The sequence below is a fragment of the Streptomyces sp. NPDC087859 genome (genome assembly GCF_044742595.1).
GTDB classification, from domain to species: domain Bacteria; phylum Actinomycetota; class Actinomycetes; order Streptomycetales; family Streptomycetaceae; genus Streptomyces; species Streptomyces canus_F.
The window spans coordinates 394440-452110 of record NZ_JBIUUU010000006.1 but is presented as its reverse complement, the minus strand read 5'-3'; the positions used below and the strand labels follow the sequence as shown (position 1 = coordinate 452110).

49 protein-coding genes (2 of these 49 cut by a window edge) are annotated in these 57671 nt (G+C 70.4%); 33 read left to right on the top strand and 16 right to left on the bottom strand.

All coding sequences use genetic code 11. The features are described from left to right. Both ACIOHP_RS17395 and ACIOHP_RS17390 read left to right on the top strand, forming a co-directional pair. Window positions 1-207, top strand: the final stretch of a protein-coding gene (locus tag ACIOHP_RS17395) for a methyltransferase (RefSeq protein ID WP_361545272.1). The gene continues 564 nt to the left of window position 1, outside the view; only the last 207 of its 771 coding nucleotides appear in the window; the start codon falls outside the window, past its left edge; its stop codon occupies window positions 205-207. 278 nt (window positions 208-485) lie between these two features. Beyond that, the gene (locus tag ACIOHP_RS17390) at window positions 486-881 is read left to right on the top strand and encodes a DUF3040 domain-containing protein (protein ID WP_171144436.1); all 396 of its coding nucleotides are present in this window, start codon (window positions 486-488) and stop codon (window positions 879-881) included. 182 nt (window positions 882-1063) lie between these two features. On the opposite strand, the gene ACIOHP_RS17385 is transcribed toward ACIOHP_RS17390, so the two are convergent. The 4 genes from ACIOHP_RS17385 to ACIOHP_RS17370 form a co-directional block, all read right to left on the bottom strand. Then, a complete protein-coding gene (locus ACIOHP_RS17385) occupies window positions 1064-3451 on the bottom strand; it encodes a DUF3488 and DUF4129 domain-containing transglutaminase family protein (protein ID WP_401888290.1) in 2388 nt (795 codons plus the stop codon). Further along, window positions 3448-4824, bottom strand: a complete 1377-nt coding sequence (locus tag ACIOHP_RS17380; protein ID WP_361545266.1) for a DUF58 domain-containing protein — start codon at window positions 4822-4824, stop codon at window positions 3448-3450. The genes ACIOHP_RS17385 and ACIOHP_RS17380 overlap by 4 nt, the downstream gene beginning before the upstream one ends. Continuing rightward, window positions 4824-5852 (bottom strand): AAA family ATPase, encoded by a 1029-nt coding sequence (locus ACIOHP_RS17375; RefSeq protein ID WP_401888288.1) that lies wholly within the window; start codon window positions 5850-5852, stop codon window positions 4824-4826. The genes ACIOHP_RS17380 and ACIOHP_RS17375 overlap by 1 nt, the downstream gene beginning before the upstream one ends. 240 nt (window positions 5853-6092) lie before the next feature. Beyond that, complete coding sequence (locus ACIOHP_RS17370) at window positions 6093-6701, bottom strand: beta-class carbonic anhydrase (protein WP_401888285.1); 609 nt, start codon at window positions 6699-6701, stop codon at window positions 6093-6095. A 354-nt stretch (window positions 6702-7055) separates the two neighbouring features. On the opposite strand from ACIOHP_RS17370, the gene rsmH reads away from it, so the two are divergent. The 16 genes from rsmH (at window position 7056) to ACIOHP_RS17290 (ending at window position 24723) form a co-directional block, all read left to right on the top strand. Further along, on the top strand, window positions 7056-8012 hold the full coding sequence (rsmH, locus tag ACIOHP_RS17365) for a 16S rRNA (cytosine(1402)-N(4))-methyltransferase RsmH (RefSeq protein ID WP_351682412.1): 957 nt from the start codon (window positions 7056-7058) through the stop codon (window positions 8010-8012). A gap of 60 nt (window positions 8013-8072) precedes the next feature. Next, a complete protein-coding gene (locus tag ACIOHP_RS17360) occupies window positions 8073-8585 on the top strand; it encodes a septum formation initiator family protein (protein ID WP_401888282.1) in 513 nt (170 codons plus the stop codon). A gap of 5 nt (window positions 8586-8590) precedes the next feature. After that, entirely contained in the window at window positions 8591-10552 is a 1962-nt protein-coding gene (locus ACIOHP_RS17355) for a peptidoglycan D,D-transpeptidase FtsI family protein (protein WP_401888279.1), read from the top strand. A 174-nt stretch (window positions 10553-10726) separates the two neighbouring features. Further along, the gene (locus ACIOHP_RS17350; RefSeq protein ID WP_401888276.1) at window positions 10727-12247 is read left to right on the top strand and encodes a UDP-N-acetylmuramoyl-L-alanyl-D-glutamate--2,6-diaminopimelate ligase; all 1521 of its coding nucleotides are present in this window, start codon (window positions 10727-10729) and stop codon (window positions 12245-12247) included. A gap of 4 nt (window positions 12248-12251) precedes the next feature. Then, a complete protein-coding gene (murF, locus tag ACIOHP_RS17345; RefSeq protein WP_361488485.1) occupies window positions 12252-13652 on the top strand; it encodes a UDP-N-acetylmuramoyl-tripeptide--D-alanyl-D-alanine ligase in 1401 nt (466 codons plus the stop codon). Next, on the top strand, window positions 13649-14722 hold the full coding sequence (gene mraY, locus ACIOHP_RS17340; protein WP_266828289.1) for a phospho-N-acetylmuramoyl-pentapeptide-transferase: 1074 nt from the start codon (window positions 13649-13651) through the stop codon (window positions 14720-14722). Before murF ends, mraY begins: the two co-directional genes overlap by 4 nt. Next, window positions 14704-16122, top strand: coding sequence for a UDP-N-acetylmuramoyl-L-alanine--D-glutamate ligase (murD, locus tag ACIOHP_RS17335; RefSeq protein ID WP_361545244.1), 1419 nt, complete (start codon window positions 14704-14706; stop codon window positions 16120-16122). The genes mraY and murD overlap by 19 nt, the downstream gene beginning before the upstream one ends. A 20-nt stretch (window positions 16123-16142) precedes the next feature. Then, the gene (gene ftsW, locus ACIOHP_RS17330) at window positions 16143-17492 is read left to right on the top strand and encodes a putative lipid II flippase FtsW (RefSeq protein WP_361488477.1); all 1350 of its coding nucleotides are present in this window, start codon (window positions 16143-16145) and stop codon (window positions 17490-17492) included. Between the two features lie 6 nt (window positions 17493-17498). Continuing rightward, window positions 17499-18596, top strand: coding sequence for an undecaprenyldiphospho-muramoylpentapeptide beta-N-acetylglucosaminyltransferase (gene murG, locus ACIOHP_RS17325; RefSeq protein WP_361488475.1), 1098 nt, complete (start codon window positions 17499-17501; stop codon window positions 18594-18596). A gap of 25 nt (window positions 18597-18621) precedes the next feature. Beyond that, a complete protein-coding gene (locus ACIOHP_RS17320) occupies window positions 18622-19416 on the top strand; it encodes a cell division protein FtsQ/DivIB (RefSeq protein WP_401888270.1) in 795 nt (264 codons plus the stop codon). 276 nt (window positions 19417-19692) lie between these two features. Next, window positions 19693-20889: a cell division protein FtsZ gene (ftsZ, locus tag ACIOHP_RS17315; RefSeq protein WP_401888268.1), complete on the top strand. Its 1197-nt coding sequence runs from the start codon at window positions 19693-19695 to the stop codon at window positions 20887-20889. Beyond that, window positions 20886-21614: a peptidoglycan editing factor PgeF gene (pgeF, locus tag ACIOHP_RS17310; RefSeq protein ID WP_401888265.1), complete on the top strand. Its 729-nt coding sequence runs from the start codon at window positions 20886-20888 to the stop codon at window positions 21612-21614. Before ftsZ ends, pgeF begins: the two co-directional genes overlap by 4 nt. Before the next feature lie 6 nt (window positions 21615-21620). Beyond that, window positions 21621-22340 (top strand): YggS family pyridoxal phosphate-dependent enzyme, encoded by a 720-nt coding sequence (locus ACIOHP_RS17305; protein WP_361545232.1) that lies wholly within the window; start codon window positions 21621-21623, stop codon window positions 22338-22340. 130 nt (window positions 22341-22470) lie between these two features. Beyond that, window positions 22471-23112, top strand: coding sequence for a cell division protein SepF (locus ACIOHP_RS17300; RefSeq protein ID WP_171145273.1), 642 nt, complete (start codon window positions 22471-22473; stop codon window positions 23110-23112). Between the two features lie 50 nt (window positions 23113-23162). Further along, the gene (locus tag ACIOHP_RS17295; protein WP_037937545.1) at window positions 23163-23453 is read left to right on the top strand and encodes a YggT family protein; all 291 of its coding nucleotides are present in this window, start codon (window positions 23163-23165) and stop codon (window positions 23451-23453) included. Window positions 23454-23505: 52 nt separating this feature from the next. Then, window positions 23506-24723, top strand: coding sequence for a DivIVA domain-containing protein (locus ACIOHP_RS17290; RefSeq protein ID WP_401888262.1), 1218 nt, complete (start codon window positions 23506-23508; stop codon window positions 24721-24723). Window positions 24724-24926: 203 nt separating this feature from the next. Here the strand turns inward: ACIOHP_RS17290 and ileS are convergent, their stop codons facing one another. Continuing rightward, a complete protein-coding gene (ileS, locus tag ACIOHP_RS17285) occupies window positions 24927-28064 on the bottom strand; it encodes an isoleucine--tRNA ligase (protein ID WP_401888259.1) in 3138 nt (1045 codons plus the stop codon). Window positions 28065-28654: 590 nt separating this feature from the next. Between ileS and ACIOHP_RS17280 the strand changes: the two genes are divergently transcribed. The 6 genes from ACIOHP_RS17280 to ACIOHP_RS17255 all read left to right on the top strand — a co-directional run bounded on the left by ACIOHP_RS17280 (window position 28655) and on the right by ACIOHP_RS17255 (window position 34251). Next, window positions 28655-29596 (top strand): TraR/DksA family transcriptional regulator, encoded by a 942-nt coding sequence (locus ACIOHP_RS17280; RefSeq protein ID WP_361545224.1) that lies wholly within the window; start codon window positions 28655-28657, stop codon window positions 29594-29596. Window positions 29597-29657: 61 nt separating this feature from the next. Next, window positions 29658-30257, top strand: a complete 600-nt coding sequence (gene lspA, locus ACIOHP_RS17275) for a signal peptidase II (RefSeq protein ID WP_401888255.1) — start codon at window positions 29658-29660, stop codon at window positions 30255-30257. A 77-nt stretch (window positions 30258-30334) separates the two neighbouring features. Next, window positions 30335-31279, top strand: a complete 945-nt coding sequence (locus ACIOHP_RS17270; RefSeq protein ID WP_401888252.1) for an RluA family pseudouridine synthase — start codon at window positions 30335-30337, stop codon at window positions 31277-31279. Next, window positions 31276-31746 (top strand): GNAT family N-acetyltransferase, encoded by a 471-nt coding sequence (locus ACIOHP_RS17265; protein ID WP_401888250.1) that lies wholly within the window; start codon window positions 31276-31278, stop codon window positions 31744-31746. The genes ACIOHP_RS17270 and ACIOHP_RS17265 overlap by 4 nt, the downstream gene beginning before the upstream one ends. Window positions 31747-31855: 109 nt before the next feature. Beyond that, on the top strand, window positions 31856-33442 hold the full coding sequence (locus tag ACIOHP_RS17260) for a Na+/H+ antiporter (RefSeq protein WP_401888247.1): 1587 nt from the start codon (window positions 31856-31858) through the stop codon (window positions 33440-33442). Between the two features lie 68 nt (window positions 33443-33510). Beyond that, window positions 33511-34251, top strand: a complete 741-nt coding sequence (locus tag ACIOHP_RS17255; RefSeq protein WP_401888244.1) for an SDR family NAD(P)-dependent oxidoreductase — start codon at window positions 33511-33513, stop codon at window positions 34249-34251. 131 nt (window positions 34252-34382) lie between these two features. Here the strand turns inward: ACIOHP_RS17255 and ACIOHP_RS17250 are convergent, their stop codons facing one another. Further along, window positions 34383-35495: a mechanosensitive ion channel domain-containing protein gene (locus ACIOHP_RS17250; RefSeq protein WP_361488443.1), complete on the bottom strand. Its 1113-nt coding sequence runs from the start codon at window positions 35493-35495 to the stop codon at window positions 34383-34385. Window positions 35496-35602: 107 nt separating this feature from the next. Here ACIOHP_RS17250 and ACIOHP_RS17245 point away from each other — a divergent pair, with 107 nt between their 5' ends. Continuing rightward, window positions 35603-36172 carry a dienelactone hydrolase family protein gene (locus tag ACIOHP_RS17245; protein ID WP_401888241.1) on the top strand — a complete coding sequence of 190 codons (570 nt, stop codon included), beginning with the start codon at window positions 35603-35605 and terminating at the stop codon, window positions 36170-36172. 2 nt (window positions 36173-36174) lie between these two features. Here ACIOHP_RS17245 and ACIOHP_RS17240 read toward each other — a convergent pair whose 3' ends face one another. The 5 genes from ACIOHP_RS17240 to ACIOHP_RS17220 all read right to left on the bottom strand — a co-directional run bounded on the left by ACIOHP_RS17240 (window position 36175) and on the right by ACIOHP_RS17220 (window position 42087). Then, on the bottom strand, window positions 36175-37161 hold the full coding sequence (locus ACIOHP_RS17240; protein ID WP_361545209.1) for a zinc metalloprotease: 987 nt from the start codon (window positions 37159-37161) through the stop codon (window positions 36175-36177). A gap of 165 nt (window positions 37162-37326) precedes the next feature. Next, window positions 37327-38985 carry an alkaline phosphatase D family protein gene (locus tag ACIOHP_RS17235; protein ID WP_401888238.1) on the bottom strand — a complete coding sequence of 553 codons (1659 nt, stop codon included), beginning with the start codon at window positions 38983-38985 and terminating at the stop codon, window positions 37327-37329. An 80-nt stretch (window positions 38986-39065) separates the two neighbouring features. Beyond that, window positions 39066-39878 (bottom strand): thioredoxin domain-containing protein, encoded by an 813-nt coding sequence (locus ACIOHP_RS17230; protein ID WP_361545206.1) that lies wholly within the window; start codon window positions 39876-39878, stop codon window positions 39066-39068. 77 nt (window positions 39879-39955) lie between these two features. Next, window positions 39956-40648, bottom strand: coding sequence for a hypothetical protein (locus tag ACIOHP_RS17225; RefSeq protein ID WP_401888235.1), 693 nt, complete (start codon window positions 40646-40648; stop codon window positions 39956-39958). A 113-nt stretch (window positions 40649-40761) separates the two neighbouring features. Beyond that, a complete protein-coding gene (locus ACIOHP_RS17220; RefSeq protein ID WP_361545200.1) occupies window positions 40762-42087 on the bottom strand; it encodes a DUF2252 domain-containing protein in 1326 nt (441 codons plus the stop codon). A gap of 213 nt (window positions 42088-42300) precedes the next feature. Between ACIOHP_RS17220 and dnaE the strand changes: the two genes are divergently transcribed. After that, a complete protein-coding gene (gene dnaE, locus ACIOHP_RS17215) occupies window positions 42301-45840 on the top strand; it encodes a DNA polymerase III subunit alpha (RefSeq protein WP_361545197.1) in 3540 nt (1179 codons plus the stop codon). Between the two features lie 82 nt (window positions 45841-45922). Here the strand turns inward: dnaE and ACIOHP_RS17210 are convergent, their stop codons facing one another. Further along, on the bottom strand, window positions 45923-46087 hold the full coding sequence (locus tag ACIOHP_RS17210) for a hypothetical protein (protein ID WP_266893661.1): 165 nt from the start codon (window positions 46085-46087) through the stop codon (window positions 45923-45925). Between the two features lie 224 nt (window positions 46088-46311). Between ACIOHP_RS17210 and ACIOHP_RS17205 the strand changes: the two genes are divergently transcribed. The 4 genes from ACIOHP_RS17205 (at window position 46312) to ACIOHP_RS17190 (ending at window position 50239) form a co-directional block, all read left to right on the top strand. After that, the gene (locus ACIOHP_RS17205) at window positions 46312-47523 is read left to right on the top strand and encodes an NYN domain-containing protein (RefSeq protein WP_401888229.1); all 1212 of its coding nucleotides are present in this window, start codon (window positions 46312-46314) and stop codon (window positions 47521-47523) included. A 107-nt stretch (window positions 47524-47630) separates the two neighbouring features. Next, window positions 47631-48605 carry an ABC transporter ATP-binding protein gene (locus ACIOHP_RS17200; RefSeq protein ID WP_401888393.1) on the top strand — a complete coding sequence of 325 codons (975 nt, stop codon included), beginning with the start codon at window positions 47631-47633 and terminating at the stop codon, window positions 48603-48605. Between the two features lie 106 nt (window positions 48606-48711). Beyond that, complete coding sequence (locus ACIOHP_RS17195) at window positions 48712-49533, top strand: ABC transporter permease (protein WP_361545191.1); 822 nt, start codon at window positions 48712-48714, stop codon at window positions 49531-49533. A 34-nt stretch (window positions 49534-49567) separates the two neighbouring features. Continuing rightward, window positions 49568-50239, top strand: coding sequence for an AAA family ATPase (locus ACIOHP_RS17190; protein WP_401888226.1), 672 nt, complete (start codon window positions 49568-49570; stop codon window positions 50237-50239). Between the two features lie 264 nt (window positions 50240-50503). On the opposite strand, the gene ybaK is transcribed toward ACIOHP_RS17190, so the two are convergent. The 4 genes from ybaK to ACIOHP_RS17170 form a co-directional block, all read right to left on the bottom strand. Beyond that, the gene (gene ybaK, locus ACIOHP_RS17185; RefSeq protein WP_361488415.1) at window positions 50504-51007 is read right to left on the bottom strand and encodes a Cys-tRNA(Pro) deacylase; all 504 of its coding nucleotides are present in this window, start codon (window positions 51005-51007) and stop codon (window positions 50504-50506) included. Between the two features lie 13 nt (window positions 51008-51020). Further along, complete coding sequence (locus ACIOHP_RS17180) at window positions 51021-51761, bottom strand: LON peptidase substrate-binding domain-containing protein (RefSeq protein WP_361545185.1); 741 nt, start codon at window positions 51759-51761, stop codon at window positions 51021-51023. Window positions 51762-51772: 11 nt separating this feature from the next. After that, complete coding sequence (locus ACIOHP_RS17175) at window positions 51773-52798, bottom strand: hypothetical protein (RefSeq protein WP_401888222.1); 1026 nt, start codon at window positions 52796-52798, stop codon at window positions 51773-51775. 126 nt (window positions 52799-52924) lie between these two features. Next, window positions 52925-54502, bottom strand: a complete 1578-nt coding sequence (locus tag ACIOHP_RS17170) for an oxidoreductase (RefSeq protein ID WP_401888219.1) — start codon at window positions 54500-54502, stop codon at window positions 52925-52927. 169 nt (window positions 54503-54671) lie between these two features. Here ACIOHP_RS17170 and hisD point away from each other — a divergent pair, with 169 nt between their 5' ends. The 3 genes in view from hisD to hisB are tightly spaced (each overlapping or abutting the next) and all read left to right on the top strand, a layout consistent with a single transcriptional unit that may run on beyond the window. After that, entirely contained in the window at window positions 54672-55997 is a 1326-nt protein-coding gene (hisD, locus tag ACIOHP_RS17165; protein ID WP_401888217.1) for a histidinol dehydrogenase, read from the top strand. Further along, window positions 55994-57100, top strand: coding sequence for a histidinol-phosphate transaminase (locus ACIOHP_RS17160; protein WP_401888215.1), 1107 nt, complete (start codon window positions 55994-55996; stop codon window positions 57098-57100). The genes hisD and ACIOHP_RS17160 overlap by 4 nt, the downstream gene beginning before the upstream one ends. Next, a protein-coding gene (gene hisB / locus ACIOHP_RS17155; RefSeq protein WP_361545170.1) for an imidazoleglycerol-phosphate dehydratase HisB crosses the window boundary here: on the top strand, window positions 57097-57671 show its 5' portion. Its footprint extends 19 nt past the window's final position; 575 of the gene's 594 nt are visible here — the first part of the coding sequence; it begins with the start codon at window positions 57097-57099; its stop codon lies off the right edge, out of view. Before ACIOHP_RS17160 ends, hisB begins: the two co-directional genes overlap by 4 nt.

The window sequence follows — 57671 nt, the reverse complement described above, 5'->3', positions numbered from 1 at the left end:
GTCGAGGGCGCGGGACTCCAGGTCGGTGCCGTGCACGGCGTGCGGGTCTTCGCGGACCTGGTTCCCGGCGTGCTGGTCGACACCGAGCCCGGGGCCCTGGAGGCCCTGCTCAAGCTGGAGGAGGCGGCAGCCGAACTCCCCGCCTTCCACTCCGTGGCCACGCAGCTTCACGTGCTCGGTGAGACCCGAGGGACCGTCGAGGCCTGAGGCAGCCCTCCTGGTGCAGCGCTGATCAGGGACTTGGGTGCACATGGAGTACGCCACAGGCCCCCCGATCGGGCGCCCGGCGCCGTATGATCGAGGGAGACCGTCCGGCATGACGGGTCGGCCGCTGGGGAATGCAGGATCTAGCGGGCCGGGACGTGCATGGCGGAATCCCGGTTGGCCAATTGGCGTAGAGGGGCGGGTTTCACGGGGGCGATTCCCTGCCTATCCTGAAGGGACCCCCCGGGTCGCCCCGGCGACTGCACGATGAGGAGGATTCCGTGCCGCTCTCGGAGCACGAGCAGCGAATGCTCGAGCAGATGGAGCGAGCGCTGTACGCCGAAGATCCCAAGTTCGCGACAGCGCTTGAGGGAAGCGGGCTGCGCACGTACACCCGGCGACGGGTCTACCAGGCGGTCGCGGGCTTCCTCGTGGGTATCGCGCTCCTCATGGCAGGAATGGTCGCCAAGCAGGTCTGGCTCAGTGTGGTGGGCTTCCTCGTCATGCTGGGTTGTGCGGTGCTCGCCGTGACCGGCTGGCGCAAGGCTCCCAAGCCGGGTGAACAGCCCGCGGCCGGTGCCCCGCACGCGCGCCGTCAGGCCAGGCAGAAGCGCTCCATGATGGACCGTATCGAGCAGCGCTGGCAGAAGCGCCGCGACGAGCAGGGCGGTCATTAGCTCGACCGACAACTGATGCGTGAGGGGGTGACCACCCTCCGGGAGGGCGGTCACCCCCTCACGCACGCCCTTTTGACGGCGCCGATCGTCACCTTCGGTGATCGCCCGGTCGACGTCCGATCCAACGGCTGAGGCCCCGACCCGCTCGCACGGGTCGGGGCCTCAGCCGTTGCTCCGGGGGCTCAGCCCTCCTGGCCCGAGGGCTGCTTGCGCAGCGTCGGCCTGGCCGCCGCCACCCGGGCCGTCACACCGGCCCACCACTCCGAGACCGTCCACACCACCCGTACGGTCGAACGCGGGGCGAACATCGCCCGCAGTGTCGTACGCCGGGTCACCGGGACGGCCAGTCCGGCGATGGCCCGCCGGACGTCCTCCGCGAGCCCCGCCGTCGGGCGCGGCCGCGGCGCGTAGAGAACCTGCTCCACCGCGTCCGCCACCCGGTGCACCGCGGTCGCGGCCGTCGGGTCGAGATGCCCCAGTCTCACGATCCGCGCCGCCGCCTTGCGCGGGGTCTGCGAATCGTCCGGCAGGATCCCGAAGTCCCACGCCGTGTCGGTCAGTTCCAGCCAGACCGCCAGCGTGTGCAGCGCCGCGTCCGCATCGCTGCGGCCGTGCGCACCCAGCCGGACCGCCCGGATGCGGCGGCGCCACACCATCGGCGCCAGGGGGACCGCCAGCGCGGCGAGCCCGCCCAGGCCCCATGCGAGCACGACGGTCCACTTCGGACCACCGCCGTCCGTGACCGGCAGGGCCGCGGCGGACTCGCTCGGGCACGCCTCCAGCTTCTTCTGCTCCGCCGTGCAGCTCTCGCTCGCCGAGGGGGCGGTGGAAGGCGCGGCGCTCGCCGACCGGGACGGGACGCCCGGGTCGGGCAGGTTGCTGTTCGGGGTGTCCGTCTGCGTGTACTCGGGCTGGGTGCCCCGGGTCGGAGTCGGCTCGAAGCGGGTCCAGCCCACGCCCTCGAAGTACAGCTCGGGCCAGGCGTGGGCGTCCCGCAGCCCCACCATCACCGTGCCGTCGGCCTGCGGCGTACCCGGCGCGAAGCCCACCGCCACCCGGGCCGGGATGCCCAGGGTGCGGGCCATCGCCGCCATCGCGAAGGAGAAGTGGACGCAGAAGCCCTGCTTGTCCTTCAGGAACCGCGCGATCGCCTGGGAGCCGGATCCGACCTGCACCTGGGTGTCGTACTGGAAACCGCCCGTCAGGGAGAAGTACTCCTGGAGCTTGACCGCCTGCTCGTAGTGGTTCGCGGAGCCCTGGGTGACCTCACGAGCCGTGGCGGCCACGACCGCCGGAAGCGAGTCGGGTACCTCGGTGTAGTCGCGCCTGATGTCCGCGGGCGGCGCCGGGGCGGCCGCCAGCTGCTCCGCCGTCGGCTGCACGACGAGGCTCTTGACCTCGTACGTCGCCCCGCTCGTGGTCTGGTCATGGTCGCCGACGAGGGTCATGCCCTCGGGTTCGTAGCGCCAGTCCCCGTCGATCTGCACACCGCTGGGCGGGTACGGCATCGGCAGCCAGTCCTGGCGGTAGTCCTTGGCGGCCGTGACGCTGGTCGTGATCTCGGCGCGCCGGATGTCGGCGCCGAGACCGATCGGTGTGGGCAGCTGGTCCGGCACCTTCTCGATGTTGCGCTTGGACGGCTTCCAGGTCCGGCCGTCGAAGTCGTCCAGCGAGACGATCCGCATATAGAGGCTGCCCTGGTCCTCGGGCGCGGTGCGCAGGGACAGGACCTGGCGGTCCTCGTCCACGTTGAGGTTGTCGCGCAGGGACACCAGCGGGTTCACCGCGGAGATGGTGCCGCCGCTCCCGCTGCCGCCGCCCACACCCGCCCCGGTGGCGTCCAGGAGGCCGCCGTCCATGGCGGGCAGCGCGACCGGCACCACCAGGGCGAGCCCCAGTGCGACCGCGCCGATGCGCCGCCCGGTGCGGACCGGCGCCACCATGCCGGGCTCGCCGCCCGGGGTGCGCGGTGCCCCGCCGAAGACCCGGCCCCACTGGGAGAGCCGGTCGCGCCCCTCGGCCAGCAGCAGCATCAGATAGCCGGCCGCCGCGACCAGGAACCACAGCCAGTCGGCGCCGCCGTCGGACAGGCCCGCGGCGACGGAGTACAGCGCCAGCAGCGGCAGCCCGGCCGGGGCCGCGCTGCGGAAGGTCACCGCGAGGGTGTCCACCGCGAGGCCGATGACCAGCACACCGCCGATGATCATCAGCCGGATGCCGTCGGACTCCAGCGGTGCCGGGATCGCGTACCGCGCGATGTCGTCGCCGCCCTGCTGGAGCAGATCGGCGAACCGCTGGAACGCCTCCGGACCCGGGACCAGCCCGGCGACCGCCTGCTCCCGGGTGAAGACCAGGGTCAGCATCATCAGGGTGACCAGGGCCTGTGCGGCCACGGTCAGGGGCCGGGCCAGCGGTACCCGCCGGGTCGCCGCGCCGACCAGCGACTGGACACCGAGCAGCAGGGCCGCCTGAAGGATCCACGAGGCCGGTTCGACCAGGGGCAGCAGGGCGCAGGACGCCGTCAGGGTGGCCGCCCAGGCGCACAGCGCCAGTCGTGCCCGCCCGCTCATGCGCGTGCCCCCTCACTGCCCGGTCCGCTCGGCGCACCGATCCCGGTGCGCTCGCGGTCCGCCTGGCGCCACAACTCGGTCAAGGAGGCGCCCCGCGGCACGCTCAGCGCCGTCCAGCCCGCCTCACGCAGCATCCGCAACCGCTCCTCGCTCCTGTCCAACGGGCCGGCCACATCGGTCGGTTCCCGCCCCCAGCCGCCGCTGTCCAGCACGAAGGCGACCGCGCCGCCACTGCGCTGACGCATCTTGGCGGCCACCGCAGCCTGCTCCTCGTCGAGGTCGCCGAAGAAGGCGATCAGCAGTCCCTCGTTGCCCCCGCGCAGCAGGTCGTACGCCCGGGACAGACCCGTGCCGTCGGAGTGGTCGATCACCGCGAGGGTGTCCATCATCAGCCCGGCCGCGTCCGCCGACTCCTGGCTCGCGCCCGCGAAGCCGTCCGCGCCCTCGCCGGGGACCGAACTGCCGGTGTCCGTCAACAGCCGCACGGAGAAGCCTCGTTCGAGCATGTGCACCAGCGCCGACGCCGTGCCCGACACGGCCCACTCGAAGGGCGAGTCGGGGCCCGCGCCGCGGAAGGCGAGGCCCCGGGTGTCCAGCAGCACCGTGCAGCGGGCGCGCTGCGGCTGCTCCTCGCGGCGCACCATCAGCTCGCCGTAGCGCGCGGTGGAACGCCAGTGCACACGGCGCAGATCGTCGCCGTAGCGGTAGCCGCGCGGGATCACGTCGTCCTCGCCGGCCAGGGCGAGCGAGCGGTTCCGTCCGTCGCCGTACCCCTTCGCCTCACCGGCGAAGCGCACCGGCGGCAGCGGCTCCACGCGCGGGATCACCGTCAGGGTGTCGTACGACGAGAAGGACCGGGTCAGCTCGCACATGCCGAACGGGTCGGTCAGGCGCAGCTGGAGCGGGCCCAGCGGATAACGGCCGCGCAGGTCGGAGCGGACGCGGTAGGACACCTCGCGGCGGCCGCCCGCCTCCACCCGGTCCAGCACGAAGCGGGGACGCGGGCCGAGGACGTACGGCACCCGGTCCTGGAGCATCAGCAGACCGGTGGGCAGCCGCGAGACGTTGTCCATCCGCAGATGGACACGGGCCTCGCTGCCGGAGGGCACGCGTGCCGGGGAGAGCCGGCGGCTGCCGGCCACCCGGTAGCGGGTGCGGTACAGCACGGTCGCGCAGACCAGCGGCAGCAGCGCGAGGAGCAGGCCGACCCGGAGCAGATCGCTCTGCCCCAGGACGTACGCGCAGATGGCCGCCGCGATCCCGGCCGCCAGGAAGGAGCGGCCGCGGGTCGTCAGACCGGCCAGCGCGGTGCGCACCCCACCCTTGTCGCCCCGGTCGGCCTCGCTGTGGACCGGCCCGGCGGCGGTGGTCATCACAGCCTCCGCGGCGGCTGCTGGCCGTACGCCGGCGTGCCGTGCCCGAGCCCGGGGCCGCCCTGCTGCTGGGGCACCGGGGTGCGCTGGAGGATCTCCTGCACCACCTGCTCCGCCGTACGCCGGTTGAGCTGGGCCTGGGCGGTGGGCAGCAGACGGTGGGCCAGGACAGCGACGGCGAGCGCCTGGATGTCGTCCGGCAGCGCGTACTCCCGGCCGCTCAGGGCGGCGGACGCCTTCGCCGCGCGCAGCAGATGCAGCGTCGCGCGCGGGGAGGCGCCGAGTCTGAGGTCGGGGTGGGTGCGCGTGGCGGCCACCAGCTCCACCGCGTACCGCCGGACCGTGTCGGCGACGTGGACGCCGCGGACGGCGTCCACCAGCTTCACGATGTCGTGCGCGTGCGCCACCGGCTGGAGGTCGTCCAGGGGGCTCACCCCGCCGTGGATGTCGAGCATCTGCAGCTCGGCCTCCGCGCTGGGGTAACCGATGGAGACCCGCGCCATGAAGCGGTCGCGCTGGGCCTCCGGCAGCGGATAGGTGCCCTCCATCTCGACCGGGTTCTGCGTGGCCACCACCATGAACGGGCTCGGCAGCTCGTACGTCTGCCCGTCGATGGTGACCTGCCGCTCCTCCATGGACTCCAGGAGTGCCGACTGGGTCTTCGGCGAGGCCCGGTTGATCTCGTCGCCGATCACGATCTGCGCGAAGATCGCCCCCGGCTTGAACTCGAAGTCCCGGCGCTGCTGATCCCAGATGGACACACCCGTGATGTCCGAGGGCAGCAGGTCGGGCGTGAACTGAATACGCCGCACCGAGCAGTCGATGGACCGCGCCAGTGCCTTCGCGAGCATGGTCTTGCCGACGCCCGGCACATCTTCGATCAGAAGATGCCCCTCGGCGAGCAGTACGGTCAGCGAAAGCCGTACGACCTCGGGCTTGCCCTCGATCACACCCTCTACCGAACTGCGGACACGCTCCACAGTGGCAGTCAGATCTGTGAGGCTCGCTCGATCGTCATAGGTCGTCACCCGGCCCTCCTCGGCCCGTTCTTTCTCCGGGCCGACGCTCTGCGTTGCGGACCGGCCCACCCCGAATCACGGACACCGCCCGGAAATGGTTCCGCGCGACGTCCATCCACGCATTCTTGCTGCCGTTACCGTTTCGTGTCACTCGCCTGTGGACAACTGCCCGCGATATGTCAGGGCTTGCAGCCTTTTGGGCATCCCTGAGCCGGAAATCAACAGGAGAACGACAGCTTCGGCGGTGGGTCAGGAGGGGTCGATCTCGCGCAGCAGGCCCGTCTTCACGTCGAACACGAAGCCGCGGATGTCGTCGGTGTGCAACAGGAACGGGGAGGTGCGCACCCGCTGCATGGACTGCCGTACGTCCTGGTCGACGTCCCGGAAGGACTCCACGGCCCAGGCCGGGCGCTGGCCGACCTCCATCTCCAGGTCGGTGCGGAAGTCCTCGGTGATCTGCTCCAGGCCGCAGCCGGTGTGGTGGATGAGGACCACGCTGCGGGTGCCGAGCTTGCGCTGGCTGATGGTGAGCGAGCGGATCACGTCGTCGGTGACCACGCCGCCCGCGTTGCGGATGGTGTGGCAGTCGCCGAGCTCCAGGCCGAGCGCCTTGTGCAGGTCGAGACGGGCGTCCATGCAGGCCACCACGGCCACGTGCAGGACGGGACGGGCGTCCATGCCGGGGTCGGTGAACGCGGAGGCGTACCGTTCGTTCGCCTCGACGAGACGGTCGGTGACGGTGTCGCCCGGTATGGCGCCTTCGGTTGCGGTGGCGCCGGATGCAGAAGTCGTCATAGCCAAGACGGTACTGGTCACAGCCGTCCCGGTCCTGTCGTGAGATGGGAAAAAGAGCGTCATCACGTCCTTCGTGTGAGGTAACCCACAGTGGGCGGTATGCGTCCGAGCGGGTGATTTCCGGTGGCCCGTCGCTCCGTCCCGGTGCCGGGCCGCGACGCGCAGGCCGGTTGATTGACCGCGAGTGACCGTGGACTAAAGTGACGCGAAGCGGGAGGCGAGGTCTCCCTGCTGGACTGAATTCCCCAGGAGAAACCGGCCAGGTCGCCGGATCTCCCCACGTGCGCGGCGCGCACGTACGGCTCGGCCTCCTCCCGCTCCCGGCCGGCTGACGCTCTTGGCGCCGGCAGGCCTCCCCTTCACGAGCGGGCGGGGACCCGGCGGTGCGTACCGTCTCGCCGGATCTGAGAGGGCCCCTTGAGCCAGAGTCGACACGTCCCGGTGATGCTCCAGCGGTGCCTGGACATGTTGGCCCCCGCCCTCCAGGCCCCCGGAGCGGTCGTCGTCGACTGCACGCTCGGCCTCGGCGGTCACAGCGAGGCCCTCCTCCAGCAGTTCCCCGAGGCCCGGCTCGTCGCCCTCGACCGCGACAAGGAGGCCCTGCGTCTGTCCGGCGAGCGCCTCGCGCCCTACGGCGAGCGCGCCACCCTCGTCCACGCGGTCTACGACGAGCTGCCCGAGGTACTGGACCGGCTCGGCCTCCCGCGTGTGCAGGGCGTCCTCTTCGATCTCGGCGTCTCCTCCATGCAGCTCGACGAGGCCGACCGCGGCTTCGCCTACGCCCAGGACGCCCCGCTCGACATGCGCATGGACCAGACGACCGGCGTCAGCGCCGCCGAGGTCCTCAACACCTACCCGCCCGGCGAACTCGTGCGGATCCTGCGGGCGTACGGCGAGGAGAAGCAGGCCAAGCGGATCGTGTCCGCGATCGTGCGCGAGCGCGACAAGGAGCCGTTCTCCCACAGCGCGCGGCTCGTCGAGCTGATCCGGGACTCCCTGCCGCAGGCCGCCAAGCGCACCGGCGGCAACCCGGCCAAGCGCACCTTCCAGGCGCTGCGCATCGAGGTCAACGGTGAACTGGCCGTCCTGGAGCGGGCGATCCCGGCCGCCGTGCAGGCCCTCGCGGTCGGCGGGCGGATCGCCGTCCTGTCGTACCACTCGCTCGAGGACCGCCTGGTCAAGCAGGTGTTCGCGGCCGGTGCCGCCACCACCGCGCCTCCCGGGCTGCCGGTCGTCCCCGAGCAGTACCAGCCTCGGCTCAAGCTGCTCACGCGCGGTGCCGAACTTCCCACCGAGGAAGAGATCGCCGAGAACCGGCGAGCGGCTCCCGCGCGGTTGCGCGGCGCCGAGCGCATCAGGGAGGCGCTGGAATGACGGACACGAGGGGGCTGGGGCGCGTGAGCGAGTGCGGAGACCGGACTCACTGGAGGTGCAGTGAGCAGGAAACCTGAACTCAAGGGCCGGGCCGCTCGTCTGGCACGGCTCTTCCCGACCGCGGGGGGCCGGGGACAGGCCGCCCGCACCCCGTTCGTCCTCCTCGTCGTCCTGCTCCTCGGTGGCGGTCTCATCGGGCTCCTCGTGCTGAACTCCGCGCTCTCCGAAGGGTCGTTCAAACTCGACGACCTCCAGAAGGAGACCAAGAGCCTCACCGACCAGGAGCAGGCCCTCCAACGGGACATCGACGCCTACTCCGCCCCGGACGCCCTCCAGCGCCGTGCCCGGGAGCTCGGCATGGTCCCCGGCGGCGACCCCGCCTTCCTCGACCCGGACGGCACCGTCAAGGGCGTCCCGGGCGCCGCGGCCGAACAGTCCTCGGCCCAGGTCGTGCGGCCGCCCGAGGCGATCGTCCCGCTGACCGTCACGTCGACGCCCCCTTCGCCGTCGGCCGCGCCCACGCCCACCCCCTCCACCGCCCCGTCCTCCGCGACCCCGACCCCCGGCAGGTGACGGAAGTGTCCGACAGGGAACCGCCGCGTCGCCGCGTGCCCGGACCCACCAGGCCCGCCCCCGACGCCCGACGGCGCCCCGCGGGCCCCGGCGCCCGCCCGGCCCGCCGCCCGGCACCCCGCCCCCAGGCCGCGCGCCCCACGGGCCCGCGCATCATCCGGCTCGGCAGCCCCCGGCCCCGGCTCCGCCTGGTCGGCCTGGGCCTGACCCTCGTACTGATCGCCTTCGCCGTACGGCTGCTCCAGGTCCAGGCCGTCGAGGCCGGCACCTATGCCGCCAAGGCCGAGCAGAACCGGTACGTCGGCTACACCCTGGCCGCCGAGCGCGGCCAGATCACCGACCGCTCCGGCGTGGCCCTGGCGACCAGCGTGGACGCGTACGACATCACGGCCGACCCCACGCTCTTCAGCCGCAAGCAGCTCAAGATCGGCGACGGGCCCGAGCAGGCCGCCGCCCTGCTCGCCCCGATCCTCGGCCAGGACCAGGCCGAGCTGACCGGGAAGCTGCGGACCAAGGGGCAGTACGTCAAGCTCGCCGGCCGGCAGACGCCGCAGGTCTGGAAGCAGATCAAGGACCTCAAGAGCGCACTGGCCGCCAAGGCCGAGGACGACGGCACCACCGTCAACGTCCTCGCCGGTGTCTTCGCGGTCGCCACCAGCAAGCGCGTGTACCCGAACAGCGACCTCGCCGCCGGGATACTGGGCTGGGTCAACGCCGACGGCAAGGGCGGCGGCGGGGTCGAGCAGAAGCTGAACACCCTGCTGTCCGGCAAGGACGGCAAGATCCGCTACGCCCAGTCCGGCGGCCGCCAGGTCCCGACCGCGGGCTCCACCGAGACCCCGGCGGTGCCCGGCAGCGACGTCGAGCTCACCATCGACCGCGACATCCAGTGGGCCGCGCAGGACGCCATCACCGAGCAGGTGAGGAAGTCCAATGCGGACCGCGGGTACGTGATAGTGCAGGACACACAGACCGGCGAGATCCTCGCCATGGCCAACTCGCCCGGCTTCGACCCGGGCGACCTGTCCCAGGCCGACCCGGGCACCCTGCACAACTGGGCCTTGGAGGACGCCTACGAGCCCGGCTCCACCGCCAAGGTCATGTCGATGGCCGCCGTGCTGGAGGAGAACGTCGCCACGCCGCAGACGCATGTCGTCGTGCCCAACCGGCTGCACCGCGGCGACCGGCTCTTCAAGGACGACATCGACCACGAGACCTGGTACCTCACGCTCAACGGCGTGCTCGCCAAGTCCAGCAACATCGGCACCATCCTGGCCACCGGTCAGCTCGGCAAGACCCAGGCGCAGGCCAACCAGGTCCTCTACTCGTATCTGCGCAAGTTCGGCCTGGGCAGCTACAGCGGCCTCGACTTCCCCGGCGAGACCAAGGGCATCCTCGCGGCGCCGCAGGACTGGTCGACCTCGCAGCAGTACACGATTCCTTTCGGCCAGGGCGTCTCCCTCAACGCGATGCAGGCCGCGTCCGTCTACTCGACGATCGCCAACGGCGGCGTACGCGTCGAACCCACGCTCGTCCGCGGCACCCAGGGACCCGACGGACGTTTCACGCCCGCCGCGAAGCCCGAGAAGTCCAGGGTGATCAGCGAGAAGACGGCGAAGACCCTCGCCCGGATGCTGGAGTCGGTCGTGGACGACCGGGAGGGCACCGGCTCCAAGGCGCGCATTCCCGGCTACCGGGTCGCGGGCAAGACGGGTACGGCCAACCGCGTGGATCCGGCCACCGGCAAGTACCACGGCTACACCTCCTCGTTCGCCGGATTCGCGCCCGCCGACAACCCCCGTGTCACCGTCTACTGCGCCATTCAGAACGCCACCAAGGGCAGCTACTTCGGCGGCCAGATCTGCGGACCCGTCTACAAGCAGGTCATGGAGTTCGCCCTGAAGACCCTCCAGGTCCCGCCCACCGGGGCCAAGCCCGCCAGCCTCCCCGTCACCTTCAAACCCTGACCTGCACTGTTCAGCACGGAACCACCCAGGAACCAGCTCGTGACAACGATCACTCCCGATTCCGGGAACCAGGGCGCGCCTGTGCCCTCACTTCGCTCCGAACGGGGTGTGCCCGGTACGCTCACCGCCGTGCCACACGCTGATCAGTCCCAAACCACCCAGAAGGGCCATCCCGTGACATATCCCGGGCCGCCCAGGCCGGTTCAGGTCTCCGCCACACCCCTCGCGGAGCTCGCCGGTCAGCTGGGTGTCGAACAGCCGGGGAACGTCGCGGAGGTCACGGGCATCACCCATGACTCGCGGGCCGTCCGCCCCGGCGACCTGTACGCCGCCCTCCCGGGCGCCCGCCTGCACGGCGCCGACTTCGTCACCCAGGCCGCCGGCCTCGGCGCGGTCGCCGTGCTGACCGACCCGACCGGCGCCGAGCGCGCCGCGGCGACGGGGCTCCCGGTGCTGGTCGTCGACGACCCGCGCGCGCGGATGGGCGAACTCGCGGCCACCATCTACGGCCGTCCGGGCCGCGATCTGCTCCAGATCGGCATCACCGGCACCTCCGGCAAGACCACCACCGCGTACCTGGTGGAAGGCGGTCTGAAGGCCGTCCGCAACACCGGACTCATCGGCACCGTCGAGATGCGGATCGGCGACGAACGCATCAAGTCCGAGCGCACCACCCCCGAAGCCACCGATCTCCAGGCCCTGTTCGCGGTCATGCGCGAGCGCGGTGTCGAGGCGGTCGCGATGGAGGTGTCCAGTCACGCGCTGGTGCTCGGCCGGGTCGACGGCTGTGTTTTCGACATCGGCGTCTTCACCAACCTCAGCCCGGAACACATGGAGTTCCACTCCGACATGGAGGACTACTTCCGGGCCAAGGCACAGCTGTTCACGCCGCAACGCAGCCGGCTCGGCGTGGTCAACGCCGACGACGAGTACGGCCGCAGGCTCGCCAAGGAAGCCACGGTCCCGGTCGTCACCTTCTCCGCCGAGGGCCACCCCGACGCCGACTGGCGTGCCGAGGACGTCCAGGTCGGCCCGATGGACTCGACGTTCACCGTGGTCGGCCCCAAGGGCGAGCGGATCACCGCCAGGTCGCCCATCGCCGGGCCCTTCAACGTGGCCAACACCCTCGCCGCGATCACCGCCCTCGCCGCCGCGGGCCTCGACCCGCAGACCGCCGCCGACGGCATCGCCGCGGTGCCGGGCGTGCCGGGGCGCCTGGAGCGCGTGGACGCCGGCCAGCCGTATCTCGCGGTCGTGGACTACGCCCACAAGACGGACGCCGTCGAGTCCGTTCTCAAGGCGCTCCGCAAGGTCACCGAGGGCAGGCTGCACATCGTGCTCGGCTGCGGCGGGGACCGCGACACGACCAAGCGCGCGCCGATGGGCGCCGCCGCGGCCCGGCTTGCCGACACCGCCGTACTGACCTCCGACAACCCCCGCTCGGAGGACCCGCTCGCGATCCTTGCAACCATGCTCGAGGGCGCGGCGTCCGTACCAGCACACGAGCGCGGTGAGGTCCAGGTCTTCGAGGACCGGGCCGCCGCGATCGCCGCCGCCGTCTCCCGCGCACAGCCGGGCGACACCGTGCTGGTCGCAGGCAAGGGCCACGAGCAGGGCCAGGACATCGCCGGAGTGGTCCGTCCCTTCGACGACCGCCAGGTGCTTCGAGAAGCCATCCAGAAGACCCAGGGATGAACTTGTGATCGCCCTCTCTCTCGCCGAGATCGCCTCAGTCGTCGGCGGGCAGACCCACGACATACCGGATCCGTCCGTCCAGGTCACCGGATCCGTGGTCCGGGACTCCCGCGAGGTGGAGCCCGGCAGTCTCTTCGTCGCCTTCGTCGGTGAACGCGTCGACGGCCACGACTTCGCCGGGCAGGTCGTCGCGGCGGGGGCGGTCGCCGTACTGGCGTCGCGGCCCGTCGGCGTGCCCGCGATCGTCGTGGACGACGTGCAGCGGGCCCTCGGCGCCCTCGCCCGTCACGTCGTACGACGTCTCGGCGCGACCCTCGTCGCCCTGACCGGCTCGGCGGGCAAGACCAGCACCAAGGACCTCATCGCCCAGGTGCTCCAGCGCAAGGCGCCGACGGTGTGGACCCCCGGCTCCTTCAACAACGAGATCGGGCTGCCGCTGACCGCCCTCAGCGCCACCGACGAGACGAGGTTCCTCGTCCTGGAGATGGGCGCCCGCGGCATCGGCCACATCCGCTACCTCACGGATCTGACGCCCCCGAAGATCGGCCTCGTCCTCAACGTCGGCACCGCCCACATCGGCGAGTTCGGCGGCCGGGAGCAGATCGCGCAGGCCAAGGGAGAGATCGTCGAGGGTCTGCCGGAGGACGGCACGGCCGTCCTCAATGCCGACGATCCCCTCGTACGGGCCATGGCATCCCGTACGAAGGCGAAGGTGATCCTTTTCGGAGAGTCCGACGAAGCGGACGTACGCGCCGAGAACGTGAGACTCACGGACACCGGACAGCCCTCCTTCAGGCTTCGCACACCCTCCGGTGCAAGCGACGTGACCATGCGCCTGTACGGTGAGCACCACGTGTCGAACGCGCTCGCAGCGGCCGCCGTCGCCCATGAGCTGGGTATGTCCGCGGAAGAGATCGCCACCGCGCTCTCCGAGGCGGGCTCCCTCTCCCGCTGGCGGATGGAGGTCACCGAGCGCCCGGACGGCGTGACCGTCGTCAACGACGCCTACAACGCCAACCCAGAGTCCATGCGGGCCGCCCTGCGCGCCCTGGCAGCCATGGGCCGGGGGCGGCGGACCTGGGCGGTGCTCGGCAAGATGGCCGAGCTCGGGGACGAGGCGCTCGCCGAGCACGACGCGGTCGGACGGCTCGCCGTCCGGCTCAACGTCAGCAAGCTCGTCGCGGTCGGGGGCAGGGAAGCGTCCTGGCTCCAACTGGGCGCATATAACGAGGGTTCGTGGGGTGAGGAGTCGGTGCACGTGTCCGACGCACAGGCGGCGGTCGACCTGTTGCGCAGTCAGCTGCGCCCGGGAGACGTCGTACTCGTGAAGGCGTCCCGTTCGGTCGGCCTGGAGAGCGTCGCCACGGCGCTGCTCGGCGCCGAGGGTGAGGTTGCCGCCCGATGATGAAGCAGATCCTGTTCGCAGGAGTCATTGGTCTGTTCCTGACCCTGGTCGGCACCCCGCTGCTGATCAAGCTGCTCGCGCGCAAGGGGTACGGCCAGTACATCCGCGACGACGGCCCGCGTGAGCACGCGAGCAAGCGCGGTACGCCCACCATGGGTGGTATCGCCTTCATCTTCGCGACGGTGGCCGCCTACTTCCTGTCCAAGGTGATCACCGGCTACCCGCCGACCTACTCGGGTCTGCTGGTGCTCGGCCTGATGGTCGGCATGGGTCTGGTCGGCTTCCTCGACGACTACATCAAGATCGTCAAGCGGCGCTCGCTGGGCCTGCGGGCCAAGGCGAAGATGGCCGGCCAGCTGATCGTCGGCATCAGCTTCGCGGTGCTCGCGCTGATGTTCCCGGACGCCCGCAACAACACCCCGGCCTCCGACAAGCTGTCGTTCATCACGGACTTCGGCTGGAAGATCGGCCCGGTGCTGTTCGTGGTCTGGGCGCTGTTCATGATCCTCGCGATGTCGAACGGCGTGAACCTGACGGACGGTCTGGACGGCCTGGCCACCGGCGCCTCCGTACTCGTCTTCGGTGCCTACACCTTCATCGGTGTCTGGCAGTTCCAGGAGTCCTGCGCCAACGCGGGCACCCTGACCAACCCGGGGGCCTGCTACGAGGTACGAGATCCCCTCGACCTCGCGGTCATCGCCTCGGCGCTGATGGGCGCCTGCCTCGGCTTCCTGTGGTGGAACACCTCGCCGGCGAAGATCTTCATGGGTGACACCGGTTCGCTCGCCCTCGGCGGTGTCCTCACCGGTCTGGCGATCTGCTCCCGCACCGAGCTCCTCGTGGCCATCATGGGCGGTCTGTTCGTCCTCATCACGATGTCGGTCGTCATCCAGGTCGGCTCCTTCAAGCTCACCGGCAAGCGGGTCTTCCGGATGGCGCCGCTCCAGCACCACTTCGAACTCAAGGGCTGGTCGGAAGTCCTTGTCGTGGTCCGTTTCTGGATCATCCAGGGCATCTGTGTGATCGTCGGCCTGGGGCTCTTCTACGCGGGATGGGCAGCGGAAAAGTGACCGACTGGCAGGGGAAGCACGTCACCGTCGCCGGACTCGGCGTCTCCGGCATCCCGGCGGCCAAGGCGCTGCACGCGCGTGGAGCGATCGTCACGGTCGTCAACGACGGCGACGACGCACGCGCGCGTGAGCAGGCCGCCGAGTTGGAGGCGCTCGGCGTCACCGTGCGCCTCGGTGACGGTGCGACCCTGCCCGAGGGCACCGAACTCGTCGTCACCGCGCCCGGCTGGAAGCCCGACAAGCCGCTGTTCGCGGCGGCCCGTGAGGCCGGCCTGGAGATCTGGGGCGATGTCGAACTCGCCTGGCGGCTCCGGGGCCCGGACGCGGCTCCCTGGCTCGCGATCACCGGCACCAACGGCAAGACGACCACCACCCAGATGCTGGCGTCCATCCTGAAGGCCGCCGGGCTGCGCACCGCTGCCGTCGGCAACATCGGCGTCTCCCTGCTGGACGCGGTGCTCGGCGACGAGCAGTACGACGTCCTGGCCGTGGAGTTGTCGAGCTACCAGCTCCACTGGGCGCCCTCCCTGCGCGCCCACTCCGCCGCCGTCCTGAACCTGGCGCCGGACCACCTCGACTGGCACGGCTCCATGGAGGCGTACGCCGCCGACAAGGGCCGTGTCTACGAGGGCAATCGCGTCGCCTGTGTCTACAACGTGGCCGACAAGGCCACCGAGGACCTGGTGCGCGAGGCGGACGTCGAGGAGGGCTGCCGGGCCATCGGCTTCACTCTCGGCGCCCCCGCCCCCTCCCAACTCGGCGTCGTGGACGGCATCCTGGTCGACCGCGCCTTCGTCGAGAACCGGCACAAGAACGCCCAGGAGCTCGCCGAGATCTCCGACGTCAACCCGCCGGCCCCGCACAACATCGCCAACGCCCTTGCCGCGGCGGCGCTCGCACGCGCCTTCGGGGTGCCCCCCAAGGCCGTACGGGACGGTCTGCGGGCCTTCACGCCGGACGCGCACCGCATCGCGCACGTGGCCGACGTGGACGGCGTCGCCTACGTCGACGACTCCAAGGCCACCAACACCCACGCGGCGGAAGCCTCGTTGGCGGCGTACGAGTCCATCGTCTGGATCGCGGGCGGGCTCGCCAAGGGCGCCTCCTTCGACGAACTGGTCGCCAAGTCGGCAAAGCGACTTCGTGGCGTGGTTCTGATCGGCGCCGACCGGGCCCTGATCCGCGAAGCCCTCGCGCGACACGCGCCGGAAGTACCCGTGGTCGACCTCGACCGGACCGACACTGGGGCGATGCTCCAGGCGGTGACGGAGGCGAAGCGGCTGGCACAGCCCGGCGACACGGTGCTGCTGGCCCCGGCCTGTGCCTCCATGGACATGTTCACCAACTACAACAAGCGCGGTGACGCGTTCGCGGAGGCGGTTCGCGAACTCGGCTCCTGACCGACGTAGCGGAGGCTCTGATGCCCAGCAGCCGTACCGGCCGACCGCCCGTGCAGCGGGCCGTCAGACGTCCCGCCGCTTCCCGGACCGTGCGCCAGAATCCCGTCCTACGGCTCTACACGCGCGCGCGCAACGCCTGGGACCGGCCGCTGACGGCGTACTACCTGATCCTCGGCGGCAGTCTGCTGATCACCGTGCTCGGTCTGGTGATGGTCTACTCGGCCTCCCAGATCAAGGCGCTGCAGATGTCGCTGCCGGGCTCGTACTTCTTCCGCAAGCAGCTCCTCGCCGCCGCGATCGGCGCCGTACTGCTGCTCGTCGCCTCGCGGATGCCGGTGAAGCTGCACCGGGCGCTGGCCTACCCGATCCTCGCGGGCGCCGTGTTCCTCATGGCGCTGGTGCAGGTGCCGGGGATAGGGATGGCGGTCAACGGCAACCAGAACTGGATCGCGCTCGGCGGTTCCTTCCAGATCCAGCCCAGTGAGTTCGGCAAGCTCGCCCTGGTGCTGTGGGGTGCCGACCTGCTGGCCCGCAAGCAGGACAAGAAGCTGCTGACCCAGTGGAAGCACATGCTGGTGCCGCTCGTCCCGGTCGCCTTCATGCTGCTCGGGCTGATCATGCTCGGCGGCGACATGGGTACCGCGATCATCCTCACAGCGATCCTTTTCGGCCTTCTGTGGCTCGCGGGGGCGCCGACCCGGCTGTTCGTCGGGGTACTGTCGGTCGCCGCCGCGATCGGCGTGGTCCTCATCAAGACCAGCCCCAACCGGATGGCCCGCCTCCAGTGCATCGGCGCGACCGACCCGGGCCCGGGCGACGCCTGCTGGCAGGCCGTGCACGGAATCTACGCGCTCGCATCCGGCGGAATCTTCGGCTCCGGGCTCGGCGCCAGTGTGGAAAAATGGGGCCAACTCCCGGAAGCGCACACGGACTTCATCTTCGCCGTCACCGGTGAGGAGCTGGGCCTGGCGGGGACGCTGTCGGTGCTCGCCCTCTTCGCGGCTCTAGGCTATGCGGGTATCCGCGTGGCCGGCCGCACGGAGGACCCCTTCGTCAGGTATGCCGCGGGAGGCGTGACCACCTGGATCACCGCACAGGCGGTGATCAACATCGGTGCGGTGCTCGGTCTGCTGCCGATCGCCGGTGTCCCGCTCCCGCTGTTCTCCTACGGAGGATCCGCCCTGCTGCCGACCATGTTCGCCATCGGGCTGCTGATCGCCTTCGCACGTGACGAGCCCGCTGCACGGGCAGCGCTTTCGCTGCGGCAGCCCCGCTTTGGTAGAAAGCGGGGTGGCGGGGGGCCCACGGGGCCTCGGAGATGGAACACGATGCGACGGCGTGCCTCGGCGCGTTCGTCCGGAGAGCGGTGAATTTCGGTGCATGTCGTACTCGCCGGTGGGGGGACCGCCGGCCACATCGAGCCCGCGCTCGCCCTCGCGGACGCCCTGCGCAGGCAGGACCCGACCGTGGGGATCACGGCCCTCGGCACGGAGCGCGGCCTGGAGACCACGCTCGTCCCGCAGCGGGGCTATGAACTCGCGCTGATCCCGGCGGTGCCGCTGCCACGCAAGCCCACCCCTGAACTGATGACCGTCCCGGGCCGGCTACGCGGCACGATCAAGGCCGCCGAGCAGATCCTGGAACGCACCAAGGCGGACGCCGTCGTCGGCTTCGGCGGGTACGTGGCCCTGCCCGGCTATCTCGCCGCCAAGCGGCTCGGGGTGCCGATCATCATCCACGAGGCCAACGCCCGCCCCGGCCTCGCCAACAAGATCGGCTCGCGGTACGCCGCCCAGGTCGCCGTCTCCACCCCGGACAGCAAGCTCCGGGGCGCCCGCTACATCGGCATCCCGCTGCGCCGCACCATCGCCACCCTCGACCGGGCCGCGGTCCGCCCCGAGGCCCGCGCGATGTTCGGCCTCGACCCCAACCTGCCGACCCTCCTGGTCTCCGGCGGCTCCCAGGGCGCCCGCCGCCTCAACGAGGTCGTCCAGCAGGTCGCCCCCTGGCTCCAGCAGGCCGGCATCCAGGTCCTGCACGCGGTCGGCCCGAAGAACGAACTGCCACAGGTGCACCAGATGCCGGGGATGCCCCCGTACATCCCGGTACCGTACGTGGACCGGATGGACCTCGCGTACGCCGCGGCCGACATGATGCTCTGCCGTGCGGGCGCGATGACCGTCGCCGAACTCTCCGCCGTCGGACTGCCGGCCGCCTACGTCCCGCTGCCCATCGGCAACGGCGAACAGCGGCTCAACGCCCAGCCGGTGGTCAAGGCCGGCGGTGGTCTGCTGGTCGACGACGCGGAACTCACCCCCGAGTGGGTCCAGCAGAACGTGCTGCCCGTGCTCGCCGACCCGCACCGGCTCTACCAGATGTCCCGCGCCGCCGCCGAGTTCGGCCGCCGGGACGCCGACGACCTGCTCGTCGGCATGGTGTACGAGGCGATCGCCGCCAACCGTGCACACCGCTAGGCACATGTGACGAAGGGCAGGCAGCGTGGCCGGAACGACGACCGCCGAGCGCGGTGAACGCCAGCAGGAGTCGTCCGGCCCGCCCCCTGTCCGACGGTTGAGGGTGCCTCGGCCTCGTACGATCATCGTTCTCGCGGTCGTCCTGGTCCTGCTGGGCGCGGGCGCCGTCTGGGCCCTGTACGGCTCGCAGTGGCTGCGTGTGGAGCGGGTGTCCGTCTCCGGTACCGACGTTCTGACGCCCGGACAGGTCCACGAGGCGGCCGACGTACCGGTCGGATCGCCGTTGATTTCCGTCGACACCGATGCGATTGAGGCACGGTTGCTCCGGAAATTGCCCCGAATTGACTCGGTTGACGTGGTCCGCTCCTGGCCCCATGGAATCGGCCTGAAAGTGGTTGAGCGTACTCCGGTTCTGATTGTCGAAAAGGGCGGAAAGTTTGTCGAAGTGGACGACAGTGGCGTCCGTTTTGCGACGGTTTCCCGAGCGCCCAAAGACGTTCCCGCACTGGAATTGACGGTCTCCGAGTCGGGTTCCGGCGCCGCGAGCCTGCGCCGCTTCGGCGAGGACCGGCTCGTGCGTGAAGCTGTCCGGGTCGCCGGTGACATTCCGGCCGCCGTCGCGAAGAGAGCGCGGACCGTCAAGGTGCGTTCGTTCGACGACATCTCACTGGAGTTGAGCGACGGCAGGACCGTCGCGTGGGGGAGTGGCGAGAAGGGTGCCGCCAAGGCCCGTACGCTCACCGCTCTGCTGAAAGCGGCGCCCGATGCGCGGTACTTCGACGTCTCGGTTCCCACCGCCCCTGCGTCATCAGGGAGTTGACGTACATCCGCGCAGGCCAGCACCCTGGTTGGCTACCGCTACGGCTGATCACATAGGGTGAAAAGAAAAACGGGAGGTTCGGCGTGTTCGTTGAACGTGCGCCACTTGTCGACTTAGTGTCCTGTTCAGAAGACTCCAGGGAACAGACACACTGGTAACCCTAAACTTCAACGTTAGGGTTCGGGTCGGCGCTATGGACCGTCCCATTCGGCATCCGTCGCGTATCGCATCACCCGCGAGACGACGACACGTAACTCGAGGCGAGAGGCCTTCGACGTGGCAGCACCGCAGAACTACCTCGCAGTCATCAAAGTCATCGGTGTCGGCGGCGGTGGTGTCAATGCCATCAACCGGATGATCGAGGTCGGTCTCAAGGGCGTCGAGTTCATCGCCATCAACACCGACGCTCAGGCGCTGTTGATGAGCGACGCCGACGTCAAGCTCGACGTCGGCCGTGAACTCACCCGCGGACTCGGCGCCGGAGCCAACCCGGCCGTCGGCCGCAAGGCGGCCGAGGACCACCGCGAGGAGATCGAGGAGGTCCTCAAGGGGGCCGACATGGTCTTCGTGACGGCCGGCGAGGGCGGCGGCACCGGTACCGGCGGCGCGCCCGTCGTGGCCAACATCGCCCGCAACCTCGGCGCCCTCACCATCGGCGTGGTCACCCGCCCCTTCACCTTCGAGGGCCGCCGTCGCGCCAACCAGGCCGAGGACGGCATCGCGGAACTCCGCGAGGAGGTCGACACCCTCATCGTCATCCCGAACGACCGGCTGCTGTCCATCTCGGACCGCCAGGTCTCGGTCCTCGACGCCTTCAAGTCGGCCGACCAGGTCCTGCTCTCCGGTGTCCAGGGCATCACCGACCTCATCACCACGCCGGGTCTGATCAACCTCGACTTCGCCGACGTCAAGTCGGTCATGTCCGAGGCCGGTTCGGCGCTCATGGGCATCGGCTCGGCCCGCGGCGACGACCGAGCGGTGGCCGCCGCCGAGATGGCGATCTCCTCGCCGCTCCTCGAGGCCTCCATCGACGGCGCCCGTGGCGTCCTCCTCTCCATCTCCGGCGGCTCCGACCTCGGTCTGTTCGAGATCAATGAGGCCGCCCAGCTGGTCTCCGAGGCGGCCCACCCCGAGGCCAACATCATCTTCGGCGCGGTCATCGACGACGCCCTCGGTGACGAGGTCCGGGTCACCGTGATCGCGGCCGGCTTCGACGGCGGCCAGCCGCCGGCCCGCCGGGACACCGTCCTCGGTTCGTCCTCGTCCTCGGCCCGCCGCGAGGAGCCCACCCCGGCACAGCAGACCGAGAGCCGTCCGTCCTTCGGCTCGCTCGGCAGCGTCACGCCGAAGGAGGAGCCGGAGTCCGCGCCCGAGCCGGTGGCCGACCTCCCGGTCGCCCCGCCGGTCCCGCCGTCGCGGACCTACTCGGACAGTGCGGCCGAGGAGCTGGACGTGCCGGACTTCCTGAAGTGATAGGACAGCGCGACACCGTGAGCGGCGCGCACTTCGCCTTCACCGACAGGTGGGGCGGGGTGAGCGCCGTTCCGTACGAGGAGCTCAACCTCGGCGGGGCGGTCGGCGACGACGCCGACGCCGTACGCACGAATCGCGAACTGGCCGCCAAGTCGCTGGGGATCGACCCCGGCCGGGTGGTCTGGATGAACCAGGTGCACGGGGCGGAGGTGGCCGTGGTCTCCGAGGCGTGGGGCGACCGTCCGGTGCCGGAGGTCGACGCCGTCGTCACCGCCGAGCGCGGCCTCGCCCTCGCCGTCCTCACCGCCGACTGCACGCCCGTTCTGCTCGCCGACCCGGTGGCCGGTGTCGTCGGCGCGGCCCACGCGGGGCGGCCCGGCATGATCGCCGGGGTCGTCCCCGCCGCCGTACGGGCCATGACCGAACTCGGCGCCGAACCCGCCCGGATCGTCGCCCGCACCGGACCCGCCGTCTGCGGGCGGTGCTACGAAGTGCCGGACGCGATGCGCGCCGACGTGAGCGCCGTCGAACCGGCGGCGTACGCCGAGACGAGCTGGGGCACTCCCGCGGTGGACGTGACCGCCGGAGTGCACGCGCAGCTCGAACGGCTCGGGGTGCGCGACCGGGAGCAGTCGCCGGTGTGCACGCTCGAGTCGGGCGACCACTTCTCCTACCGCCGCGATCGCACCACGGGGCGACTCGCGGGATATGTCTGGCTGGACTGAGAGAGCATGACGGACCGTAAGGGCGAACTCGCCGCAAACCTGGCGCGGGTGGAGGACCGTATCGCCGCCGCGTGCGCGGCCTCGGGCCGCAAGCGCGAGGAAGTGACCCTGATCGTGGTCACCAAGACCTACCCCGCGAGCGATGTGCGCATGCTGTCGGAGCTCGGTGTGCGCGACGTCGCCGAGAACAAGGACCAGGACGCGGCACCGAAGGCCGCCGAGTGTTCGGATTTGCCGCTGACTTGGCACTTCGTGGGCCAGCTGCAGACCAACAAGGTGCGTTCTGTGGCTGGTTATGCCGATATGGTGCAGTCCGTCGACCGTGCTCGTCTCGTCACGGCGCTCTCCAAGGAAGCGGAGCGGCAGGAACGGGAACTCGGTTGTCTGATCCAGGTCGCGCTCGACGCGAACGAAGGCGGACGCGGGGAGCGCGGGGGTGTCGCACCCGACGGAATCGAAGAGTTGGGCGAACTCGTGGCGGGGGCGCCGGGTCTGCGGCTGGCGGGTCTGATGACCGTCGCACCCCTCACCGGTGTTTACGCGGGACGCGAACTCGCGGCGTTCGAGCGGTTGATGGATTTGTCGACCGACCTGCGCCGAGCCCATCCGGCTGCGAACATGGTGTCGGCAGGGATGAGTGCGGATCTCGAGCAGGCCGTGGCGGCCGGAGCGACACATGTGCGCGTCGGTACGGCGGTACTCGGAGTCCGCGCGAGGCTCGGGTAACGTCGCCAGGAAGTCGGACCACAGCAGAAAATATGGTCATTACCGCCGAAAGGCGGGTGTAAAGGCCACGTGGATCGCGGGCACTTGGCAGTTCGTCAGCCGATCCACCACAGAGCGGAGGACTCAGAGCATGGCCGGCGCGATGCGCAAGATGGCGGTCTACCTCGGCCTCGTGGAGGACGATGGTTACGACGGCCGCGGTTTTGACCCCGACGACGACTTCGAACCCGAACTGGACCCGGAGCCCGAGCGTGACCACCGGCGGCATGAACCGGTGCACCAGGCACACAGTGCACATCAGTCCCAAAGGGACGAAGAGGTGCGAATCGTACAGCCGTCGGTGTCGCGCGAGCCGGTCGCCCGTTCCGCTTCGCTGGCCGCTGAATCCGGACGTCCCGCGCGCATCGCGCCCGTGGCGTCCATCACACAAGAACGTCAAAGCCTGGAGAAGAACGCACCGGTGATCATGCCCAAGGTCGTGTCGGAACGAGAGCCTTACCGGATCACCACGCTTCACCCGCGGACCTACAACGAGGCCCGTACCATCGGGGAACACTTCCGTGAGGGCACCCCGGTGATCATGAATCTGACTGAGATGGATGACACAGACGCCAAGCGACTTGTCGACTTTGCGGCTGGTTTGGTGTTTGGTCTTCACGGCAGCATCGAGCGGGTGACGCAGAAGGTGTTCCTGTTGTCGCCTGCTAACGTCGATGTCACGGCGGAGGACAAGGCCCGTATCGCAGAGGGCGGGTTCTTCAATCAGAGCTGAGACAGCCGACCGGTAAGAAGTACGGAACAGGGGAGAGGGAAAGACAGGCCATGGGCGTGTTCGCGCAGGTGATCTACATCGCGCTGATGGTGTTCCTCATCGTGCTCATCTTCCGGTTGGTCATGGACTACGTCTTCCAGTTCGCCCGCTCGTGGCAACCTGGCAAGGCGATGGTGGTCGTTCTGGAGGCCACCTACACTGTCACCGATCCACCGCTGAAGCTTCTGCGGCGGTTCATCCCGCCGCTGCGTCTCGGGGGCGTGGCGCTCGACCTGTCCTTCTTCGTACTGATGATCATCGTCTACATCTTGATCTCCATCGTGGGGAATCTCGCGAGGTGACAGTGGACGATACGGTCTTGCCGACTGCCGATGACTACGTTGAGGTGAAGAGATGCCGTTGACCCCCGAGGACGTGCGGAACAAGCAGTTCACGACCGTCCGCCTCCGAGAAGGCTATGACGAGGACGAGGTCGATGCCTTCCTCGATGAGGTCGAAGCCGAACTGACGCGCCTGCTGCGCGAGAACGAGGACCTGCGCGCCAAACTGGCCGCGGCGACGCGTGCTGCTGCCCAGAACCAGCAGAACATGCGCAAGCCTCCGGAGGGCCCCGGCGGCCCCCAGGATCAGCAGCAGGGCGGAATGCAGCAGCAGGGCGGAATGCCGCAGCAGGGTATGCCCCAGCAGGGTGGAATGCCGCAGCAGGGCATGCGTGGGCCCGGCGGCCCCGTGCCGGCCGGCATATCGGGCCCGCCGCAGCAGCAGATGGGCGGCCCCATGGGCGGCCCGCCCCAGCTGCCGAGCGGTGCGCCGCAGCTGCCTGCCGGTCCCAGCGGTGGTCAGGGTGGCCCGCAGGGCCCCGGCCCGATGGGTCAGGGTCCCGGTCCGATGGGGCAGGGTCCGATGGGTGGCCAGCCCCCCATGCAGCAGCAGATGGGCGGCCCCATGGGCGGTCCTATGGGTGGCCCCATGGGCGGTGGCCCCATGGGCGGCCACGGTCAGGGCCCCGGTGGCGACAGCGCCGCGCGTGTCCTCTCGCTGGCCCAGCAGACCGCCGACCAGGCGATCGCCGAGGCCCGTTCCGAGGCCAACAAGATCGTCGGCGAGGCGCGTTCGCGTGCCGAGGGTCTCGAGCGTGACGCCCGTGCCAAGGCCGATGCCCTGGAGCGGGACGCGCAGGAGAAGCACCGCGTCGCGATGGGCTCCCTGGAGTCCGCCCGTGCCACGCTGGAGCGCAAGGTCGAGGATCTGCGCGGCTTCGAGCGCGAGTACCGCACGCGGCTGAAGTCCTACCTGGAATCGCAGCTGCGTCAGCTGGAGACCCAGGCCGACGACTCGCTGGCCCCGCCGCGCACGCCCGCGACCGCGTCGCTTCCGCCGTCCCCGGCGCCCTCGATGGCCCCGGCCGGCGCGAGCGCCCCGTCCTACGGTGGCAACCCGGGCGGCATGGGCGGTGGCCCGGCTCCGGCCGCCCCGTCCTACGGCGGTCAGCAGCAGATGTCTCCGGCCATGACCCAGCCGATGGCTCCGGTCCGGCCGCAGGGCCCCGGCCCGATGGGTCAGGCTCCGTCGCCGATGCGCGGGTTCCTCATCGACGAGGACGACAACTGACGAGTTGTAGTACGCCTTAGGCGTCGGCAGCGTTCAAAGGGGCGAGCCCCGGACTCCGGTCCGGGGCTCGCCCCTTTTACGCGTGTTGATCTCCGCGTCCTGTGCCTGTGTCTGTGCCTGTCTGTGCTTGTGCTCGTGCAGGCGGGGGAACAGGAAGGGCCCGGCCCCCCGAGTGGGGGACCGGGCCCTCGGCTGTCTTGCGGTTACGCCTTGCGCAGGCGGAACGTCAGCGACAGACCCTCGTCGGTGAAGGCATCGCCGTATGTGGCGTCCGCCTCACCCTGGCGGAAGTCGGTCGCCAGGACCTCGTCGGCGATCAGGCCCGCGTGCTCGGCCAGGGCCGCGAGCACCGCCGGGTCCGTGGACGTCCAGCGCAGCGCGATGCGGTCGGCCACGTCGAGGCCGCTGTTCTTGCGGGCCTCCTGGATCAGACGGATCGCGTCACGGGCCAGGCCCGCCTGCCGCAGCTCCTCGGTGATCTCCAGGTCGAGAGCGACCGTCGCACCCGAGTCGGACGCCACCGACCAGCCCTCGCGCGGAGTCTCCGTGATGATCACCTCGTCCGGGGCCAGGGTGATCGTCTCGCCGTCGACCTCGACCGACGCCGTGCCCTCACGCAGGGCGAGGGACAGTCCGGCCGCGTCCGCGTTCGCGACGGCCTTCGCCACCTCCTGGACGCGCTTGCCGAAACGCTTGCCCAGGGCGCGGAAGTTGGCCTTGGCGGTGGTGTCCACCAGGCTGCCGCCGACCTCGCTCAGCGACGCCAGGGCCTCGACGTTCAGCTCCTCCGTGATCTGCGCGTGCAGTTCACGGTCGAGGGCGTCGAAGCCGGTCGCGGCGATGAGCGCACGGGACAGCGGCTGACGGGTCTTCACGCCCGACTCCGCGCGCGTGGCCCGGCCCAGCTCCACGAGCCGCCGCACCAGGACCATCTGCTTCGACAGCTCCGGGTCGATGGCGTCGAGGTCCGCCTCCGGCCAGGACGCCAGGTGCACCGACTCGGGGGCACCCGGGGAGACCGGAACCACCAGGTCCTGCCAGACCCGCTCGGTGATGAACGGGGTCAGCGGGGCCATCAGCTTCGTCACCGTCTCGACGACCTCGTGCAGCGTGCGCAGCGCGGCCTTGTCGCCCTGCCAGAAGCGGCGACGGGAGCGGCGGACGTACCAGTTGGACAGGTCGTCGACGAACGCGGACAGGAGCTTGCCGGCGCGCTGGGTGTCGTACGCCTCCAGAGCCTGCGTCACCTGGTCGGTGAGCGCGTGGAGTTCGGACAGCAGCCAGCGGTCCAGGACCGGGCGGTCGGCCGGGGCCGGGTCGGCCGCGGACGGCGCCCAGTTCGACGTGCGCGCGTACAGGGCCTGGAAGGCGACCGTGTTCCAGTACGTCAGGAGCGTCTTGCGGACGACCTCCTGGATGGTGCCGTGGCCCACGCGGCGGGCCGCCCACGGGGAACCGCCGGCCGCCATGAACCAGCGCACCGCGTCCGCGCCGTGCTGGTCCATCAGCGGGATCGGCTGCAGGATGTTGCCCAGGTGCTTGGACATCTTGCGGCCGTCCTCGGCGAGGATGTGGCCGAGGCACACGACGTTCTCGTACGAGGACTTGTCGAAGACCAGGGTGCCGATGGCCATGAGGGTGTAGAACCAGCCGCGCGTCTGGTCGATGGCCTCGGAGATGAACTGCGCCGGGTACCGGCTCTCGAACAGCTCCTTGTTCTTGTACGGGTAGCCCCACTGCGCGAACGGCATCGAACCCGAGTCGTACCAGGCGTCGATGACCTCCGGCACGCGCGTGGCCGTCTTCGCGCACTGCGGGCAGTCGAAGGTGACGTCGTCGATGAATGGGCGGTGCGGGTCCAGGCCCGACTGGTCCGTGCCCGTCAGCTCGGTGAGCTCCGCGCGGGAGCCGACCACGGTCAGGTGGTCGTCCTCGCAGCGCCAGATCGGCAGCGGGGTGCCCCAGTAGCGGTTGCGCGACAGCGCCCAGTCGATGTTGTTCTGCAGCCAGTCGCCGAAGCGGCCGTGCTTGACCGTGTCCGGGAACCAGTTGGTCTTCTCGTTCTCCTGGAGGAGACGGTTCTTGACCTCGGTGGTGCGGATGTACCAGGACGGCTGCGCGTAGTAGAGGAGCGCGGTGTGGCAGCGCCAGCAGTGCGGGTAGCTGTGCTCGTACGGGATGTGCTTGAACAGGAGGCCGCGCTGCTGGAGGTCCGCGGTGAGCTGTTCGTCCGCCTTCTTGAAGAAGACGCCGCCGACCAGGGGGACGTCCGCCTCGAAGGTGCCGTCGGGGCGGACGGGGTTCACCACGGGCAGGCCGTACGCGCGGCAGACCTTGAGGTCGTCCTCACCGAAGGCGGGGGACTGGTGGACCAGGCCCGTACCGTCCTCGGTCGTGACGTATTCGGCGTTGACGACGAAATGTGCCGCTTCCGGGAACTCCACGAGTTCGAACGGACGTTGATAGGTCCAGCGCTCCATCTCGGCGCCGGTGAAGGACTGGCCGGTGGTCTCCCAGCCCTCGCCGAGCGACTTGGCGACGAGCGGCTCGGCGACGACGAGCTTCTCCTGGCCGTCGGTCACCACGACGTACGTGACCTCGGGGTGGGCGGCGACCGCGGTGTTGGAGACCAGCGTCCAGGGCGTGGTCGTCCACACCAGGAGCGCGGCATCACCGGCGAGCGGACCGGAGGTGAGCGGGAAACGGACGTACACGGACGGGTCGACGACCGTCTCGTAGCCCTGCGCCAGCTCGTGGTCGGAGAGGCCGGTGCCGCAGCGGGGGCACCAGGGGGCGACGCGGTGGTCCTGGACCAGCAGGCCCTTGTTGAAGATCTCCTTGAGCGACCACCAGACCGACTCGATGTACTCGGGGTCCATCGTGACGTAGGCGTCGTCGAGGTCGACCCAGTAGCCCATGCGGGTCGTCAGCTCGGTGAAGGCGTCGGTGTGGCGCAGCACGGAGTCGCGGCACCTGGCGTTGAACTCCGCGATGCCGTACGCCTCGATGTCCTGCTTGCCGGAGAAGCCGAGCTCCTTCTCCACCGCGAGCTCCACCGGGAGGCCGTGGCAGTCCCAGCCGGCCTTGCGGGCCACGTGGTAGCCGCGCATGGTGCGGAAGCGGGGGAAGACGTCCTTGAAGACGCGCGCCTCGATGTGGTGGGCGCCGGGCATGCCGTTGGCGGTGGGCGGGCCCTCGTAGAACACCCACTCGGGGCGGCCCTCGGACTGCTCCAGGCTCTTGGCGAAGATCTTCTGCTCGCGCCAGAACTCGAGCACGGCGTGCTCGAGGGCGGGCAGGTCGACCTGGGCGGGCACCTGGCGGTACGTAGGCGATGTCATCAGCGAGCTTCCTCCGGCGGACTTGCTGCCTTCCGTCCGGAGGGACGAGAGCTGTCTTGTGTACGCCGGTTTCGGCGCGCTCCCGCGGTACCACCCTCCTTGGCTCCCCGGTGCGCCTTCCGCACCGATGAGCCCCCTCATTGGGGTCGCGATGCCGGGTCTACCACCCCACGTGGGGCTTCTTCCGGCGGCTCCGGGGTGATCTTCACGTCGCGCTCGCCCCCGGGCTTCCACCGTCCCCGGGTCGCTCTGGGCTGCGTACGCCGCTACTCGTCCCCATCCATGCTTTTCGCTCCGCCCAGTGTACGGCGCCGCACGGACAGCGGCCGACCGGTTTTCCGGGCCCGGGGGACACGGGCGTCGCACGGCGGGGAGTGACCCGAATGGAGCGGTACGCGTGTTCGGATTTTGGGACGCACGGCACGGCGGATTACCCGGCGGGGAGCTGGGCACAACGCATGCAGGTTCGGCGCGCCCCAGCGCGAGCCGGGCGAATCGGGCGGTGTGCCCCGTTGCCGTGGGACTCGAGTCGATTTATCGTCCCAGCACGATTCGCGTGCAAGATCACAATATGTGAAGGGGCCGCGGCCATGGTGGCGAAGAAGACCGCCGTACAGCAGTCGGCGTCAGGCAGTTCGGGGGCTGCCGAGGCCTCCGGTGGTGCGGCCAAGGACGTGGGTGGGAAGAAGAGCGCACAGGGGGGTGCCGAGGGGCGTGCCGCCAAGGCCGTGAAGACGGTGGCAGGCGCCGCGAAGAAGGCGGTGGCCAAGAGCCCCGCGAAGAAGACCGCGGCCAAGAAGGCCACGGCGTCCAAGACGGCTCCCGCGCGGAAGGCCGTCGAGGAGGAAGGGTCCGGGAGACCGGTGGCCAAGAAGGCCGCCGCGAAGAAGTCGGCGGCCGGGAAGACGGCTGCCAAGAAGACGGCGGCGAAGAAGACGGCAGCCAAGAAGTCCGCTGTCGCGAAGAGCACCTCCACGAAGAGTGCGGCCGGCAAGAGCACGGCCGAGAAGGCGGGCGCGGCGCAGGCCGCGAAGCAGACGGGAGCCACGACGGTGGTTGCGAAGAAGACTCCTGGCACGGCCACGGCGGCGCAGACCGCCGTCCCCAAGGCACGCCTCGCCGCGGCGGTGGAGCCGGGCGAGCTCGCGGTCCGCCCCGGCGAGGACCCCTGGACACCGGAGGAGGTCCAGGAGGCGCGTACCGAGCTGCAGTCCGAGGCGCTGCGGCTGAGCACCGAGATCACGACGTCCGAGGAGTCCCTCGTGGGTCTGATGCGGGACTCCGGGGACGGCGCGGGCGACGACCAGGCCGACACCGGCACCAAGAACATCACGCGCGAGCACGAGATGGCCCTCGCGGCCAACGCGCGCGAGATGCTCATCCAGACCCAGCGTGCCTTGGACCGCCTCGACGCGGGTACCTACGGCCTGTGCGAGAACTGCGGCAACGCCATCGGCAAGGCGCGTATGCAGGCCTTCCCGCGGGCCACGCTGTGCGTGGAGTGCAAGCAGAAGCAGGAACGCCGGTACTGAGGGTGCGGTGGGGCGTGCCGTACCCTCGTCGTCAGTCAGGTACCTAGGTCGAGGGACACACGTGACAGAGGCGGAGCGCATCATCGGTACGCCGGACTCCCCGGAGGGGGCGGAGACCGAGCCGGAGCAGTCGTCCGGTGCGGAGGGGCAGGCGAGCGCCGAGGCGCGGCCGAGGGGGAAGCGGCGGATCGCCGTGCTGTTCGCGGTCGCCACGTTCGCGTACGTCCTCGACCTGGTCAGCAAGATGATCGTGGTCGCCAAGCTGGAGCACCACGCGCCGATCGAGATCATCGGGGACTGGCTGAAGTTCGAGGCGATCCGCAACGCGGGCGCGGCCTTCGGCTTCGGCGAGGCCTTCACCGTGATCTTCACGGTGATCGCGGCCGCCGTGATCGTGGTGATCGCCCGGCTCGCCCGCAAGCTCTACAGCCTGCCCTGGGCGATCGCGCTGGGCATGCTGCTGGGCGGTGCGCTCGGCAACCTCACCGACCGGATCTTCCGCTCGCCCGGCGTCTTCGAGGGCGCGGTCGTGGACTTCATCGCGCCCAAGCACTTCGCGGTGTTCAACCTGGCCGACTCGGCGATCGTGTGCGGCGGCATCCTGATCGTGCTGCTGTCCTTCAAGGGCCTCGACCCGGACGGGACCGTCCACAAGGACTGACGGGCCGAGGGGTCCCGGCCGAGGGTTTTCCACAGGCTCGCGTCGGGGCCGTCGGCGCTGTCCTGCATACTCGTCGAGTGAGCCCGATTCCCGAGATCCGTACCCTGCCCGTGCCCGACGGCCTGGAGGGCGAGCGTGTAGACGCCGCCATCTCCCGCATGCTCGGCTTCTCCCGTACCAAGGCCGCGGAGCTCGCCGCCGCGGGGAAGGTCACGGTCGACGGGTCGGTGGTAGGGAAGTCCGAGCGGGTGCACGGCGGCGCCTGGCTCGAGGTGGAGATGCCGCAGGCGCCGGCGCCCGTGCAGATCGTCGCCGAGCCCGTCGAGGGCATGGAGATCGTGCACGACGACGATGACGTGGTCGTGATCGTCAAGCCCGTCGGCGTCGCCGCGCACCCCTCGCCGGGCTGGACCGGGCCGACCGTCATCGGCGGCCTCGCCGCGGCCGGCTACCGGATCTCGACCTCTGGCGCCGCCGAGCGCCAGGGCATCGTGCACCGGCTGGACGTGGGCACCTCCGGCCTCATGACGGTCGCCAAGTCGGAGCGGGCGTACACCTCGCTCAAGCGCCAGTTCAAGGAGCGCACGGTCGACAAGCGCTACCACACGCTCGTGCAGGGCCACCCGGACCCGACCAGCGGCACCATCGACGCGCCCATCGGCCGCCACCCCCAGCACGACTACAAATGGGCGGTCACGGCCGAGGGCAAGCCGTCGATCACCCACTACGACCTCATCGAGGCGTTCCGCGCGGCCTCCCTGCTCGACGTGAAGCTGGAGACCGGCCGCACCCACCAGATCCGCGTCCACATGGCCGCCCACCGCCACCCCTGCGTCGGCGACCTGACCTACGGCGCCGACCCGACCCTCGCCAAGCGGCTGCACCTGAGCCGCCAGTGGCTGCACGCCGTCCGCCTCGGCTTCGAGCACCCCGGGGACGGACAGTGGGTCGAGTTCGAGAGCGGCTACCCGGCCGACCTGCAGAAGGCCCTGGACCAGGTCCGCGAGGAGACGTACGGATGAGCCTGCTGTCGTACGCGGTCCGGGTCGCCGAGGACCCCGCCGACCGCGAGCTGTGCTTCGCGGTGCGCAAGGAGGTCTTCGTCGCCGAGCAGGGGGTGCCGGAGGACCTGGAGTACGACGCGTACGACGCCGTCGCGGTGCATGTGCTGGCCGTGCGGGAGGACGGGGTGCCACTGGGCACCGGGCGGCTGCTGTACGGCGCTGCGGCCGCGGACAAGGTCGGCGGTGACCTGACGCTGGGGTCGCTCGGGCGGCTCGCCGTCACCCAGGAGGCGCGCGGACTGGGGATCGGTGTCGCGCTCGTACGGGCCATCGAGGACGCGGCACGCGCGCTGGGGCTGGCGGCGGTGGACCTGCACGCGCAGACGCATGCGCTGGGGTTCTACGAGCGGCTGGGGTACGAGGCCTACGGGCCGGAGTACCTGGAGGCCGGGATGGCGCACCGGGGGATGCGGCGCGCTCTGTAGCGCGGGGTGCGCTCGGTGACACAGGGTGCCGAAAACGCTGGTGGGAACCGTGGCGTGGCAGGCTTGAGATCTGTCGTCCGAACGTCCAGAGCTCATCGGAGTGCTGACCGTGGATCAGTTGGCCCTGCTGTTCGTGCTGTTGCTCGGGGCCGTGGTGAGTGTCCCGGTCGGGGACCGGGTCGGGTTGCCGGCGCCGGTGCTGATGACCCTGCTCGGGATAGTCCTCGCGCTGCTCGACTTCGTGCCCAACGTCGAGATCTCGCCGGAGCTGATCCTGCCGCTCCTGCTGCCGCCGCTGCTCTACGCCGCCGTACGGCGGACGTCCTGGCGGCAGTTCGTGGCCAACATCAGACCGATCTTCCTGCTCGCCGTGGCGCTGGTGTTCGTCACCACCCTGTGTGTGGCCGTCGTCGCGGGCGCGATCGTGCCGGGGCTGCCGATCGCCGCCGCGGTGGCCCTCGGGGCGCTGGTCGCACCGCCCGACCCGGTCGCGGCGACCGCCGTCGCCGGTCAGCTCGGGCTGCCGCGCCGACTGGTGTCGATCCTGGAGGGCGAGGGGCTCTTCAACGACGTGACGGCGATCGTGCTGTACCACGTGGCGATCGCCGCGGCCGTCAGCGGCACGTTCTCGCCCTGGCGGGCCGGCCTCGACCTGGTGCTGTCCGCCGTGGTCGCCGTCGTCGTCGGCGTCGCCCTCGGCTGGGGCGCCAACAAGCTCATGGATCTGCTCGACGACGCGACCCTGCAGATCGGCCTCACCCTTCTCGTGCCGTACGCCTCCTATGTACTGGCCGAGGAACTGCACGGCTCCGGAGTGCTCGCCGTGCTCACCACCGCCCTCTTCCTCGCCGAGTACGCCACCGACGCCGACGACGTCCTCACGCGGCTCGCCGGGCACACGTTCTGGGACATCGTCGACACGCTGGTCACCGGCGTGGCCTTCGGACTGATCGGGCTCGAACTGCACAACGCCATCCGGACCGCGTCCGGGCGGTGGGGCGAGATGCTCGGCTGGGCGGCCGCGATCGTGGGGGTCGTCGTCCTCGTACGGCTGTTGTGGCTGTTGCCCGCGACCTGGGTCGCCAAGCGGCTGCACGCCAAGCAGGACTACGACGAGGAGATCCCGACGACCTGGCGGGAGACCGTCGTCATGTGGTGGGCCGGGATGCGCGGGGTGGCGTCCGTGGCGCTGGCCCTGGCGATCCCGCTGAAGACCGATGACGGGTCCGCCTTTCCCGACCGGGACGAGATCATCTTCATCGCGTTCGGCGTCATCATGGCGACCCTCGTGCTCCAGGGGCTGACCCTGCCCTGGCTCGTGAAGAAGCTGGGCGTGAAGGCCGACACCGAGCGGGAGAAGGAGTTCGAGAAGACGCTGGCGATCCGGGCGGCCAAGGCGGCCAAGCGCAGGCTGCGGGAGATCGAGGAGGTCGAGGAGCTGTCGGAGGAGCTGACCGAGCAGCTGCTGCGGCGGGCGTTCGAGATCGGGGTGCGGATCAGCCCGGACATGGGGGACGAGGAGCGGCGGGAGGCGCACGAGCAGCGGGTGAAGCGACTGAGGCGGATCCGGCGGATCCAGGCCGAGATGATGAGCGCCGCGCGGCACGAGGTGCTGGCGGCGCGCAGTGAGCCGGGGGCCGATCCCGAGGTCGTGGACCGGGTGTTGAGGCACCTCGACGTGCGCAGCCTGCGGTGACCTGTCCGTCGTGTGCCAGTCGTGTAAAGGGCAACGACCGTGCCGGCGGCCCTTCTTAGGGTGGGGGCATGTCTCGCAACATCGTGATCAGTGGTGGCGGTACGGGGATCGGGCTCGCGGCGGCGCAGGCCTTCGCGGCGGACGGGGACCGGGTGCTGCTGCTCGGGCGGCGGGCCGACGTGCTGGAGAAGGCCGAGGTGCCGGGGGCGCTGACGTACGCGGCCGACCTCAGTGACACGGCGCAGGTGCGCGAGGTCGCCGGGTTCGTCGCCCGGGAGCTGGGGACCGTCGATGTGCTGGTCCACAGCGCGGGCGGGACCGGGCAGCTCGAACCGCCCGCCTCCGGTGACGATCCGCTGGATGCCGTCGCCCATGCCTGGACCGTCAACTTCCGCCTCAATCTGCTGACCGCTGCCCTCCTCACCGAGGCCCTGAAGGACCGGCTCGCCGAGCCCGGCGGGCGGGTGCTGTTCGTCAGCTCCATCGCCGCCTACCGGGGGTCCGGCAACGGGGCGTACGCGGCGGCCAAGGCCGGGCTGCATCCGTACGCCCATGACCTGGCCCGGGAGCTCGGACCGCGCGGGATCACCGTGAACGTCGTCGCGCCCGGCTACATCGAGGACACCGAGTTCTTCGGGGCGGCCATCGACCCCGCCCGCCGCGCCCGGCTCGTAGCCGACACCGCCAACGGGCGCGCCGGGACGCCCGGGGACGTCGCCGGCACCCTGCAGTGGCTGGCCTCGCCGAGCGCCGGGCACGTCACCTCGCAGATCGTGCAGGTCAACGGGGGTGCCGAGCGAGGGTGTTGATCTTGGCGAGGTGAGCGGGCTGGTGGAGGTGGAGCTGTTTGGTCTGTGGGCTCCGGTTGTTCGGTTGGCCTGTCCTTTCTGCTGGGGGGCCGGGGGTCGTCCCCCGGGAGAACGGGGACAGTGGGTGGCCGTCAGCGGCCCGTCCGCGGTGGCTCGTGGGCGCGGCGGGGGGCGCCGTCCGGGGAGGACGGGCGGCTGCCGTTGGTGCCCGGGGGCAGGGACGCGTCCGCCGTGTTGACGCGGGGCAGGGCGTGCGGGTGCTTTTCCGACAGCCACTGGATCATGCGCTCGCGGACCGTGACCCGGACCGTCCAGATGTCGTCCGCGTCCTTGGCGGTCACCAGGGCCCGCACCTGCATGGTGTTCGGGGTGGAGTCCGTCACGGTCAGGTCGCAGGCGCGGCCGTCCCAGGCGGGGCATTCGCGGAGGATGTCGCGGAGTTTCTCGCGCATCTCCTCCATCGGCGCCGAGTGGTCCAGATGCCAGTAGACGATGCCGGTCATCTGGGCACCGCCGCGCGACCAGTTCTCGAACGGCTTGGACGTGAAGTAGGAGACGGGCATCGTGATCCGGCGCTCGTCCCACGTCCGCACGGTCAGGAAGGTCAGCGTGATCTCCTCGACCGTGCCCCACTCGCCGTCCACCACGACCGTGTCCCCTATGCGCACCATGTCGCCGAACGCGATCTGCAGCCCCGCGAACATGTTGCTCAGCGTGGACTGCGCCGCGACACCGGCGACGATGCCGAGGATGCCGGCCGAGGCCAGCAGCGAGGCGCCGGCCGCGCGCATCGGCGGGAACGTCAGCAGCATCGCGGCGACCGCGACCACACCCACGACCGCGGCGACCACCCGTGTGATCAGCGTCACCTGGGTGCGCACCCGGCGGACCCGGGCGGGGTCGCGGCTGGCGCGCGCGTAGCGCGTGTACGTCGTCTCGACGACCGCGCCCGCGATCCGGATCACCAGCCAGGCCGTCGCCCCGATCAGCGTCAGCGTCAGCGCCTGCCCGATGCCGACCCGGTGCTCCCGCAGCACCCATGCCTCGTCGTACGCCCCTCTGAGCAGGGCCGCGCAGATGACCAGTTGGTAGGGGATGCGGCCACGGCGCAGCAGACCCCACAGCGGGGTCTCGTGGTGCCGTCCGTCGGCCTTGCGCAGCAGCAGGTCCGTGGCCCAGCCGATGACCAGGGTGAGCAGAACCGAGCCCCCGATCACGATCAGCGGGCGGAGTACGTTCTCCATGACCCCGAACCTAACCGGCCCGGGGCGGACATGAACATGTGACTTCGGCGGAGATGTGGGTACGGCCGCGGAACGGCACTGTCGTACCCGGCTGGCACCATGGCCTCATGAACATCATGCTCTTTCACTCGACCTACGGCCTGAGGCCCGCGGTGCGGCAGGCCGCCGACCGGCTGCGCTCCGCGGGGCACGAGGTGTGGACGCCGGACCTCTTCGAGGGGCATACGTTCGAGACGGTCGAGGAGGGCATGGAGTTCAAGGACCAGGTCGGCAAGGACGAGCTGCTCAAGCGGGCCGTGCTGGCCGCCGCGCCCTACTCGGAGCGGGGCCTGGTGTACTCCGGGTTCTCGTTCGGCGCCTCCGTCGCGCAGACCCTCGCCCTCGGTGACGACAAGGCACGCGGGCTGCTGCTTCTGCACGGCACCTCGGACATCGCGGCCAACGCGTCCGTGGACGACCTGCCGGTCCAGCTGCATGTGGCCGAGCCGGACCAGTTCGAGACCGACGACTGGCTGAGCTCCTGGTATCTGCAGATGGGCCGGGCCGGTGCGGACGTCGAGGTGTACAGATACGCAGGGGCCGGCCACCTCTACACCGACCCCGGCCTGCCGGACTACGACGAGGAGGCCGCCGAGGCCACCTGGCGGGTGGCACTCGGCTTCCTGGAGTCCCTCTAGGGTCAGCCCGCGGCGCGGTAGGCGGCCCAGTTCTGCTGCATCCGCGTCACCTGGCCCGAGGTGAACTGGTACATGCAGTCGTCGTACGTGTAGTCCATGAAGTTGTGGATCGGGTCGACGCCCGTCTTGGTGCAGGTGTCGCGGCCGACCGGGCACTCGTAGGCGGCGCTCTTCTCGGCCGGGGTGTCGTCGACGTAGTCGCCCTTGCCGTTACAGCCGCCCTGGAAGGTGTGGTAGAGCCCCATCCAGTGGCCGACCTCGTGGGTCGCGGTGTCGCCCTCGTCGTAGTTGGTGGCCGAGCCGCCGGGCAGGGACTCGTCGAGGAGGACGACGCCGTCCATGGCGGGGCTGGACTTGTAGGAGCTGGGGAAGGTGGCCCAGCCGAGGAGGTCGTCGCCGAGGTTGGCGGTGTAGACGTTGAGCGCGTTCGCGCCGCCCTTGCGCAGGGCGGTCTTCATCGCCTTCTCCGCGGTGGAGCCGTAACCGACGTTGTACCAGGCCGCGTTGTCGGTGTAGTCGGTGCCGGCCAGCGTGAACTGGTAGCCGGAGTCGACGTTTCCGGTGCCCTGACCGGCGTAGGCCGCGTTGAGGACGTTCAGCTGGGCGCTGATGTCGGAGGAGCTGAGCTGGCCGGTCGCCCCGTCGTGGATGACGTGGAAGTACACCGGGATGGTCGTCGAGGCGGCCGCGGCGAGGCTGCGGCTGCCGGAGGACGGCAGCTTGTCGAGCTTCTGCCTGAGGTCGGCGTCCATCGACTGGGCCTTCGCGGAGCTGATCTCGTTGGGTTCGGCGACGGTCCCGCCGTGCGCGGGACGGGCCTCGCGGGCCGCGGTGTGGGTGTCCGTGTCGGCGCAGTCGGCGGCCGGAGCCTGGGCCGCCGCGATACCGGTGGGTGCCGACAGGGGAGTGAGCATCAGGGTTCCGGCCACAACGGCCGTGCCGAGAAGGCGTCTGCGCATAACAGGGGATATCCGGGCAAGCGCACGCATGCTGACTCCTAGCGGATGCGTTGGGGAGAGCGGACGCAGGGGTCTTCCTGGCCGCCGCCCGGAGATTACGTGTACATGCTCAGCCTGTAAATGCCTTCTGACCGGGCGAGTAGCGCTTCCGTATACGAACGCGGCTTGCGCTACCCGCCGTTGGCCAAAAGGTGACTACACGGGGTCGTATGTCCGTTCGACCTTCTGTGTGCCGCTGCGCGTGCGGTACGAACGGGCCCAGGACGAGGTCGCGTTCGCCTTCGTCTTGTCGGACAGCACGTAGTAGTCCATCTGCGCCCGCTCGGCGGTGATGTCCAGGACGCCGTAGCCGTGGCGGTCCGTGTCGACCCAGTGGACATGCCGGTTGGCGAGCTGGATGACCGGCGCCGCGAGCGCGGTGACCGTGCCCTCGGGGACCTTGAGGATGTCGTCGAGGTTGTCGGAGGTCACCGAGGTCACGACGAACTCCGTGGCGGCCGAGGCGGACAGCGGGTACGTCCCGGCGTTCACCGGCACGTCATTGGCCCACGCCATGTGGATGTCGCCGGTCAGGAACACGGTGTTGCGGATCGCGTTGGCGCGCAGATGGGCCAGCAGCTCGCGGCGGTCGTCCGTGTAGCCGTCCCACTGGTCGGTGTTGAGGGCGAGCCCTTCCTTCGGCAGGCCCAGCAGCTCGGCGAGCGGTTTGAGGAGGTCCGCGGAGAGCGAGCCGATGGCGAACGGCGAGATCATCACGGAGTTGCCGACCAGCCGCCAGGTGGCGTCGGAGGACTTCAGCCCCGCCTTCAGCCAGTCGAGCTGGGCGCGCCCGGTGAGCGTACGGTCCGGGTCGTCGACCGAGCCGTTGCCGACGGCCACCTGCTGCGAGCGGAACGAGCGCAGGTCGAGGAGCGACAGGTCGGCGAGTTTGCCGAAGCGCAGCCGCCGGTAGGTGGTGCCGGCGGTCGCCGTGCGCACCGGCATCCACTCGAAGTAGGCCTGCTTGGCGGCGGCCTGACGCGCGGCCCAGGCGCCCTCCGCGCCCTCGGTGTGGTTCTCGGCGCCGCCCGACCAGGCGTCGTTGGCGAACTCGTGGTCGTCCCAGATGGCCACGACCGGAGCGACCGCGTGGAGCGCCTGAAGGTCCGGGTCGGTCTTGTAACGGCCGTGCCGGGTGCGGTAGTCGGCCAGCGAGAGGATCTCGTGGGCCGGCGCGTGCGGACGGACGACGGTGTCGCGCGTCCCGTACTCGCCGGTGCCGTACTCGTAGATGTAGTCGCCCAGGTGCAGCCAGGCGTCCAGGTCGCCGCGGGCCGCGAGATGGCGGTACGAGGAGAAGTAGCCGGCCTCCCAGTTGGCGCAGGAGACCACGCCGAAGCGGAGGTTCGCCACGGCCGCGTCCGCCGCCGGCGCGGTGCGGGTGCGCGCCGCCGGGGAGTCGGTGCCGCCCGCGGAGAAGCGGAACCAGTAGTCGGTGGCCGGCTCCAGGCCGCGGATGTCGGCCTTGACGGTGTGGTCGGTGGCGGCGGTCGCGGTCGTGGTGCCCTTGGCGACGACGTTGGTGAACGCCTTGTCCTTGGCGACGACCCAGCCGACCTCGGTGTCCGGACCGAGCCCGGAGCCGGGTATCGCCTCGGCGGTGGGCGTCACCCGGGTCCACAGCAGGATGCCGTTCGGGAGCGGGTCGCCGGAGGCGAGACCGTGCAGGAAGGCGGGGGCCTCGGCGGCGCGGGCCGGGATCGCGGCGGCGAGGGGGCCGGCCAGTACCGCGCCGGCAGCGGCGGCCTTGACCACCGTACGGCGGCGCGGTGACAGGGAGTTGAGATGCTCGGATGCTCTGAATCTACTGGTCACGACCGATCAGGTTACTGATCGGTATGAACGAGAGCGGGCGAACCGGCAAAAGTTCGCCCGCTCTTGGGATGACGGTCGGGTCAGGCCTTGAGGGCCGCCTCGAGCGCCGTGTTGAAATCGGCCACCGTCATCGGGGCGTTCTTGCCGTCGGAACCGGTCAGCGCCTTGCCGTCCATCTTCAGCGTCGGAGTGCCGGTCACCCCGCTGTCGTCGAACGTCTTGGACATCTCCAGCGCCCACCTGTCGTAGGTGCCGTTCTTCACGGCGTTCTGGAACGTCTTGTTGTTCTTCAGGGCGTCGACCGTGTTCGCGATCTTGATGAGGTAGGCGTCGTCCTTGAACTTGTCGTCGGACTCCTCCGGGTGCCACTTCGCCGAGTACATCGCGGTCTTGTACTCGAGGAAGGCCTCGGGGCTGACGTTGAGCGCCGCGCCGAGCGCGCTGAGCCCGTTCTTCGAACCCTCGCCGCCCAGGCCGTTGTCGAGGAAGGTGGCACCGACGTACTGGATCTTGAACTTGCCGTCCTCGACGTCCTTGTCCACGGTCGAGCCGACGGTCTGCTCGAACGAGGCGCAGACGGGGCAGCGCGGGTCCTCGTACATGACGAGGGTCTTCTTGGCGGTGCTCTTGCCGATGGTGACGGTCGTGCCGTTCGTGCCCGTGGTGTTGGCCGGCTTGACGAGCTTGTCGTCCTTCGCGGCCTCCCAGTAGGCCGGCTTGTTGCCCTGGACGACCGCGTAGCCGATGCCGCCGGCTATCGCGAGGACGCCGACGAGGGAGGAGGCGACGATGACCTGCCGCTTGACCTTGTCGCGCTTGGCCTGGCGCTCGCGCTCCTGGCGCAGCCGCTCACGGGCCGCCGACTTCGACGCCTGGCTGTTCCGCTTGCTCATGGGTGATCTCCGTAAGGGGACGCGCACACCTCGTGTGCGGGATGCATGGGGGCTGGTGGTGCTCGGGTGCTGTCCGGTCAGGCGAAAGCGGCCGAGCACGGCGGTCCACGCCGTCCCAGGGAGTGCACGAGGATCCGGTCGCGGACGACGGCCGTACGACGACCGGGGTGCCGCGGGGCGCGGGCCGCCGGGGTCCGTCGTACCGCCACCGCGGCGACGGCCAGCAGGAGCGGCCGGAACGTGGTCGCCGTCACCGCGCCGACCACCTGGGCCAGGGCCCGCTCGCCGCGGCGCAGCCAGGCGGCGGCGAGGAGGCCTACGCCGATGTGCGCGCCGAGCAGCAGCCAGGCGGCCTGCGGGTCGGCGTGGGCGAGGGCGCCCGCGAGGCGGTCGGTGTCGGTGCCGGTCACACGGGCCAGCGGGCTGCCGACGCTGCTGCCGTCACCGCAGAACACGTCCCAGCCGACCGAGCGCAGCGGACCGGTGACCGGTCCGCCCGCCGCGCCGTAACAGACGTGCTGGCCTGCGGTGAGGACGGTGTCGGCGGCCAGCTCCAGCGGCACCAGCAGGGCGGCGATCCGCCCGAAGCTCCGCTCGCGGCCGGCGAGGGCGTAGGCGAGGACGAACACGGCGGCCGCGACGAGGGCCACCGTGTTCAGCGGCAGCGGGACCCGGGACAGCACCACGTGCGACGCGGTGCTGAGTGTCACGACGAGTGCCGTGAACAGCGCCGCGCGGAGCGCTCGCAGTCGGGTCCCGGATATGTCCATAGCGGAGGAGAGTGTGTCACGCGGGCCTGTAAGGGACCCCTAAAGGGTCCCTGTGAGCGGCCCTATCGTTATCGATCGGTTCGGTCGGGGGCTGTGGTCGGCGGTCCGGGGGCTCAGAGGCCCGGAATGCGGCCGTTGCGGAACAGGTCCACGAAGATCTGGTGGTCGGTACGCGCGCGTGCCCCGTAGTCGTGGGCGAAAGAGACCAGCAGGTCCGCGAAGCCGTCCTCGTCGGCCGCGATGGCCGCGTCGATGGCCCGCTCGGTCGAGAAGGGCACCAGGGACTCGCCGGACTGGTCGTCCGCCGCCCCGTGCATGGTGGCGGTGGCGCGGCCGAGGTCGGCGACGACCGCCGCGATCTCCTCCATCTCGTCGATATCGCCCCAGTCCAGGTCGACGGCGTACGGCGAGACCTCGGCGACCAGCTGGCCCGAGCCGTCCAGCTCGGTCCAGCCCAGCCACGGGTCGGCGTGCTGCTGCAGGGCGCGCTGCGAGAGCACCGTGCGGTGGCCCTCGTGCTGGAAGTAGTCACGGATCGCCGGGTCGGTGATGTGCCGGGAGACGGCCGGGGTCTGGGCCTGCTTGATGTAGATCACCACATCGTTCTCGAGGGCGTCGCTGTGGCCCTCCAGGAGGATGTTGTACGACGGCAGCCCCGCCGAGCCGATGCCGATGCCGCGGCGGCCGACCACGTCCTTCACCCGGTACGAGTCCGGGCGGGTCAGCGAGGTCTCCGGCAGCGTCTCCAGGTAGCCGTCGAAGGCGGCGAGCACCTTGTAGCGGGTGGCCGCGTCCAGTTCGATGGAGCCGCCGCCCGGCGCGAAGCGGCGCTCGAAGTCGCGGATCTCGGTCATCGAGTCCAGCAGGCTGAAGCGGGTCAGCGAGCGGGCGTCACGCAGCGCGTCCAGGAGCGGGCCCTCGGCGGTGTCCAGCGTGAAGGGCGGCACCTCGTCGCTCTTGGCGCCGGTGGCCAGGGCGTGGATGCGCTCGCGGTAGGCGGCCGCGTAGACCTCGACGAGCTCGGTGATCTGCTCGTCGCTGAGCGCCTTGGCGTACCCGATGAGGGCGATGGACGCGGAGAAGCGCTTGAGGTCCCAGGTGAAGGGGCCGACGTACGCCTCGTCGAAGTCGTTGACGTTGAAGATCAGCCGGCCGGTGGAGTCCATGTACGTGCCGAAGTTCTCGGCGTGCAGGTCGCCGTGGATCCACACGCGCGAGGTGCGCTCGTCCAGGTACGGGCCGCCCCGCTTGTCCGAGTCGAGGTCGTTGTAGAAGAGGCACGCCGTACCCCGGTAGAACGCGAACGCCGAGGCCGCCATCTTCCGGAACTTCACCCGGAACGCGGCCGGGTCGGCGGCCAGGAGCTCGCCGAAGGCGGTGTCGAAGACGGCGAGAATCTCCTCGCCGCGAGGCTCGTCGTTGAGCTGCGGTACCGACATCGCTGGGTGCCTCCTGGTGCATGTGTACGACAGCGTTTCTGTCGTCTCAACGGGCGGGGCCGGACGAAAGTGCCCGCCGAACCCTCGCTGTGAAGGTACGCGGGGCAGCCCCCGGAGTGTCAGTGCCGAGGCATAGACTTCGACGCTGTCCCCCAGAGTGTCCGTGACTGGTGGGACACCCGTCGCCGTACGTTTCCCCTGGAGGCCGCAGCCGTGTCAAAGCCGCCGTTCACGCACCTGCACGTCCACACCCAGTACTCGCTGCTGGACGGTGCCGCGCGGCTCAAGGACATGTTCAACGCGTGCAACGAGATGGGCATGACCCACATCGCCATGTCCGACCACGGCAACCTCCACGGGGCGTACGACTTCTTCCACACCGCGAAGAAGGCCGGGGTCACGCCGATCATCGGCATCGAGGCCTACGTCGCCCCCGAGTCCCGGCGCAACAAGCGCAAGATCCAGTGGGGCCAGCCGCACCAGAAGCGGGACGACGTCTCCGGTTCGGGTGGTTACACCCACAAGACGATCTGGGCGGCCAACTCGACCGGCCTGCACAACCTCTTCCGGCTCTCCTCGGACGCGTACGCCGAGGGCTGGCTCCAGAAGTGGCCCCGGATGGACAAGGAGACCATCTCCCAGTGGTCCGAGGGCCTCATCGCCTCCACCGGCTGCCCCTCCGGCGAGCTCCAGACCCGTCTGCGCCTCGGCCAGTTCGACGAGGCGCTGAAGGCGGCCTCCGAGTACCAGGACATCTTCGGCAAGGACCGCTACTTCCTGGAGCTGATGGACCACGGCATCGAGATCGAGCGCCGGGTCCGCGACGGCCTCCTGGAGATCGGCAAGAAGCTCGGCATCCCGCCGCTGGTGACGAACGACTCGCACTACACGTACGCGCACGAGGCGACCGCGCACGACGCCCTGCTGTGCATCCAGACCGGCAAGAACCTCTCCGACCCGGACCGCTTCCGCTTCGACGGCACCGGCTACTACCTGAAGTCCACGGACGAGATGTACGCCGTCGACTCCTCGGACGCCTGGCAGGAGGGCTGCGCCAACACCCTCCTGGTCGCCGAGCAGATCGACACCACCGGCATGTTCGAGGCGAAGAACCTCATGCCGAAGTTCGACATCCCCGAGGGCTTCACCGAGGTCACCTGGTTCAAGGAGGAGGTCCGCCGGGGCATGGACCGCCGCTTCCCGGGCGGTGTCCCCGAGGACCGGCAGAAGCAGGTCGAGTACGAGATGGACGTCATCATCCAGATGGGGTTCCCGGGCTACTTCCTCGTCGTCGCCGACTTCATCATGTGGGCCAAGAAGAACGGCATCGCGGTCGGCCCGGGGCGCGGCTCCGCGGCCGGTTCGATCGTCGCCTACGCCATGGGCATCACCGACCTCGACCCGATCCCGCACGGCCTGATCTTCGAGCGGTTCCTCAACCCCGAGCGCGTCTCCATGCCCGACGTCGACATCGACTTCGACGAGCGCAGGCGCGTCGAGGTGATCAGGTATGTGACCGAGAAGTACGGCGCCGACAAGGTCGCCATGATCGGCACCTACGGCAAGATCAAGGCGAAGAACGCGATCAAGGACTCCGCGCGCGTGCTGGGCTACCCGTACGCCATGGGCGACCGCCTCACCAAGGCCATGCCCGCCGACGTCCTCGGCAAGGGCATCGACCTCAACGGCATCACCGACCCCTCGCACCCGCGCTACAGCGAGGCCGGCGAGATCCGGGCGATGTACGAGAACGAGCCGGACGTGAAGAAGGTCATCGACACCGCCAAGGGCGTCGAGGGCCTGGTCCGGCAGATGGGTGTGCACGCGGCCGGCGTGATCATGTCCAGCGAGCCCATCGTCGACCACGCCCCGATCTGGGTGCGGCACACGGACGGCGTGACCATCACGCAGTGGGACTACCCGCAGTGCGAGTCGCTCGGCCTGCTGAAGATGGACTTCCTCGGCCTGCGCAACCTGACGATCATGGACGACGCCGTCAAGATGGTGAAGTCCAACAAGGGCATCGACCTCGACCTGCTGGCCCTGCCGCTCGACGACCCCAAGACCTTCGAACTGCTCCAGCGCGGTGAGACCCTCGGTGTCTTCCAGTTCGACGGCGGCCCCATGCGCTCGCTGCTGCGTCTGATGAAGCCCGACAACTTCGAGGACATCTCCGCCGTCTCGGCGCTCTACCGTCCGGGCCCGATGGGCATGGACTCGCACACCAACTACGCGCTGCGCAAGAACAAGCTCCAGGAGATCACCCCGATCCATCCGGAGCTGGAGGAGCCCCTCGAAGAGGTCCTCGCGGTCACCTACGGCCTGATCGTCTACCAGGAGCAGGTCCAGAAGGCCGCCCAGATCATCGCCGGGTACTCGCTCGGCGAGGCCGACATCCTGCGCCGCGTGATGGGCAAGAAGAAGCCCGACGAACTGGCGAAGAACTTCGTCCTCTTCCAGGAGGGCGCCAAGAAGAAGGGCTACAGCGACGAGGCCATCAAGGCCCTGTGGGACGTCCTGGTCCCCTTCGCCGGCTACGCCTTCAACAAGGCCCACTCGGCCGCGTACGGCCTGGTCTCGTACTGGACCGCCTACCTCAAGGCCAACCACCCCGCCGAGTACATGGCCGGACTGCTCACCTCCGTCAAGGACGACAAGGACAAGTCCGCCGTCTACCTCAACGAGTGCCGGCGCATGGGCATCAAGGTGCTCCCGCCGAACGTGAACGAGTCGGTGCACAACTTCGCCGCCCAGGGCGACGACGTGATCCTCTTCGGCCTCGAAGCGGTGCGCAACGTCGGTACCAACGTGGTCGAGTCGATCATCAGGAGCCGCAAGGCCAAGGGGAAGTACGCCTCCTTCCCCGACTACCTCGACAAGGTCGAGGCGGTCGCCTGCAACAAGCGCACCACGGAGTCGCTGATCAAGGCGGGCGCCTTCGACACCATGGGGCACACCCGCAAGGGCCTCACCGCGCACTTCGAGCCGATGATCGACAACGTCGTGCAGGTCAAGCGCAAGGAGGCCGAGGGCCAGTTCGACCTCTTCGGCGGGATGGGCGAGGAGGAGACCAGCGAGCCCGGCTTCGGACTCGACGTGGAGTTCACCACCGACGAGTGGGACAAGGCCTATCTGCTCGCCCAGGAGCGGGAGATGCTCGGCCTGTACGTCTCCGACCACCCGCTCTTCGGCCTGGAGCACGTGCTGTCCGACAAGGCCGACGCGGGCATCGCCCAGCTCACCGGAGGGGAGCACGCGGACGGCGCGGTCGTCACCATCGGCGGCATCATCTCGGGCCTCCAGCGCAAGATGACCAAGCAGGGCAACGCCTGGGCGATCGCCACCGTCGAGGACCTCGCCGGCTCCATCGAGTGCATGTTCTTCCCGGCGACCTACCAGCTCGTCTCGACCCAACTCGTCGAGGACGCCGTGGTGTTCGTCAAGGGCCGCCTCGACAAGCGCGAGGACGTGCCCCGGCTGGTGGCGATGGAACTCCAGGTCCCCGACCTGTCCAACGCGGGCACCAACGCGCCCGTGATCCTCACCATCCCGGCCACCAGGGTCACCCCGCCGATGATCAGCCGTCTCGGCGAGATCCTCACCCACCACAAGGGCGAGAGCGAGGTCCGGATCAAGCTCCAGGGCCCGACCAAGACCACGGTCCTGCGTCTCGACCGGCACCGCGTGAAGCCGGACCCGGCGCTCTTCGGCGACTTGAAGGTGCTGCTCGGCCCGTCCTGCCTGGCGGGATAGACAGAGCATGTCGAGAGGGCGTACCCGTGCACGGGTACGCCCTCTCTGTGTGCCTGGGTCTCAACAACCCGTTATGAAGATGTCAGTTGTGACCGAAGCGCTTCTGCTTGCCCTTGCGGGCCATATCACCCGGAGTCACCTGGGTCATGCGCTGCTCGGCCTGCGCCTCCATCGAGGACTGCTGGGCCTCCTGCTGACCACGCTCGGACTGCGGCTGCTTGCGGTCACGGTTCTTGTTCTTGGCCATGGTGATCTGCCTCCTGAGGGGGATCTAGGGGCCAGGGCCGGGACCAGATTCACATACGCTGACAAAGAACGCATTTCGGATAATTACCGTCTGTGACAGGGCTTGTCGCCCCGCGATGTTCCGAAACGCCACGCCGAAGATCGAGTTCCGGCCGTTAACCTCCGCGCGGTCGGGCAGACTCGAAGGAAGTCCGAAGTAAACCGCCTCGGAAGAGGGTGAGTCGCGTGGACCGATGCATCGTCCTGGTGGACGCCGGGTATCTGCTGGGCGCCGCCGCCTCCCTCCTTGCCGGGGAACCCTCGCGATCCCGGATCACCGTCGATCACCCCGCCCTCATCCAGGGCCTGCGCGAACGCGCCGAGTCGGACACCGAACGGCCCCTGCTGCGCATCTACTGGTTCGACGGCGCCCCCGACCGCGTCCCCCAGCCCGAGCACCGCAGGCTGCGGGTGATGCCCCGGGTCACCGTCCGGCTGGGCGCGCTGACCCGCAGCGACGGACGCTGGGCGCAGAAGGGCGTCGACGCGGCCATGCACGCCGAGCTCACCGAACTGGCCCGCAACCGCGCCTGCTCCGACATCGTCCTCGTCACCGGTGACGGCGATCTGCTGCCGGGCATGATGGCCGCCAAGGAGCACGGCGTCGCCGTACACCTGTGGGCCGTCCAGGCCGCCGACGGGGACTACAACCAGTCCGAGGACCTCGTCGCCGAGGCCGACGAACGGCGCGTCCTGGACCGTACGTGGATCACCAAGGCCGTACGCGCCAAGGAACTCGGCGGGATCTGCGCGCCGCCGCCCGCGCCGCGGCCCGAGATCGCCGCGATCCTGTCCGCACCGCTGCCCGACTCCGCACTCGCCGCGGCGGCCGAACGGTCCGCCGACGAGAGCGACCACGCCCCCGCCGCCTCGGAGAACGGCACCCAGGAGCGAGTGCCCGCGCCCAAGGGCGTGCCCACCCCCAAGGACCTGGCCGCCCTGCGCGGCCCCGGCACCCAGCCGCAGCAGCCCGCGAACGCGACCCTGCGCTGGTCCTCCGACAAAGGCTGGGTCGACCGCCCCGGCGGCCCTGCCGAGCCGCCCGAGGTCGCCTCGATGCCCACCCTCGCCCAGCTGACCAGCGCCGAGCAGCGATGGGCGGACCGCGAGGAGGACATCACCACCGTCGGCGGCGATCCCTACGAGGTGGGGCAGGTCTTCGCGCGGCGCTGGATGGAGCGGCTCGGCGAGCAGAGCCAACTGCAGAAGCTCTCGGGCATGTATCCGCGCGTCCCGCACCGGATCGACGGTGAGCTGCTGCGGTACGCCGCCCGGTTCGGACTGCTCGCCCACAAGGACGACCAGATCGACGAGCACGACCGCTACGCCATCCGTGCCGGGTTCTGGCGCGAGATCGACGTGCGGACCGCCGCCGAACACGCTCCCGCGGGGGAGTGAAACGGCACATACGCCGCCCCCGAGGGCGAGCGGAGCTTCCCGACCCCGTACTCTCGTGCCTTGTGAGTACGCGCGCGGCACAGGCATTTCGACACGGTGACGATGTCGTGTGCGCGGTGCGCGGACTGACCAAGACCTATCCGGCGGTACGCGGCCGGCGCGGGGTTCCCGCGACCCCCGAGGTGCGTGCCACCGACGATGTGCGGCTCGACATCCGGCGCGGCGAGATCTTCGGACTCCTCGGGCCGAACGGCGCCGGCAAGTCCACCCTCGTACGGCAGCTCACCGGGCTGATGCGGCCCGACCGGGGCAGCGTCGAGATCCTCGGCCACGACATCGTGCGCCACCCGGAGCGGGCCGCGCGGATCCTCGCCTATCTCGGCCAGGAGTCCACCGCCCTGGACGAACTGACCGTCTCGCTCGCCGCCGAGACCACCGGGCGACTGCGCGGACTCGAGGCACGCGCCGCGCGCGCCGAGCGTGATGCCGTACTCGACGAACTGGGGCTCACCCCGCTCGCCGGACGGGCCATCAACAAGCTCTCCGGCGGCCAGCGGCGGCTGGCGTGCCTCGCCGCCGCGCTGGTCGGGGAGCGGCCGCTGCTGGTGCTCGACGAGCCGACCACCGCGATGGACCCCGTCGCGCGGCGGGCCGTCTGGTCCGCCGTGGACCGGCGGCGGGCCGAGCGCGGGACGACCGTGCTGCTCGTCACCCACAACGTCATCGAGGCCGAGACCGTCCTCGACCGGGTCGCCGTCCTCGACCAGGGCCGGGTGATCGCCTGCGACACCCCCGTCGGGCTCAAGGAGCAGGTCGCCGGGGAGGTCCGGGTCGACCTCGTATGGCGCGAGGCCGCCCCGCTGCACGTCCCCGAGGTCGCCGCGCTCCAGGACCGGGTCGTGGCCTCCGGGCGCCGCTGGACGCTGCGGCTCGCGCCGGAGGAGGCGCGGGCGGTCGTCGCGACGGTGACCGGGGGAGCGGCTTTCGCCGCCCTCGACGACTTCACCCTGGCCACGCCGAGCCTCGAGGACGTCTATCTGGCGCTCGGCGGGGCGGCGCAGCAGGGGCTGGTGAAGGCGTGAGCGCGATGCGGGACCTTGAGCCGGGCTTGAGTGCGCGGGCCGTAGCATCCGTACGGAACAGGACGAACGCCGGAGTGAACCCGTCTGTGAGAGGGAGCAGCGCCACGTGAGTGTCGTACCCGCCGAGGTTCTGCCGGGCAGCGCCCGGGCCGTCGAGGAGACGGTCCGCGGCGCGGCCGAGCTCGGGCCGCGTGCGCGGCTGTGGCCGTCGCTCGCGGCCGTGTACCGGGCGCAGCTGTCCCGTGCGCGGGTGGCGCGCATCCCGCTGCTGTTCGTGGCGACCTTCCAGTCGGTCGGGATCATGGTCCTCATGCGGGGGGTCGTGGACGGCGGGGCCGAGGCGCAGGCCGTGGTCGCGGGGTCGTCGGTGCTCGTCGTGGCCTTCGTCGCGCTGAACCTGCTCGCGCAGTACTTCGGACAGCTGCGGGCCAGTGGCGGGCTCGACCACTACGCCACGCTGCCGGTGCCGCCGGCCGCCGTGGTGCTCGGGGCCGCGGGGGCCTACGCCTCCTTCACCGTGCCGGGGACCGTGGTGACCGCGGTGTTCGGGTGCGTGCTGTTCGGGCTGCCGCTGGCGCATCTGTGGGTGCTCGTCGCCGTGATCCCGCTGGCGGGAGCGGCCCTCGCGGGGCTGGGGGCGGCTTTCGGGCTGCTCGCGCCGCGGCCGGAACTGGCCACGGTGCTCGGGCAGTTGGGGATGTCCGCGGCGCTGCTGCTCGGGGTGCTGCCGGCCGACCGGATGCCGGAGGCGGTGCGGTTCCTGCGGGATCTGCTGCCGTCGACGTACGGCGTGGAGGCGTTCGCGCGCACGTTCGGACCGCATCCCGACTGGGCGTTCGTGCTCGGTGACCTCGCCGTGTGCGGGGTCGTGGGGGTCGTGTCGCTGGCCGTCGCCACCTGGGCGTACCGTCGGGCGGCCGTCCGGTGACGCGCCGCACAGGCGGGCCTGGCACGATGTCAGGGTGACCGCACCGTTGACTCCGCCCCCGCCGCCGCACGAACAGCCCCCGCACGCCGCGTGGCAGTCTCCTGCCGCCAAGTACGCGGCTCCCGCGTCCCATGAGGCCGCGTACGACGGTCCCGGAATGGCGACCGAAGTACGCGAGGCCGTCGTCGTCGCCCTCGTCGTGGCGCTCGGTGGGGTGCTGCTCGGGGTGTTGTGGTGGTGGCTGGCGCCGCATGTGCCGCTCGTCGGGGACGTCGTCGACAAGAGCTGGGTCGTCTACCTCGGGGACACCGAGGGGGAGCAGGCGATCGGGGTCGACGGAACGTTCACTCTGCTGGGGCTGGCGTTCGGTCTCGTGAGCGCGCTCGTGGTGTTCCTGGTGCGGCGGCGTGGTGGTGTGCCGCTGGTCGTGGCGCTGGGTGTCGGGGGGTTCCTCGGGTCGCTGCTGGCCTGGCGGGTCGGGATCTGGCTGGGGCCCGCGCAGGATGTGATCGCCCATGCGAAGTCCGTGGGCAAGGGGGTCACGTTCTCGGCGCCGCTGAAGTTGTCGGCGAAGGGGGCGTGGCTGGCGTGGCCGCTCGGGGCGCTGGTGGTGCATCTGGGGCTCACGGCGCTGTTCGGGCCGCGGGATCCTGAGCCGTATCCGCAGCAGGGGCCGTACGGGCCTCATGGGGCGCCGTCGGTGTAGGGCTTCGGTGGGCGGTGGTCGCGGCGGGGGTTTCCTCGCCCCCGCCGCCCCTACCCGTCCCGTCCCTGGGGGCTGCGCCCCCAGACCCCCGCTGCCGGCCCTGAACGGGCCTTGTCCTCAAACGCCGGACGGGCTGAAAAACCTGATTCTATGCCGGTCGCCTGCCGTGGTTCGCGCGGCCCTTTTTCGTGCGCCACTTTCGCTTTCGCGTTTTCTTCGACATGTCCCTCGTGCTTAGCCGAGGAAGTCAGCCGCGTCGAGAGGTCACGCGCGGCCGATGGGGGCGAGGATCGCTTCGGTCAGTGCGGAGAGGGACTCGGGGGCGAGTTCGACCTCCAGGCCTCTGCGGCCCGCCGAGACGCAGATCGTGGGGTGGGCCGAGGCCGAGGCGTCCAGGACCGTCGGGAGCCTCTTGCGCTGGCCCAGCGGGGAGATACCGCCTCGGACGTAGCCCGTGGTCCGTTCGGCCAGGGCCGGATCGGCCATGGCGGCGCGCTTGCCGCCGACCGCCGTGGCGAGCGCCTTCAGGTCCAGCTGGCCGGCGACGGGGACCACGGCCACCGTCAGGGCGCCGTCGACGTCGGCCACCAGGGTCTTGAAGACGCGCTCCGGGGAGACGCCCATGGCCTCGGCCGCCTCCTCGCCGTAGGAGGGGTGTGCGGGATCGTGGTCGTAGGCGTGGACCGTGTACTCCACGCCCGCCGCCGTCAGCGCCACCGTCGCGGGCGTGCCGCCCGACTGCTGCTGTTTCTTCGACTTCTTCGCCATTCGGGGCCCCGGCTCAGTTCAGGCTCGTCGGACCGCGCGTCAGGTCCGACGCCGGCAACGACGGCAGGTTACGGATGATGGACGTCTCCGTGCGAAGGAGTTTCAGCTCGTCGCGCAGACGGGACGCGGAGTCGGGAGCCTGGAGCAGGCGCTGTCTGGTCGGGGTGTCCAGCATCATCGCCGCGGCCACCAGGTAGGACACCACCGAGGGTTCGTCCGGCAGCTCCGAGCCCGTCGTCAGCGAGCGCTCGCGGGCGCCCGCCAGACGCTTCTGGTACTGGCGGAAGGCCCTGAGGACGCCCTCCGCCAGCGCGCCCGCCCCCTCGCCCGGTTCCTCCGGGAGCTCTTCCAGCTCAGCCGTCAGAAACGGGCCCGAGGCGTCCACCGACAGCAGACGTACGCGCTTGGTGCCCGTCGCCAGCACCTCGAACGTGCCGTCCTCGCGCTCCCGGATCGTCGCCGCGTCGGCCACGCACCCGGTGCCGTGGAACGCCTTGATCGGGTCCGTGCCGAAGCCCGCCGCGGGCCCGCGTTCGGGCAGGGCCGTCGGGTCGGGCATGCCGGGGGAGCTCACGGCGACCTCGAGGCCGTCGCGGATCGCCACGACGGCGAAGCGGCGCGATTCGTCCTCGGGTGTTTTGAGCAGTTCGCGCATCATGGCGCGATAGCGCTCCTCGAAGACGTTCAGCGGCAGCACCAGCCCCGGGAACAGAACCGAGTTCAGAGGGAAGAGGGGAAGACGGACGGTGGTCACGGCGCAGAAGCCTAATGGTCGCCGGAGTGTGCACGTTCCGTGTGCCCACTCCGTGGATGTCCGGAGGCCGCGTGCAGGCGGACCTCTTCGCGCAGTTCCAGGAACCGGCCCAGCGGATCGTCGGAGAGCCGGTCCCAGGGGAATGACGTGGCGTACGGGCCGATGAGCCTCACCTGTTCGAGCGCGTCCGTCCAGCGGTCCAGGCGGGACAGGACGTAGGCCAGTTTGTTCCGCATCTCCGCCGGCCAGGGGTCGGCCGCCGGGAAGCGGGCCGAGAGCGCGATCGCCCGGTCCGCCGCCGCGTCCAGCCGCTCGAGCGCCACGTCGGGTCCGCAATCGTCGGTCAGATAGGCGAGGGCGGCACGTGTCGGCAGCGCCTGGACGAGGGAGTCCGCGGGGGCGTCCTGTGCGGCCGTCTCCGCGAAGTCGAAGCACTCGTGGTGGGAGCCGTGCCAGCTGTCGGCGAGGTAGCGCATGGCGGCGGCATGGCAGCCGTAGTGGTGCGGGGCGCGGCGGATCGCCGCCTCCCACAGCTCCTCGAAGTACTTGTGCCCGGCGTTCGAGCCGTGTGCGTGGTCCAGCGCTATCCGCCACGGCACCGGATCGCGGTCGTCGCCGCGCGCGGCGGCCGTGATCAGCGGGCTCACCTCGCGCAGCAGTTCCGCCCTGGCCGGCGACTGCCAGGCGCGGGCCACCGCGAGCTGGGCGCCGACCAGCAGCATGTCCGGGTCGTGCGGGGCGGCCGTACGCCAGTCCTCGAACCACTCGGCGCGTGACTGCGCGAAGGACGCCAGACGTACGGCGTACCGGTCGCGGTTCTCCCACGCGGCGTCCTCGCGGGTCGCGGCGAGCAGCCGGGACGCGGTCTGCCAGGTGCCCTGCCCGGCGGCCACGAGGGCGGGGCCCAGGCGGTCGTCCGGCGCGTCGAGGAGCACCTCGTCGTCGGCGGGGAGTACGACGGCGGGGTGCTGGACGGGGGTCCTGGCCGTCCTCGGGGAGCGGACGAAGGGGGGCAGCAGAGCCATGGTGTCGACCATTGAAAAACCACTGGTCCGAGATGCGCCAGAGGTTTCGAGCAAAGTGAGGAAAGTTGTACGGCTCCAGGTCAAGAATCGGTAAAGTGTTTACTGTTCAACAACTGTTCCGCCACTGTGTCCGGCGCCCTAGCTCCGCCGCAGCAGTCGCGTCGCCCCGGCCGCCACCGTCGTCGCCAGGATCCAGCCCAGCAGGATCATCGCCGCGGCCAGCCACTGCCAGCCGCCCCTGAGTTGCCAGAACCCGACCTGACCCAGGTCGATGACCGGCAGGAGCAGGTCGAGGGCGAACAGGGCAGGATTCCAGTACGGCGCCTCGCCGCTCTTGATCGGCGGATGGTTCGCGTGCGCGAAGGCCAGCGAGGCCGCCGCCCACAGCACCGCCATCCACACCAGGGCCCGCCCCGGCCGGTACCCGTAGGCGACCGTCCAGTCCTGCGCGTACCCCCACAGCTTGGCGGCGGGTGGCAGCGTCTCGCGGCGCCGACGCTGCTTGGCGAGGAGCACCTCGCGCGCGTCCTCGTCCTCGCCGCCGGACCGCAGCACCGTCGCCAGCCGCTCGTAGGGCTCCGGGTTGTACTCGGCGGTCGCCGCGGTCACCCACTCCAGCCGCTCGGCCAGCGGGAACGGGCCCCTCGGCACCAGGTTCTCGTAGCTGAAGCCGCCCATGTGCAGCCGCCCCGGACCCGGCCAGCTGTCCATGCGGTCCATCAGGTTCACCACCCGCGCCCCCGACAGCACCACCGTGCCGCGCGCCGGCCGCTCCCCGAGGAAGCGCAGCTCGGGCGTCTGGATGCGGCGCAGCGACACCTCCTGGTCGTCGGTGAGCGTGAACCGCGCCCGCTCGAAGTCGAGGGCGTCCCCGAACCGGCCGTCGTCCAGGCGCAGTCCGCCCTCGCACGTGAACCGCTGGATACGCGTCCCGCGCGCCGGGGTCGCCCCGCTCAGCAGCGCGTTGCCGATGCCCGCCGGGGTCAGGTACATCGAACGCTCGACGGTCAGCTGCGGAGCGTTCAGCGCGAGCCGTGTGTACGGGTTGGCCAGCTTCGCGCCGCGCAGGCTCAGCGAGACGCCGATCTTGGCGCTGCGCAGGCTCAGCTCGCCGTGCGACTCGAGGAGCTCGGCCTGGAGATCCTGGCCCACGGTCATGCCGTCGGCGGCGATCGAGCGGCCGCTGCGGTCCCGGTAGACGATCGCCTGGTTGAGCAGCAGGTCGGTGCCGATGTGGGCGTCGGTCAGCCGTACGCCGTTGTGGAAGCGGCAGCGCGGGAGGTGCAGGTCGCCCTCCGTGTGGATGCGGGCGGCCTCCAGGCGCGGCACCGAGCAGTCCACCATCCGCATGGTCGTGAAGCGGGCCTCCGGCATCAGGACGTCCCGCTCGAAACGGCAGCCCCGCATCTCCACGTAGGGCACCACGATGCCGCCGGCCAGCTCCAGCGTGCCGCTGATCTGCACCCCGCTGAGCTTCAGGGACGACACCCGGCCCGCGAGCGCGGGCGGTCCGTCCAGGAGCAACCAGCACACGATCCGGGCCCGCACGGTCCGCTCGGGTCCCCACGGATGCCCGCCGTGCGGATCGTCGACGACCGAGTCGCCGCTGCTCAGGTCGTACACGCTGCCGTTGCGGAAGGCCTGCCACATCCCGGCCTCGGCGGCGGTCAGATCGTCCGGCAGGTCCCCGTCCCGGATGCCGGCCCCGTCGGTCACGGCTGTTCCGTCCCTCTCCGTCGCCCACTCTTTTCGCACAACTGTTCACGCTGGTCATGCCCGCTCGGTGACGCCCTGAACGCTAGACGTGAGGGGGATCTTCCAGGTTGCGTATCAGCCACTGGAATGCCCGAACGACGCCGAACCGCGGTCTGAGAGAATTGACCCCGTGATCTCCCGAATCGATCTGCGCGGCGACGCCCTCCCCGAGGGCCCCGCCCTGCGCGACCTGCTGCCCCGAGCCGACTTCGACGTTCAGGCCGCCCTCGAGAAGGTGCGTCCGATCTGCGAGGCCGTGCATCATCGGGGCGACGCGGCGCTGATCGACTTCGCCGAGAAGTTCGACGGAGTGCGGCTGGAATCCGTACGGGTCCCGGCCAAGGCCATCAGCGACGCGCTCGAATCCCTCGACCCGGCCGTGCGCGCGGCCCTCGAGGAGTCCATCCGCCGCGCCCGCATCGTCCACCGCGAGCAGCGTCGCGGCACCCACACGACCCAGGTCGTGCCCGGCGGTTCCGTCACCGAGAAGTGGGTGCCGGTCGACCGGGTCGGGCTGTACGCGCCCGGCGGACGGGCCGTCTACCCGTCCTCCGTGATCATGAACGTCGTCCCGGCCCAGGAGGCCGGCGTCGAGTCCCTCGCCCTCGCCTCCCCGGCGCAGGCCGACTTCGGCGGCCTCCCGCACCCGACGATCCTCGCCGCGTGCGCGCTGCTCGGCGTCGACGAGGTGTACGCCGCCGGTGGCGCGACCGCCGTCGCGATGTTCGCGTACGGCACCGAGTCCTGCGCGCCCACCACCATGGTCACCGGCCCCGGCAACATCTGGGTGGCCGCGGCCAAGCGCTACTTCACCGGCAGGATCGGCATCGACGCCGAGGCGGGCCCGACCGAGATCGCGATCCTCGCGGACGACACCGCCGACCCGGTGCACGTCGCCTCCGACCTGATCAGCCAGGCCGAGCACGACCCCCTCGCGGCGGCCGTCCTGGTCACCGACTCCGTCGCGCTCGCGGACGCCGTCGAGAAGGAGCTGGAGCCGCAGGTCGCGGCCAGCAAGCACATCGACGACCGGATCGTCCCCGCCCTCAAGGGCCGGCAGTCCGCGATCGTCCTCGTCGACGGCATCGACGAGGGGCTGCGGGTCGTCAACGCGTACGGGGCCGAGCACCTGGAGATCCAGACGGCCGAGGCCGTGGCGGTGGCCGAGCGGGTCCGGAACGCGGGCGCGATCTTCATCGGGCCCTGGGCGCCCGTGTCCCTCGGCGACTACGCCGCCGGGTCCAACCACGTCCTGCCCACCGGCGGCTGCGCCTGCCACTCCTCCGGGCTGTCCGTGCAGTCCTTCCTCCGCGGCATCCACATCGTCGACTACACCAAGGACGCGCTGGCGGACGTGGCGCATCACGTGGTGACGCTCGCGGAGGCGGAAGACCTGCCGGCCCACGGGGCGGCGATCAAGGCTCGGTTCGGTTGGAAGGTACCTGAGAGCAAGTGACCGGCATCGACGATCTCCCCGTACGGGACGAACTGCGCGGCAAGTCCCCTTATGGCGCGCCCCAGTTGGACGTCCCCGTACGCCTCAACACCAACGAGAACCCCTACCCGCTGCCCGAGGCGCTGGTCGAGCGCATCACCGAGCGGGTCCGTGAGGCCGCCCGGAACCTCAACCGCTACCCGGACCGGGACGCCGTGGAACTGCGCACGCAGCTCGCCACGTACCTGACGGACACGTCCGGGCACGAGGTCGGGCTCGCCAACGTATGGGCCGCGAACGGCTCCAACGAGGTCCTCCAGCAGCTGCTCCAGACCTTCGGCGGACCGGGCCGTACGGCGATCGGCTTCGAGCCGTCGTACTCGATGCATGGCCTCATCTCGCGCGGCACCGGCACGGGCTGGATCTCCGGCCCGCGCAACGAGGACTTCACCGTCGACCTCGCCGCCGCCGAGAAGGCGATCGCCGAGAACAAGCCGGACGTCGTCTTCATCACCACACCCAACAACCCCACCGGCACGGCGGTTCCGGCCGAGACGGTCCTCGCGCTGTACGAGGCCGCGCAGGCCGCGAAGCCCTCGCTGGTCGTGGTGGACGAGGCGTACATCGAGTTCAGCCACGGCGCCTCGCTGCTGCCGCTCATCGAAGGTCGGCCGAATCTCGTCGTCTCCCGGACGATGTCGAAGGCCTTCGGCGCGGCCGGCCTGCGCCTCGGCTACCTCGCCGCGCACCCGGCGGTCGTCGACGCCGTACAGCTCGTACGACTGCCCTACCACCTGTCGGCGGTCACCCAGGCGACCGCCCTGGCCGCCCTGGAACACACCGACACGCTGCTGAAGTACGTCGAGCAGCTGAAGGCGGAGCGGGACCGGCTGGTCACCGAGCTGCTGGCGATCGGGTACGAGGTCACGGCGTCGGACGCCAACTTCGTGCAGTTCGGGCGGTTCGACGACTCCCACACCGTGTGGCAGAAGATCCTCGACCGGGGTGTCCTGGTCCGGGACAACGGGGTGCCGGGCTGGCTGCGGGTCACCGCCGGAACCCCCGAAGAGAACGACGCGTTCCTCGACGCGGTCCGTGAACTGAAGAAGGAGCAGAGCGCATGAGCCGCGTAGGACGTGTGGAACGGGTGACGAAGGAGACCTCGGTCCTCGTCGAGATCGATCTCGACGGCACCGGGAAGACGGAGATCTCCACCGGGGTCGGCTTCTACGACCACATGCTCGACCAGCTCGGCCGCCACGGCCTCTTCGACCTCACCGTCAAGACCGAGGGCGACCTGCACATCGACTCCCACCACACCATCGAGGACAGCGCCCTCGCCCTCGGCGCCGCCTTCAAGCAGGCGCTCGGCGACAAGGTCGGCATCTACCGCTTCGGCAACTGCACGGTCCCGCTGGACGAGTCCCTCGCCCAGGTCACCGTCGACCTGTCCGGCCGCCCCTACCTCGTGCACACCGAGCCCGAGAAGATGGCGCCGATGATCGGCGAGTACGACACCACGATGACCCGGCACATCCTGGAGTCCTTCGTCGCCCAGGCCCAGATCGCGCTGCACGTGCACGTGCCGTACGGTCGCAACGCGCACCACATCGTGGAGTGCCAGTTCAAGGCGCTGGCCCGGGCCCTGCGCTACGCCTGCGAGCGGGACCCGCGCGCGGCCGGCATCCTCCCGTC

Coding starts and splice junctions, on each gene's coding strand:
- ACIOHP_RS17385 (WP_401888290.1), bottom strand. CDS start 3,451: ATGAGCGGGCGGGCACGACTGGCGCTGTGCGCCTGGGCGGCCACCCTG.
- ACIOHP_RS17380 (WP_361545266.1), bottom strand. CDS start 4,824: ATGACCACCGCCGCCGGGCCGGTCCACAGCGAGGCCGACCGGGGCGAC.
- ACIOHP_RS17370 (WP_401888285.1), bottom strand. CDS start 6,701: ATGACGCTCTTTTTCCCATCTCACGACAGGACCGGGACGGCTGTGACC.
- mraY (WP_266828289.1), top strand. CDS start 13,649: ATGATGAAGCAGATCCTGTTCGCAGGAGTCATTGGTCTGTTCCTGACC.
- murD (WP_361545244.1), top strand. CDS start 14,704: ATGGGCAGCGGAAAAGTGACCGACTGGCAGGGGAAGCACGTCACCGTC.
- ftsW (WP_361488477.1), top strand. CDS start 16,143: ATGCCCAGCAGCCGTACCGGCCGACCGCCCGTGCAGCGGGCCGTCAGA.
- ACIOHP_RS17305 (WP_361545232.1), top strand. CDS start 21,621: ATGACGGACCGTAAGGGCGAACTCGCCGCAAACCTGGCGCGGGTGGAG.
- ACIOHP_RS17300 (WP_171145273.1), top strand. CDS start 22,471: ATGGCCGGCGCGATGCGCAAGATGGCGGTCTACCTCGGCCTCGTGGAG.
- ACIOHP_RS17295 (WP_037937545.1), top strand. CDS start 23,163: ATGGGCGTGTTCGCGCAGGTGATCTACATCGCGCTGATGGTGTTCCTC.
- ACIOHP_RS17290 (WP_401888262.1), top strand. CDS start 23,506: ATGCCGTTGACCCCCGAGGACGTGCGGAACAAGCAGTTCACGACCGTC.
- ileS (WP_401888259.1), bottom strand. CDS start 28,064: ATGACATCGCCTACGTACCGCCAGGTGCCCGCCCAGGTCGACCTGCCC.
- ACIOHP_RS17280 (WP_361545224.1), top strand. CDS start 28,655: ATGGTGGCGAAGAAGACCGCCGTACAGCAGTCGGCGTCAGGCAGTTCG.
- ACIOHP_RS17265 (WP_401888250.1), top strand. CDS start 31,276: ATGAGCCTGCTGTCGTACGCGGTCCGGGTCGCCGAGGACCCCGCCGAC.
- ACIOHP_RS17255 (WP_401888244.1), top strand. CDS start 33,511: ATGTCTCGCAACATCGTGATCAGTGGTGGCGGTACGGGGATCGGGCTC.
- ACIOHP_RS17250 (WP_361488443.1), bottom strand. CDS start 35,495: ATGGAGAACGTACTCCGCCCGCTGATCGTGATCGGGGGCTCGGTTCTG.
- ACIOHP_RS17245 (WP_401888241.1), top strand. CDS start 35,603: ATGAACATCATGCTCTTTCACTCGACCTACGGCCTGAGGCCCGCGGTG.
- ACIOHP_RS17240 (WP_361545209.1), bottom strand. CDS start 37,161: ATGCGTGCGCTTGCCCGGATATCCCCTGTTATGCGCAGACGCCTTCTC.
- ACIOHP_RS17230 (WP_361545206.1), bottom strand. CDS start 39,878: ATGAGCAAGCGGAACAGCCAGGCGTCGAAGTCGGCGGCCCGTGAGCGG.
- ACIOHP_RS17225 (WP_401888235.1), bottom strand. CDS start 40,648: ATGGACATATCCGGGACCCGACTGCGAGCGCTCCGCGCGGCGCTGTTC.
- ACIOHP_RS17220 (WP_361545200.1), bottom strand. CDS start 42,087: ATGTCGGTACCGCAGCTCAACGACGAGCCTCGCGGCGAGGAGATTCTC.
- ACIOHP_RS17210 (WP_266893661.1), bottom strand. CDS start 46,087: ATGGCCAAGAACAAGAACCGTGACCGCAAGCAGCCGCAGTCCGAGCGT.
- ybaK (WP_361488415.1), bottom strand. CDS start 51,007: ATGGCGAAGAAGTCGAAGAAACAGCAGCAGTCGGGCGGCACGCCCGCG.
- ACIOHP_RS17175 (WP_401888222.1), bottom strand. CDS start 52,798: ATGGTCGACACCATGGCTCTGCTGCCCCCCTTCGTCCGCTCCCCGAGG.